The sequence below is a fragment of the Thioalkalivibrio sp. ALE20 genome, from assembly GCF_000381405.1.
Classification (GTDB): Bacteria; Pseudomonadota; Gammaproteobacteria; order Ectothiorhodospirales; family Ectothiorhodospiraceae; genus Thioalkalivibrio.
Genome location: NZ_KB906473.1, coordinates 280,331 through 322,207, shown reverse-complemented (window position 1 = coordinate 322,207; position 41,877 = coordinate 280,331). Strand labels below are relative to the sequence as shown.

44 protein-coding genes and 1 other RNA gene (1 of these 45 running past the window's edge) are annotated in these 41,877 nt (G+C 67.4%); 13 read left to right on the top strand and 32 right to left on the bottom strand.

Annotated elements, in window-relative coordinates; genetic code table 11:
- A partial coding sequence (locus F790_RS0107110) for an integrase core domain-containing protein (protein ID WP_019591218.1) occupies positions 1–293 on the top strand: 293 nt, incomplete at its 5' end.
- Between the two features lie 236 nt (positions 294–529).
- Entirely contained in the window at positions 530–1,816 is a 1,287-nt protein-coding gene (locus F790_RS0107105; RefSeq protein WP_019591217.1) for an integron integrase, read from the top strand.
- 96 nt (positions 1,817–1,912) lie between these two features.
- Here the strand turns inward: F790_RS0107105 and F790_RS0107100 are convergent, their stop codons facing one another.
- Both F790_RS0107100 and F790_RS0107095 read right to left on the bottom strand, forming a co-directional pair.
- A complete protein-coding gene (locus F790_RS0107100) occupies positions 1,913–3,151 on the bottom strand; it encodes a ribonucleotide-diphosphate reductase subunit beta (RefSeq protein WP_019021936.1) in 1,239 nt (412 codons plus the stop codon).
- Between the two features lie 63 nt (positions 3,152–3,214).
- Entirely contained in the window at positions 3,215–6,115 is a 2,901-nt protein-coding gene (locus tag F790_RS0107095) for a ribonucleoside-diphosphate reductase subunit alpha (protein ID WP_019591216.1), read from the bottom strand.
- 349 nt (positions 6,116–6,464) lie between these two features.
- On the opposite strand from F790_RS0107095, the gene trxB reads away from it, so the two are divergent.
- The 3 genes from trxB (at position 6,465) to aat (ending at position 9,768) form a co-directional block, all read left to right on the top strand.
- Positions 6,465–7,508, top strand: coding sequence for a thioredoxin-disulfide reductase (trxB, locus tag F790_RS0107090; RefSeq protein ID WP_019591215.1), 1,044 nt, complete (start codon positions 6,465–6,467; stop codon positions 7,506–7,508).
- Between the two features lie 13 nt (positions 7,509–7,521).
- Positions 7,522–8,808: a GNAT family N-acetyltransferase gene (locus F790_RS0107085; RefSeq protein ID WP_019591214.1), complete on the top strand. Its 1,287-nt coding sequence runs from the start codon at positions 7,522–7,524 to the stop codon at positions 8,806–8,808.
- A 210-nt stretch (positions 8,809–9,018) separates the two neighbouring features.
- Positions 9,019–9,768 carry a leucyl/phenylalanyl-tRNA--protein transferase gene (gene aat / locus F790_RS0107080; protein WP_018870132.1) on the top strand — a complete coding sequence of 250 codons (750 nt, stop codon included), beginning with the start codon at positions 9,019–9,021 and terminating at the stop codon, positions 9,766–9,768.
- A 15-nt stretch (positions 9,769–9,783) separates the two neighbouring features.
- On the opposite strand, the gene F790_RS0107075 is transcribed toward aat, so the two are convergent.
- On the bottom strand, positions 9,784–10,410 hold the full coding sequence (locus F790_RS0107075; RefSeq protein ID WP_019591213.1) for a hypothetical protein: 627 nt from the start codon (positions 10,408–10,410) through the stop codon (positions 9,784–9,786).
- 152 nt (positions 10,411–10,562) lie between these two features.
- Between F790_RS0107075 and gloA the strand changes: the two genes are divergently transcribed.
- Both gloA and F790_RS0107065 read left to right on the top strand, forming a co-directional pair.
- Positions 10,563–11,063 (top strand): lactoylglutathione lyase, encoded by a 501-nt coding sequence (gene gloA / locus F790_RS0107070; protein ID WP_019591212.1) that lies wholly within the window; start codon positions 10,563–10,565, stop codon positions 11,061–11,063.
- Positions 11,064–11,160: 97 nt separating this feature from the next.
- On the top strand, positions 11,161–14,388 hold the full coding sequence (locus F790_RS0107065) for an error-prone DNA polymerase (RefSeq protein ID WP_019591211.1): 3,228 nt from the start codon (positions 11,161–11,163) through the stop codon (positions 14,386–14,388).
- Between the two features lie 8 nt (positions 14,389–14,396).
- Here F790_RS0107065 and F790_RS0107060 read toward each other — a convergent pair whose 3' ends face one another.
- The 22 genes from F790_RS0107060 to rpoE all read right to left on the bottom strand — a co-directional run bounded on the left by F790_RS0107060 (position 14,397) and on the right by rpoE (position 31,903).
- Entirely contained in the window at positions 14,397–14,792 is a 396-nt protein-coding gene (locus F790_RS0107060) for an iron-sulfur cluster assembly accessory protein (RefSeq protein WP_019589662.1), read from the bottom strand.
- A gap of 27 nt (positions 14,793–14,819) precedes the next feature.
- The gene (locus F790_RS0107055) at positions 14,820–15,140 is read right to left on the bottom strand and encodes a non-heme iron oxygenase ferredoxin subunit (protein WP_019021928.1); all 321 of its coding nucleotides are present in this window, start codon (positions 15,138–15,140) and stop codon (positions 14,820–14,822) included.
- A complete protein-coding gene (gene sufT / locus F790_RS0107050; RefSeq protein ID WP_018870138.1) occupies positions 15,140–15,685 on the bottom strand; it encodes a putative Fe-S cluster assembly protein SufT in 546 nt (181 codons plus the stop codon). The genes F790_RS0107055 and sufT overlap by 1 nt, the downstream gene beginning before the upstream one ends.
- A gap of 28 nt (positions 15,686–15,713) precedes the next feature.
- A complete protein-coding gene (gene sufD / locus F790_RS0107045; protein ID WP_019591209.1) occupies positions 15,714–17,054 on the bottom strand; it encodes a Fe-S cluster assembly protein SufD in 1,341 nt (446 codons plus the stop codon).
- Positions 17,051–17,800, bottom strand: coding sequence for a Fe-S cluster assembly ATPase SufC (sufC, locus tag F790_RS0107040; protein WP_018870140.1), 750 nt, complete (start codon positions 17,798–17,800; stop codon positions 17,051–17,053). Before sufC ends, sufD begins: the two co-directional genes overlap by 4 nt.
- 335 nt (positions 17,801–18,135) lie before the next feature.
- Complete coding sequence (locus F790_RS0107035; RefSeq protein WP_019589665.1) at positions 18,136–18,558, bottom strand: SufE family protein; 423 nt, start codon at positions 18,556–18,558, stop codon at positions 18,136–18,138.
- A gap of 64 nt (positions 18,559–18,622) precedes the next feature.
- A complete protein-coding gene (gene sufB, locus F790_RS0107030; protein WP_018870142.1) occupies positions 18,623–20,071 on the bottom strand; it encodes a Fe-S cluster assembly protein SufB in 1,449 nt (482 codons plus the stop codon).
- Between the two features lie 368 nt (positions 20,072–20,439).
- The gene (locus tag F790_RS0107025) at positions 20,440–20,850 is read right to left on the bottom strand and encodes a nucleotidyltransferase domain-containing protein (RefSeq protein ID WP_019591208.1); all 411 of its coding nucleotides are present in this window, start codon (positions 20,848–20,850) and stop codon (positions 20,440–20,442) included.
- A gap of 47 nt (positions 20,851–20,897) precedes the next feature.
- Complete coding sequence (acpS, locus tag F790_RS0107020) at positions 20,898–21,275, bottom strand: holo-ACP synthase (RefSeq protein WP_018870145.1); 378 nt, start codon at positions 21,273–21,275, stop codon at positions 20,898–20,900.
- 19 nt (positions 21,276–21,294) lie between these two features.
- Positions 21,295–22,071, bottom strand: a complete 777-nt coding sequence (locus F790_RS0107015; RefSeq protein WP_019591207.1) for a pyridoxine 5'-phosphate synthase — start codon at positions 22,069–22,071, stop codon at positions 21,295–21,297.
- Between the two features lie 16 nt (positions 22,072–22,087).
- Positions 22,088–22,747, bottom strand: coding sequence for a DNA repair protein RecO (locus tag F790_RS0107010; RefSeq protein ID WP_019569769.1), 660 nt, complete (start codon positions 22,745–22,747; stop codon positions 22,088–22,090).
- A 16-nt stretch (positions 22,748–22,763) separates the two neighbouring features.
- Positions 22,764–23,684 carry a GTPase Era gene (gene era / locus F790_RS0107005; protein WP_019591206.1) on the bottom strand — a complete coding sequence of 307 codons (921 nt, stop codon included), beginning with the start codon at positions 23,682–23,684 and terminating at the stop codon, positions 22,764–22,766.
- Complete coding sequence (rnc, locus tag F790_RS0107000; RefSeq protein ID WP_018870149.1) at positions 23,681–24,361, bottom strand: ribonuclease III; 681 nt, start codon at positions 24,359–24,361, stop codon at positions 23,681–23,683. The genes era and rnc overlap by 4 nt, the downstream gene beginning before the upstream one ends.
- 41 nt (positions 24,362–24,402) lie before the next feature.
- Positions 24,403–24,759: a DUF4845 domain-containing protein gene (locus F790_RS0106995; RefSeq protein WP_018870150.1), complete on the bottom strand. Its 357-nt coding sequence runs from the start codon at positions 24,757–24,759 to the stop codon at positions 24,403–24,405.
- Between the two features lie 42 nt (positions 24,760–24,801).
- A complete protein-coding gene (gene lepB / locus F790_RS0106990) occupies positions 24,802–25,572 on the bottom strand; it encodes a signal peptidase I (RefSeq protein ID WP_019591205.1) in 771 nt (256 codons plus the stop codon).
- A 47-nt stretch (positions 25,573–25,619) separates the two neighbouring features.
- A complete protein-coding gene (gene lepA / locus F790_RS0106985; protein WP_018870152.1) occupies positions 25,620–27,422 on the bottom strand; it encodes a translation elongation factor 4 in 1,803 nt (600 codons plus the stop codon).
- Positions 27,419–27,658, bottom strand: a complete 240-nt coding sequence (locus tag F790_RS0106980) for a glutaredoxin family protein (RefSeq protein WP_018870153.1) — start codon at positions 27,656–27,658, stop codon at positions 27,419–27,421. The genes lepA and F790_RS0106980 overlap by 4 nt, the downstream gene beginning before the upstream one ends.
- Before the next feature lie 58 nt (positions 27,659–27,716).
- On the bottom strand, positions 27,717–29,138 hold the full coding sequence (locus F790_RS0106975; RefSeq protein ID WP_019591204.1) for a DegQ family serine endoprotease: 1,422 nt from the start codon (positions 29,136–29,138) through the stop codon (positions 27,717–27,719).
- Positions 29,139–29,220: 82 nt separating this feature from the next.
- Positions 29,221–29,700, bottom strand: a complete 480-nt coding sequence (locus tag F790_RS0106970; RefSeq protein WP_019591203.1) for a SoxR reducing system RseC family protein — start codon at positions 29,698–29,700, stop codon at positions 29,221–29,223.
- Between the two features lie 5 nt (positions 29,701–29,705).
- The gene (locus F790_RS0106965) at positions 29,706–30,701 is read right to left on the bottom strand and encodes a MucB/RseB C-terminal domain-containing protein (protein WP_019591202.1); all 996 of its coding nucleotides are present in this window, start codon (positions 30,699–30,701) and stop codon (positions 29,706–29,708) included.
- Between the two features lie 3 nt (positions 30,702–30,704).
- Positions 30,705–31,310, bottom strand: a complete 606-nt coding sequence (locus F790_RS0106960; RefSeq protein ID WP_019591201.1) for a sigma-E factor negative regulatory protein — start codon at positions 31,308–31,310, stop codon at positions 30,705–30,707.
- Positions 31,311–31,324: 14 nt separating this feature from the next.
- A complete protein-coding gene (gene rpoE / locus F790_RS0106955) occupies positions 31,325–31,903 on the bottom strand; it encodes an RNA polymerase sigma factor RpoE (RefSeq protein WP_018870158.1) in 579 nt (192 codons plus the stop codon).
- Between the two features lie 144 nt (positions 31,904–32,047).
- Here rpoE and nadB point away from each other — a divergent pair, with 144 nt between their 5' ends.
- Positions 32,048–33,697 (top strand): L-aspartate oxidase, encoded by a 1,650-nt coding sequence (gene nadB, locus F790_RS0106950; protein ID WP_026332884.1) that lies wholly within the window; start codon positions 32,048–32,050, stop codon positions 33,695–33,697.
- On the opposite strand, the gene orn is transcribed toward nadB, so the two are convergent.
- On the bottom strand, positions 33,664–34,233 hold the full coding sequence (gene orn, locus F790_RS0106945) for an oligoribonuclease (protein ID WP_019591199.1): 570 nt from the start codon (positions 34,231–34,233) through the stop codon (positions 33,664–33,666). The two genes, nadB and orn, sit on opposite strands and share 34 nt — an antisense overlap.
- A gap of 132 nt (positions 34,234–34,365) precedes the next feature.
- Here orn and F790_RS0106940 point away from each other — a divergent pair, with 132 nt between their 5' ends.
- Genes F790_RS0106940 through rsgA form a run of 3 tightly spaced genes read left to right on the top strand, consistent with a single transcriptional unit; the run spans position 34,366 to position 35,967 of the window.
- Positions 34,366–34,674, top strand: coding sequence for a cytochrome c (locus F790_RS0106940; RefSeq protein ID WP_018870161.1), 309 nt, complete (start codon positions 34,366–34,368; stop codon positions 34,672–34,674).
- A 6-nt stretch (positions 34,675–34,680) separates the two neighbouring features.
- On the top strand, positions 34,681–35,016 hold the full coding sequence (locus F790_RS0106935) for a 4a-hydroxytetrahydrobiopterin dehydratase (RefSeq protein ID WP_018947019.1): 336 nt from the start codon (positions 34,681–34,683) through the stop codon (positions 35,014–35,016).
- Positions 35,017–35,034: 18 nt separating this feature from the next.
- Positions 35,035–35,967 carry a ribosome small subunit-dependent GTPase A gene (gene rsgA, locus F790_RS0106930; protein WP_019591198.1) on the top strand — a complete coding sequence of 311 codons (933 nt, stop codon included), beginning with the start codon at positions 35,035–35,037 and terminating at the stop codon, positions 35,965–35,967.
- A 36-nt stretch (positions 35,968–36,003) separates the two neighbouring features.
- On the opposite strand, the gene F790_RS0106925 is transcribed toward rsgA, so the two are convergent.
- From F790_RS0106925 to ffs, 6 genes are all read right to left on the bottom strand, one after another.
- Entirely contained in the window at positions 36,004–36,795 is a 792-nt protein-coding gene (locus tag F790_RS0106925) for a hypothetical protein (RefSeq protein ID WP_019591197.1), read from the bottom strand.
- A gap of 87 nt (positions 36,796–36,882) precedes the next feature.
- The gene (locus F790_RS0106920) at positions 36,883–37,227 is read right to left on the bottom strand and encodes a histidine triad nucleotide-binding protein (RefSeq protein WP_018870165.1); all 345 of its coding nucleotides are present in this window, start codon (positions 37,225–37,227) and stop codon (positions 36,883–36,885) included.
- Positions 37,228–37,262: 35 nt separating this feature from the next.
- Positions 37,263–37,853: a recombination mediator RecR gene (gene recR / locus F790_RS0106915; protein ID WP_018870166.1), complete on the bottom strand. Its 591-nt coding sequence runs from the start codon at positions 37,851–37,853 to the stop codon at positions 37,263–37,265.
- Positions 37,854–37,864: 11 nt separating this feature from the next.
- Positions 37,865–38,191, bottom strand: coding sequence for a YbaB/EbfC family nucleoid-associated protein (locus tag F790_RS0106910; RefSeq protein WP_018870167.1), 327 nt, complete (start codon positions 38,189–38,191; stop codon positions 37,865–37,867).
- Positions 38,188–40,017, bottom strand: a complete 1,830-nt coding sequence (dnaX, locus tag F790_RS0106905; protein ID WP_018870168.1) for a DNA polymerase III subunit gamma/tau — start codon at positions 40,015–40,017, stop codon at positions 38,188–38,190. Before dnaX ends, F790_RS0106910 begins: the two co-directional genes overlap by 4 nt.
- Positions 40,018–40,097: 80 nt before the next feature.
- Positions 40,098–40,194, bottom strand: an RNA gene (gene ffs, locus F790_RS14170) — signal recognition particle sRNA small type.
- Positions 40,195–40,359: 165 nt separating this feature from the next.
- Between ffs and F790_RS0106900 the strand changes: the two genes are divergently transcribed.
- A complete protein-coding gene (locus tag F790_RS0106900; RefSeq protein ID WP_019591196.1) occupies positions 40,360–41,619 on the top strand; it encodes a diguanylate cyclase in 1,260 nt (419 codons plus the stop codon).
- A gap of 185 nt (positions 41,620–41,804) precedes the next feature.
- A protein-coding gene (locus F790_RS0106895; RefSeq protein ID WP_019591195.1) for a glutathione peroxidase crosses the window boundary here: on the top strand, positions 41,805–41,877 show its 5' portion. The gene runs 677 nt beyond the window's last position; the window shows 73 of its 750 coding nt (coding positions 1–73); it begins with the start codon at positions 41,805–41,807; the stop codon falls past the right edge of the window.

Here is a 41,877-nt window from a genome sequence, read left to right as displayed (position 1 = left end):
TGTGCGCCGACCACGGGATCGAGCATCGTCTGATCCGGCCGAAACGGCCGCAGACCAACGGAATGGTGGAGCGCTTCAACGGCCGCATCGCCGACTTGCTGCGGACCCGGCGCTTCGGCTCGGGAGAGCATCTGAAGGACACCCTCCAGGACTACCAGCGCCTGTACAACCATCAGATCGGGCAGAAGGCGCTGGGGCACCGAACGCCGGTTGAGACACTCAAGGCCTGGCAACAGGAACGCCCCGATTTATTTCGTAAACGTGTATACAATCAGCCGGGACCCGACAATTAGACAGAATCTGTCATATTGGTGATATACAGAATCTGTATAGCACCTGATTCTCGCAGCGCCGCCCCTTGCTCTGGCAGCCGCTGTTCCTGCAGCATACCCATGAACGAATCATGGATAAACAAGGAGATCGGCTGATGGCGACAGGAAGTCGTGCCGAAAGGGAACGCCGTTTCTGGGAGCGATACCGGAATATGGCAATTTCTCAAGGGGTTACGCCAAAGGCGGTACGCTGGTACGTGGTCCGGGCGGAACGGTTTATCGCGGCGTATCCCGGTCGTCGCCTGGCGGAACTCGGGGCGGAGGAGATCGCTCAGTATCTGACCAGCGAGGGGCAGAAAGCGTCGGTGCAGGGCTGGCAGTTCCGACAGACCGTCGATGCTATACGGATTCTGTATAACATCGTGAAGCCAGAATGGGCGGCACCGCCGGACTGGGAGTTCTGGCGGGATTCGACGCGCACGCTCGACGCGCAACATGCCACCACGGCACGTGAGCTTGCGCCGGTTACGCCGGAAGATTACGCACAACGGGTTGGCGAGACGCGCTTTACTCCGCTCATTCACAAGCATCTTGGTCTCTTTGCACGGCTGGCCTCGGCCATTCGTACACGGGGTATGGCTTTCCGCACAGAGAAGGCCTATCTCGGCTGGGCCTGTCGCTTTCTTTGGCATTTCGAGGAGCGTTCCCCGGACGAGCTTGGCGGTGCGGAAGTGGCCGCGTTTCTGGAACATTTGGTAGTGGAACGGAATGTCGCGGCCAGCACCCAGAACCAGGCGCTCAATGCGCTGGTGTTCCTTTACGAGAAGGTGCTGGAGAAACCCTTGGGCGATCTTGGAGCGTTCAAGCGATCTCGTCGGCCAAAACGGTTGCCGGTGGTTCTTTCGCGCGACGAGGTCAACCGTCTTCTGGCGGAGCTCGACGGCATGCACTGGCTCATCGCCTCCCTGCTCTACGGTTCGGGCATGCGGCTGATGGAGGCGCTTCGTCTGCGCGTCCAGGATGTGGAGTTCGATCAGGGGCTGATCGTGGTGCGGCGAGGCAAGGGCGACAAGGATCGCATCGTCCCATTGCCGCAATCGCTGGCCGGTCGGCTTGCCACACATCTCGAGGAGGTCCGGGTACTGCATCAACGAGACCTGGATGCCGGCTTTGGGGAGGCCCTGCTTCCGGACGCCCTGGCCCGCAAGTACCCCGCGGCAGCACGGGAGTGGCGCTGGCAGTTCGTGTTTCCGAGCGGACGGCTTTCCGTGGACCCGCGAAGCGGTGCAACGCGCCGGCATCACCTGCACGAGACGGCTGTGCAAAAGGCGGTGACGTCTGCGGCCCGGCGGGCGGATATCGCAAAGAAGGCGAGCTGCCACACCTTGCGCCACAGTTTTGCCACACATCTGCTTGAGGGCGGTTACGACATCCGCACGGTGCAGGAATTGCTGGGCCACAACGATGTGGCTACGACCCAGATTTACACGCACGTGCTGAACCGGGGCGGTCTGGCGGTGCGCAGCCCGCTGGACCTGGCGTAACGTTCCACAAAAAAGGGCGCCATCCTGCGGCGCCCTCTTCTGTTGCTGCGTGGCCATCTCCCTGGCTCCGCTTCGTTGGGTCTCGGCCTCGCCGGGTCAGTCCCAGCTCAGCGCGCCCCCGGTCTGGTATTCCGTTACCCGGGTCTCGAAGAAGTTCTTCTCCTTCTTCAGGTCGAGCACTTCGCTCATCCAGGGGAACGGGTTGTCGGCGCCGGGGTACAGCTCGGCCAGGCCGATCTGGGCGCAGCGGCGGTTGGCGATGAAGTGCAGGTACTCCTCGAACATGGGGGCGTTCATGCCGAGCACGCCGCGGGGCATGGTGTCGCGGGCGTACTGGGCTTCCAGTTCCACCGCGTCGGCGATCATGTTGCGCATTTCGTTCTTGAAGTCTTCGGTCCACAGGTGCGGGTTCTCGACCTTGATCTGGTTGATCACGTCGATGCCGAAGTTCATGTGCATGGATTCGTCGCGCAGGATGTACTGGAACTGCTCGGCGACGCCGGTCATCTTGTTGCGCCGGCCCATGGAGAGGATCTGCACGAAGCCGACGTAGAAGAAGATGCCCTCGAAGATCACGTAGAAGGCGATCAGTTCGCGCAGCAGCTTCTGGTCCGCGTCGGGGGTGCCGGTGCGGAAGTTGGGGTCGGCCAGGTGCTTGGTGAACGGCAGGGCCCACTCCGCCTTGGTGGCCACCGAGGGGACCTCGCGGTACATGTTGAAGATCTCGCCTTCATCCAGGCCCAGGCTTTCCACGCAGTACTGGTAGGCGTGGGTGTGCAGCGCTTCCTCGAAGGCCTGGCGCAGCAGGTACTGGCGGCACTCGGGGTTGGTGATGTGGCGGTACACGGCCAGCACCAGGTTGTTGGCCACCAGCGAGTCGGCGGTGGAGAAGAAGCCGAGGTTGCGCTTGACGATGGTGCGCTCGTCCTCGGTGAGCCCATTCGGGTCCTTCCACAGGGCGATGTCCGCGTTCATGTTGATTTCCTGCGGCATCCAGTGGTTGGCGCAGCCGTCCAGGTACTTCTGCCACGCCCACTGGTACTTGAAGGGCACCAGCTGGTTGAGGTCGGCGTTGCAGTTGATGATCTTCTTGTCGTCCACGCGGATGCGCTCGGCGCCGCGCTCGATGTCCTCGAGGCCGGTGCCGGTCAGGGCTTCTTCATCGTAGTCGGGCGCGGGGCCGCCGGCGTTCTCGGGCTCGGGCGAGACGCTGGGGGCGGCGCCGGCGGTGGTCATCAGGTCTTCGTTTTCCTGGAAGCCCATGCCCGGACGGACCTTGGGTTCCTGCTGGTTTTCGCCTTTGATCGCGGCGATCGGATCGTCCCAGGACAGCATGTGCGTTCTCCTTGTCGATTCGGTGTTACGTGTTCGGTGTTCGGTTGAGGTCGGGGGCCTGCCTTACTGGCAGGCCTCGCAGTCGGGGTCGAGTACGGAGCAGGCGGCCGCGGAGTCGGAGCCCGCGGTGCTGTCGCCGGGGCCGCCGGTCACGGCGTTGAGCTTGTTGGCGCGCGAGGAGTCGGCGACGGTGCTCTTCTCCACGTGGGTCGCACCCATGGAGCGCAGGTAGTAGGTGGTCTTGAGACCGCGCACCCAGGCCAGCTTGTACAGGGCGTCCAGCTTGGGCCCGGAGGGCTCGGCCATGTACAGGTTCAGGCTCTGCGCCTGGTCGATCCACTTCTGCCGGCGCGAGGCGGCCTCGACCAGCCAGCGGGTATCCAGCTCGAAGGCGGTGGCGTACAGCGCCTTGAGGTCCTCGGGCACGCGGTCCAGGGGCTGCAGCGAGCCGTCGTAGTACTTGAGGTCGTTGACCATCACCTCGTCCCACAGGCCGCGGTCCTTCAGGTCGTGGACCAGGTAGGGGTTGATGACGGTGAACTCGCCCGACAGGTTCGATTTGACGAACAGGTTCTGGTAGGTCGGCTCGATCGACTGGCTGACCCCGCAGATGTTGGAGATGGTCGCGGTGGGCGCGATGGCCATGGTGTTGGAGTTGCGCATGCCCATGGTCTTCACGCGCTCGCGCAGGCTCTCCCAGTCCATGCGCTGGGTGCGGTCCATCTGCAGGTAGTCACCGCGCGACTCGGCCAGCTTGTCGATCGAGTCGATCGGCAGGATGCCCTGGCTCCACAGGCTGCCGGGGAAGCTCTCGTAGCGGCCGCGTTCCTCGGCCAGGTCGGTGGAGGCCTTGATGGAGTACCAGGAGATGGCCTCCATGGACGTGTCGGCGAACTCCACGGCTTCTTCCGAGGCGTACGGGATGCGCTGCAGGTACAGGGCGTCCTGGAAGCCCATCACGCCCAGGCCCACCGGGCGATGGCGCAGGTTGGAGCGCCGCGCCTGGGGCACGGAGTAGTAGTTGTAGTCGATCACGTTGTCGAGCATGCGCATGGCCGTGTTCACGGTCTTCTCGAGCTTGGCGTGATCGAACTGGCCGTTCTCGTCCACGTGCGCGGCCAGGTTGACCGAGCCCAGGTTGCACACCGCGATCTCGTCGTCCGAGGTGTTCAGGGTGATCTCGGTGCACAGGTTGGAGCTGTGGACCACGCCGGCGTGCTGCTGCGGGCTGCGCAGGTTGCACGGGTCCTTGAAGGTCATCCACGGATGGCCGGTCTCGAACAGCATGCCGAGCATCTTGCGCCACAGGTCGACCGCGTTGAGGGTCTTGTACACCTTGATCTCGCCGCGCGCGGCCTTCTCTTCGTACTCGCAGTAGCGCTTCTCGAACTCCTCGCCCACCAGGTCGTGCAGGTCGGGGGTCTCGTTGGGCGAGAACAGGGTCCACTGGCCCTCCTCGGCCACGCGCTTCATGAACAGGTCCGGGATCCAGTTGGCGCTGTTCATGTCGTGGGTGCGGCGGCGGTCGTCGCCGGTGTTCTTGCGCAGCTCGATGAACTCCTCGACATCGATGTGCCAGGTCTCGAGGTAGGCGCACACCGCGCCCTTGCGCTTGCCGCCCTGGTTCACGGCCACGGCGGTGTCGTTGGCCACCTTGAGGAACGGGACCACGCCCTGGGACTTGCCGTTGGTGCCCTTGATATGGGCGCCCATGCCGCGCACGCGGGTCCAGTCGTTGCCCAGCCCGCCGGCAAACTTGGACAGCAGCGCGTTGTCGCGGACGGCGCTGTAGATGCCGTCGAGGTCGTCCGGCACGCTGGTCAGGTAGCAGCTGGAGAGCTGCGGGCGCAGGGTGCCGGAGTTGAACAGCGTCGGCGTGGAGCTCATGAAGTCGAAGCTGGACAGCAGCTCGTAGAACTCGATGGCGCGCGCCTCGCGATCGATCTCGTTGATCGCCAGACCCATGGCCACGCGCATGAAGAACGCCTGCGGCAGTTCGAAGCGCACCTCGTCGCTGTGGATGAAGTAGCGGTCATACAGGGTCTGCAGGCCGAGATAGGTGAACTGCAGGTCGCGCTCGGGCTTGAGCGCGGCGCCCAGCTTGTCGAGGTCGTAGCGGGTCAGCTCGTCGTCCACCAGCTCGAGCTCGGCGGCGCGGCGGATGTAGGCGCCGAAGTACTCCGGATAGCGCTCGGCGAGCTGGGCCTGGGTGGCCTCCTCGCGGCGGCCGGAGACAAAACTCAGGGCCTCGCGCCGCAGGTTGTCCAGCAGCAGGCGGGCGGTGACCTCGGAGTAGTTGGGCTCCTGCTCGATCATTACGCGCGCGGCCATCACCAGCGCGGTGCCCACGTCCTTCTCGTGCACGCCGTCGAACAGGTTGCGGCGTGCTTCCTTGAGGATGCGCTCGCCTTCCACCTGGTCGATGCCGTCGCAGGCCTCGTCGACCACCGCCTTGAGGCGCTGCTCGTCCAGCGGCGAGCGGGTGCCGTCGGCGCGGGTCACGTGGACCACCGGCGCCTCGGCCTCCTCCGCCGGGCCCTGCTCGGCGGCCTCGGCGGCGCGCTTCTGCGCCTGCTGCTCGCGGTACAGCACGTAGGCGCGGGCCACCTTGTGATGGCCGCCGCGCATCAGCGCCAGTTCCACCTGGTCCTGGATATCCTCGATGTGGACGGTGGTGCCCTGGGTGCCGGCGCGGCGGAACAGGTTGTCGCTCACCTGCGCGGACAGCTCCTTGACGATGTCGTGGATGCGCCGGCTGGCCGCGGCGTTGCCGCCTTCCACCGCGAGGAAGGCCTTGGTGATGGCGACCTCGATCTTGGCCGGGTCAAAGCTGGTGACCTTGCCGTTGCGGCGGATCACCTGATGCTGGCCGGGGCTGGTGGCCATCACTTCCGCCGAGGGCTCGGACTGCGGCGGATAGGTCGTGTCCTGTGCGGATTCGGCAGTCTGGGTGTCGCTGTACATGGGGGCAGGCCTCGCGCGAAACGGTCATCTGGAAAAATCTGGGGTCATCGCCCGGCGATGACGTGGAATACTATAGATCGGGGATCGAGCTCTTGCCAGCCACTACATATAGTACTCGGCGAAATAACAAGCGGGGAACAACCTGTGGACAACTTAGGGGATTCGGCGTCCTGCCGCGGCTGGCGCGAGGGCCGCGGTTGTCCACCGGCGGCCCCATGTAGTGATGGCCCGGGGTCACGATCGGGGCGGAACGGGTTCATGAAATTCGCTTATCGCAACGGGTGTTGGACAAGCCTGCCCCGCGCCCCAATAATCCCGCCCATACGACCGATTTCATGGAGCGAGCAAAATGAGTGACGAGAAGCAGCCCGCGGGCATCATGGCCGCCACCGGGGCGGTGCAGGTTTCCTCCGAGAGCGACGAAGCCGCCAGCAAGTCCGGCGGGAACGAGCGCCATTGCCCGCTGCTGATCCTGGGCTCCGGCCCGGCCGGCTGGACCGCCGCGGTGTACGCCGCCCGCGCCAACCTCAACCCGGTCGTCGTCACCGGTCTGGAACAGGGCGGCCAGCTGATGACCACCACCGACGTGGACAACTGGCCGGGCGACGACCAGGGCGTCCAGGGCCCCGAGCTGATGGAGCGCATGAAGAAGCACGCCGAGCGCTTCGACACCACGGTGATCAACGATCACGTGCACACCGTGGACCTGAACCAGCGTCCGTTCCGCCTGACCGGGGACCAGGCTACCTACACCGCGGATGCGCTGATCATCTCCACCGGCGCCTCGGCGCAGTACCTGGGGCTGGAGTCGGAGACGACCTTCGCCGGCAAGGGCGTGTCCGCCTGCGCGACCTGCGACGGCTTCTTCTACCGCAACCAGAAGGTGGCGGTGATCGGCGGCGGCAACACCGCCGTGGAAGAGGCGCTGTACCTGTCCAACATCGCCTCCGAGGTAACCCTGGTCCACCGGCGCGATTCGCTGCGCGCGGAGAAGATCCTGCAGGACAAGCTGTTCGAGAAGGAAAAGAACGGCAACGTGAACATCGAGTGGAACCACAACCTCGACGAGATCCTGGGCGACCAGACCGGCGTGACCGGCGCGCGCCTGAAGCACGCGCAAAGCGGCGAGACCAAGGATATCGACGTGATGGGCGTGTTCATCGCCATCGGCCACAAGCCCAACACCGACATCTTCCAGGGCCAGCTGGACATGGAGAACGGCTACATCAAGGTGAAGGGCGGCCAAAACGGCGGCGCCACCGCCACCAGCGTGCCGGGCGTGTTCGCCGCGGGCGACGTGATGGACCACATCTACCGCCAGGCCGTGACCTCCGCGGGCACCGGCTGCATGGCCGCCCTGGACGCGGAGAAATACCTCGACGAACAGCTGTGACGCGGACACGGCGGTGAGCGAGGAGCACTCGTCCGACGATCCCGGTACCTCGGGCGCGGAAGCCCGTGCGGCGACCGGTGAAGACGGTCCGCCCGCCGGGGTGGACGAGCGCATCGAGCTGCGCGACGGTCTGGGCGAGCTCGACCCCGCCGCGTGGGATGCCCTCACCGGCGGGCGCGAGCCGTTTCTGCGCCATGCCTTCCTCGAGGGGCTGGAGCGCCACGAGTGCCTGGGGCGGGCCTATGGCTGGTTCCCCCAGCACGTGCTGATCTTCCACGACGACGCGCTGGTGGCTGCCGCCCCCGCCTACGCCAAGACCAACAACTACGGCGAGTTCGTCTTCGACTTCGCCTGGGAAGGGGCCTGGCAGCGCCAGGGCCTGCAGTATTACCCCAAGCTGGTGGTCGCGGTGCCCTACACCCCGGCCACCGGTCCCCGTCTGCTGGTGCACCCCGAGGCCCCCGACCCGGACCGCCTGCGCCGCCAGCTGCTGCGCGCGCTGGTCTCGCGCGGGCGCGAGCTGGAGGCCTCCGGGGTCCACGTGCTGTTCCCCGAGTCCGCCGACCGCGAGGCGCTGGCCCCGCTGGGGCTGCCCGAGCGCATGGGCTGCCAGTACCACTGGACCAACGCCGCAGACGGCGGCTACGCGGATTTCGAGGCGTTTCTCGCCGCGCTGTCGTCGAAAAAACGCAAGAACATCAAGCGCGAACGCCGGCGCGTGGCGGAAGCCGGCATCACCTTCCGTACCGTCACCGGAGCCACCGGCTCGCCGGAGGACTGGGCGCGCTTCCATCGCTTCTACGTGGACACCTTCGAGAAGCACATGGGCATCCCCACGCTCACCGAGGCGTTCTTCGTGGAGACGGCCGCCGCACTGGGCGATCAGGTGGTGCTGTTCGAGGCCCGCCGCCCGGAGAATGGCGATGGTGAGGATGGCGACGGCGAGACCATCGCCGCCGCGCTGTGCTACCGCAGCCACGACACCCTGTACGGGCGCTTCTGGGGCGCCACCGAGGAGCTGGACGCCCTGCATTTCGAGACCTGCTACTACCAGGGCATCGAGTTCTGCATCCGCGAAGGGCTCACGCGCTTCGAGCCCGGCGCCCAGGGCGAGCACAAGATCCCGCGCGGCTTCCTGCCCACGCCCACCTGGTCGGTCCACGCGGTCCTGACCCCGGGCTTCGACGGGCCGGTGCGCGATTTCTGCGAACGCGAGGCGGACCTGATGCGCAGCCACTGCGAGCGCCTGCACGAGCATTCACCCTATCGCCAGGGAGAATCCGGCCATGCCCCCGATTAACCCCGCGATTAATCCCGTAGGAGGCCAGCCTCTGGCCGATCCGGCGCAGGAGATTGTCCGGACGCACAATCGGCCGGAGGGCCGGCCTCCCACCGCCGTAGGAGGCCAGCCCTCTGGCCGATCCGGCACCGCCCGACCTACCCCGGTAGGAGGCCAGCCCTCTGGCCGATCCGGCGCTGGCCGATCCGGCACCGACCGATCAGGCGCCGCATGAGCCCCCGCAGCCCCATCACCCTCCCCTGGCTGGATCCGGATCACCCGGAGGCGCCGTTCCCGCCGGCGGAGACCGCGCTGGACGAGCCCAACGGCCTGCTCGCCGCCGGCGGCGATCTCTCGGTGCCGCGCCTGGTCAACGCCTACCGCAGCGGGATCTTCCCCTGGTTCGAGGCCGGCCAGCCGATCCTGTGGTGGAGCCCCGACCCGCGGGCGGTGCTGGAACCACGCGCCTTCCGCATCCGCCGCTCGCTGCGCAAGACCCTGCGCAACGCCGGCTACACCGTCACCTTCGACCGCGCCTTCGAGCGCGTGATCGCCGGCTGTGCCGGCCCGCGCGCCCGCTCCGCCGGCACCTGGATCACCCAGAGCATGCAGGAGGCCTATACCGCGCTGCATCGCGTGGGCCATGCGCATTCGGTGGAGGTGTGGGACGGCCCGCGGCTGATCGGCGGGCTCTACGGGGTGGCCGCGGGCCGGCTGTTCTGCGGCGAGTCCATGTTCAGCCTCGAGCGCGACGCCTCGAAGATTGCCCTCGCCTGGCTGTGCCGCCACATGGTGGCCCGGGACTGGCCGCTGATCGACACCCAGATGGCCACCGAACACCTGGTGAACCTGGGCGCGATCGAACTCCCGCGCGACACGTTCCTCCGCCGGATCCGCCCCCTGGTCGCCGACCGGACCGTGCCGCCGCCGGGCCCCTGGACGCTCGACCCGGACCTGCATCCGCTGGACCCGGAGTGGTAGACCCCGGGCAGACCGTCACTGGCGACAAAACGGCCCCACCTGCCAGAACCGTCGGCAGCGGAACTCGGACTCGCAGCTCTCCAGCTGGCTCGCATAGCGACTGGCGCGGTCACGCACCTGACGCGCGGCGCGCTGCACCCCGAGCTTGCCGCGATAGCTGCCGCGGTTATAGCCGCCCTGCCCCTCGTGGTAGGCGAGATACAGGTGCTCCGGGTTATGCAGGGAAACCCCGGTCATGCGCCGGGTGCGCTCGTTGTACCAGCCGATGAAGTCGGTCGCGTGCTTCATGTGCGTGCGCCGGGCGAAGCGGCTGCCGGCGTCCTCGCGGTATTCGCCCCAGACGGGGTCCTGGGCCTGGGCATAGCCATAGGCCGAGGACGGCCGGCGCCACGGGATGATCCCCAGCAGGCGCTCGCGCGGCGGGCGCACGTGGCTGCGGAACGAGGACTCCTGCTGGATGATCGCCATCTGCGTGGCAATGGGCGTGCCCCATTGCTCCCGGGAGTCCAGGGCGTAGTCGTACCAGCGCGGTTCCTCGCGGAAGATCTCGCAGATGTTGCTCTGATCCTGCGGCGGCGAGGGCGAGAGCATCGCGCAGCCGCTGGCCGTCAGCACCAGGGCCAGAAGGGCCAGGGCCCGCATTGCCAGTCGTGAGTTCACCCCGATCTCCGTATTCTTCCCTTGCGATCCGCGCAGTATAGGACAGCACGCACCGGCCGGGCAGTTGCGGGAGACGCCGGGGGCGTGTTCCATTCTCCCGACCCATCCCATTCGGCCGAACAAAGGATCCGCACATGAGCGACAACCCCACCGCAGGCTTCCGCTTCAACCACACCATGCTGCGCGTGAAGGACCCCGACGCGTCGCTGGATTTCTACCGCCGCGTGTTCGGCATGGAGCTGGTGAAGACCCTGGACTTCCCGGAATTCGAGTTCACGCTGTATTTCCTCGCGTGTCAGGACGACGACGAACCCGCCCCGCCGCAGGACGAGGGCGAACGCACCCGCTGGATGTTCAGCCAGCGCGGCATCCTCGAGCTGACCTACAACTACGGCACCGAGAAGGATCCGGACTTCCACTACCACGACGGCAATGCCGAACCGCAGGGCTTCGGCCACATCTGCTTCTCGGTGCCCGACCTGGACGCCGCGGTGCGCTGGTTCGACCAGAACGATGTGGAGTTCGTGAAGCGCCCCGACGAGGGCGGGCTGAAGGATATCGCCTTCGTGAAGGACCTCGACGGCTACTGGATCGAGATCCTGGAGCCCGCGCGCCTCACCGGCCTGGGGCGCTGATCCCCCGCCACCCCGAAGCCCCCTGACAGCCCTCGCCGTCCCCCGGATTCCGGGGGGCGGCTTGCTTCGCCCGTGATACTGTACAAATATACAGTATATGGACGAACGCGCACCCGAAGCCGACACCGCCCCGGCCTTTGCCGAGCTGACGGCGCTGAGCAACTTCTCGTTCCTGCGCGGGGCCTCGCACCCGGAGGAGCTGGTGGAGCGCGCGGCGGCGCTGGGCTATCGCGCGCTGGCGCTGACCGACATCGCCTCGCTGGCGGGCCTGGTGCGCGCGCACGAGGCGGCGCAGCGCACCGGCGTGCACCTGATCGCGGGCGCCCGCCTGCAGCTGGCCGACGGCCCCGAACTGACCGTGCTGGTGCGCGACCGCACGGGCTATGCCGCCCTGTGCCGCCTGATCACCACCGCGCGCGGGGCCGCGGACAAGGGCGAGCACCACCTGACCCGGGCGGATCTGGAGGCGGTCCCGGAAGCGGAGCGCGCCGGCTGGCACGTGCTGCTGCATCTGTGGCCGGACTCCGACACGGCCGATCCCGACGACGCAGCGGCCTGGCTGCGGGCATGGGCCGCGCCCGGGCAGGGGCATCTGGCGGTGGCACTGCTGCGTACGCCCGGGGATCCGGCGCAGATCGCCCGGGCACGGCAGCTCGCGCAGGCACACGACCTGCCGGTGACGGCCTGCGGCGACGTGCACATGCATGCGCGCGGACGGCGCGCGCTGCAGGACGTGCTGACCGCGCTGCGCCACCGCTGTACCGTGGCGCAGGCGGCCGACCGGCTGTTCCCCAACGGCGAACGCGGCCTGCGCCCGCGCGCGGATCTGGCCACGCTGTATCCCGCCGCCTGGCTGCATCATGCGGTCGCCATCGCGACCGACTGCCGCTTCTCCCTGGACGAACTCGAATACCACTACCCCACCGACCCGCTGCCGCCCGGGCGCACCGCCACCGAGTACCTGCGCGAGGAGAGCCTGCGCGGGGCCCGCAAGCGCTGGCCCGACGGCATCCCGGAGGCGGTGCAGGCGCAGATCGAGCGCGAGCTGGGCATCATCGCCGAGCTGGGCTACGAACCCTACTTCCTCACCGTGTACGACATCGTGCGCTTCGCGCGCAGCCGCGGGATCCTGTGCCAGGGGCGGGGTTCGGCGGCCAACTCGGCGGTGTGCTACGCGCTGGGCATCACCGCGGTGGATCCGTCGCGCTCGAGCATGCTGTTCGAGCGCTTCATCTCCGCCGAGCGCGGCGAGCCACCGGATATCGACGTCGACTTCGAGCACGAGCGCCGCGAGGAGGTGATCCAGTACATCTACCGGCGCTACGGCCGCGACCGCGCGGCACTGGCCTGCACCGTGATCCGCTACCGCCGCCGCAGCGCCCTGCGCGACGTGGGCCGGGCGCTGGGGCTCTCGCGCGCGCGACTGGACGCGCTGACGGCCAACCTCGCCTGGTGGGACGAGGGCATCCCGGCCGAACGCCTGCGCGAGGTCGGCCTGGAACCCGACGGCGCCCTGGCCCGCCAGTGGCAGGCCCTGACCGCCGAGCTGGTCGGCTTCCCGCGGCATCTGTCGCAGCACACCGGGGGCTTCGTGATCGCCGCCGGGCGGCTCGACGAGCTGGTGCCGATCGAGAACGCGGCGATGCCCGAACGCAGCGTGATCCAGTGGGACAAGGACGACCTCGACGCCGCCGGCCTGCTGAAGATCGACGTTCTGTCGCTGGGGATGCTCTCCTGCGTGCGCCGCGCGCTGGAGCTGATGCACCGGCACCGCGGCCGCGACTGGGGCCTGGCCGACATCCCGGCCGAGGACCCGGCGGTCTACGCGATGCTGCAGAAGGCCGACAGCCTGGGGGTGTTCCAGATCGAGTCGCGCGCGCAGATGAGCATGCTGCCGCGGCTGAAGCCGAAGAACTTCTACGACCTGGTGATCGAGATCGCCATCGTGCGTCCCGGCCCGATCCAGGGCGAGATGGTGCATCCCTACCTCAAGCGCCGGGCGCACCCCGAGCGGGTGCGCTTCCCCAATGCGGAGATCGAGCGGGTGCTGGGGCGCACCCTGGGCGTGCCCATCTTCCAGGAACAGGTGATCGAGCTGGCGATGGTGGCGGCCGGGTTCTCCGCCGGCGAGGCCGACGGGCTGCGCCGCTCCATCGGCGCCTGGCGCCGCCGCGGGGATCTCGGGCGCTGGCGCGAGCGGCTGCTGGAGGGGATGCGCGAGCGCGGCTATTCCGCCGAGTTCGCCGAGCGGCTGTATCGCCAGATCCTCGGCTTCGGCGAATACGGCTTCCCCGAATCGCACTCCGCCAGCTTCGCGCTGATCACCTGGGTCTCGGCCTGGCTGAAGTGCTTCGAGCCGGCGATCTTCGCCTGCGCGCTGCTCAACAGCCAGCCGATGGGCTTCTACGGCCCGGCGCAGATCGTGGCCGATGCCCGCCGTCACGGCGTGGAGGTGCGCCCGGTGGACGTGAACCACAGCCAGCCGGAATGCAGCCTGGAGGCCGCCGGTGACTCACCGGATACGCCGGACGCGCCGGACGTGCCGGATGCCCCGCTGGCCCTGCGCCTGGGCTTCAACCGCGTCCAGGGCCTGCGTCGGGAGGTCGCCGGACGCATCCACGCGGCCCGCGCCGAGGGCCCGTTCAGCGACGTGCCCGAGCTGGTCGCACGCGCCCGGCTGAGCCGCGCCGAGGCCGGCCGGCTGGCACGCGCCGGGGCCCTGGCCGGGCTGGCCGGCAACCGCCACCAGGCGCGCTGGGCCGCCGATGCGGTGGAGGCCCCGCTGCCGCTGTTCGAGGGCCTGCCGCAACACGCCGAGCCCGCCGACGCCCCGCACGAGCCACGCGAGCCGCGCGAGCCGGGGCAGGCCGGGGACGACGCCCGCACGCCCCTGCTGCCGGTGCCCGACGCGGTGGACGACCTGGTCCAGGACTACGCCACCACCGGCCTCACGCTGGGGCCGCACCCGCTGGCCCTGCTGCGCCCGCAGCTCGAACGCCGGCGCCTGCCGGACTCCGCGACGCTTTCCGCGCGCCGGCGCCCCGGCCCGGCGCGCTACGCGGGTCTGGTGATCACCCGCCAGCGCCCGGGCTCGGCCAACGGCACCGTATTCCTGACCCTGGAGGACGAACACGGCACGCTGAACGTGATCGTCTGGCCCGACCGCGTGGAACGCTTCCGCCCCGAGGTCCTGCGCGGCCAGCTGCTGGAGATCGACGGCGAATGGCAATGGGCCGACGGCGTCGGCCACCTGGTCGCCCGCCGCCTCACCGACCGCAGCACCTGGCTGGGCGAGCTGGTCACCCGCTCCCGCGACTTCGGCTAACGGCCAGATCAGGAAGCGGCGGTATCCACGGAGAAGCTCTCGCCGCAGCCGCATTCGGCGGTGACGTTCGGGTTGTGGAAGACGATTTGCCGGGTCAGCCCCTCCGCCTGGAAATCGATCTCCGTTCCGCGGATGAATTCGAAGCTCTTCGGATCGACATGGACGTCGAGGCGTTCATCCACGCGGAACACCAGATCATCGGGTCGCGGCTCGCGGACCAGGTCCACCGAATACATCCACCCGGAGCACCCGGTGCGTTTCACTTCCACACGAAATCCGATGGCCTCGGGGTCACTCTCCATCTGCGCGAGGATGTGCCGGACCGCATCGTCGGTCGCGCGAATCCGGTCGCTCTCCGGAATGCGGGCGGTCTCGGCGGTCGCGTCGGCGATGTTCGAATTCATGGCTACACCTCTCTGGCGTGAAACGGGTCAATCCCAGCGGTCGTCACGGACCTCGACGCGCCCGTCGCGGACGCGCACCGGGAAACAGGTAAGTGGCTCCACCGCCGGGGCGGTGAGTGCACTGCCGTCGCGCAGACAGAACTCGGCACCGTGGTGCGGACACACCAGTCGGTCATCACGCAACTCCCCCTCGGCGATCGGATATTCCTCGTGCGAGCACAGGTCCTCGATGGCGTAGAAGGACCCCTCCAGGTTGAAGACCGCGATCGGGACATCATCGACCTCCACCACCCGGCGCTCGCCCGGGGGGATGTCGTCCACCGCGGCTACATCGACCCAGTCTTCCATCAGAACATCCCCGTTTCGAGGCGCGCCGCCTCGCTCATCCGCGAGGCATCCCACGGTGGATCAAACACCATCTCGACCCCCGCCTGCTCGACGGTGGGAACCTCCATGATCCGCTGCCATACATCGTTGGCCAGCGTGTCTCCCATCCCGCAGCCGGGTGCGGTCAGCGTCATCTCGACCCACACGGAGCGCGAGCCGTCCTCCTCTTTCTCCACCGTGCAGGAGTAGATCAGCCCCAGTTCCACGATGTTGATGGGGATCTCCGGGTCGTAGCAGGTCCTCATCTGCTCCCACACCAGCTGCTCGACATCTTCGTCCGAGGCGTTTTCGGGCAGTTGCGGCGGCGGTGGCGGCGTTTTGCCCAGTGCATCCGCGTCTTCACCACTGATGCGAAACATCCGCCCCTGCGCGGTCACGGTGAAGGAGCCGCCGAGCGCCTGCATCAGGGCCACCTGGCTGCCTTCTCCGATCATCACCTTCTGGCCCGATGGCACTGCAACCGCCAGCGTGTCCCGCTCCAGTTTCACGATTTCCTGAGACGCCATCGTCATTCCTCCGAATGTTCGGGTGTCATCACGCTTGTGCAAGAGTGGCGGGCACGGCCTCCGGGAGACGCTGCGCGAGCCGGTTCTCCACCACCGCCCGGACCGGATCCAGTTTCATCGGCTCCAGCACCTCTTCGGCAAAGGCGTAGACCAGCATGCCCCGGGCGATCTCCGGCCCGATGCCACGACTGGCGAGGTAATACAGCGCATCGGGATCGAGCTGGCCGACGGTGGCCCCGTGCGCGGCCTTCACGTCGTCCGCGTAGATCTCCAGCTCCGGCTTGGCGTCGATCTCCGCGTTGGGCGACAGCAGGAGATTGGCGCTGTGCTGCTCCGCGGCAGTCTTCTGGGCCCCTTCACGGATCAGGACACGCCCCTTGAATACCCCGCGGCCCCGGCCCTGCGCGATACCCCGATACTGCTCGCGGCTGGTGGTATGCGGGACCGCGTGGTGGACCCGCGTGTGGGTATCCACATGCTGCCGGTCACCAACCAGGAACAGGCCGTTGAGATGGGTCTCGGCGCCGGGCTCCACCAGGTCCACGTTCAGGTCGTGCCGCACCAGGCGCCCGCCCAGATTCACGTTGTGCGAGGTCACCACACTGTCGCGCCGCTGGCGGACGAAGACATTGCCGACGTGATAGGCGGTATCCGCATGCTCCTGCACCAGATAGTGGTGCAGGTGAGCCCCGGCATGGGCCTCGATCTCGGTAACCGTATTGGTGAAACTGCGCGCCCCCTCTCCGTCCACGTAGTGCTCGATGATGGTGGCCTCACAACCGGATTCGCCAACGACGAGAACCCGGGGGTGGCACCAGACATTCTCACTGGACGGGGTTCCGTAGAACACCAGGTGGATCGGGCGCTCCAGCACCACACCAGGCTCCAGGTGGATCACGGCCCCGTCGGTCAGGAACGCGGTATTCAGCGTCGCAAACGACGAGTACTGGTCATGGGCAAGCCCGTCCAGGCACTGCTTCGGGATGGCTGCCCCCTCCCGGATCGCCGTGTTCAGGCCGTCGATGCGGACACCCGGAGCCAGTCCGTCGAGTCGCGACAGGTCGTCGCGCAGGAACCCGTTCTCGAACACCAGGCGCCAGGGCTCGAGCTCGCCGAAGGCATGCCCCTCGAGCGTCGCGGCGTCAAGCAGCCCGCATTCGCTGGCAACCGAGAACGGCTTGTTGGCGATCGGCCGAACGTTGGTGTATTTCCATTCCTCGGCACGCGGGTCGGGGAAGCCGGACTCCGCAAACCGCTCGGCCGCCGCCCGCCGTCGTTGCGCGAGCCACGGCGGCAGGTCCGCACTCAACGTTCCCTGCAGCTGCTCGAGCTGCCCGATGTAATGAGTATCCAGTGCGTTCGCGCTCATGCGGCCTCCTTGATGATCCCCTGGTAGCCTTCGCGCTCGAGCTCCTGGGCCAGCGTCTTGTCACCGGACTTGATGATCCGGCCGCCGGACAGCACATGGACGTAGTCCGGCTCGATGTGGCTCAGCAGGCGCTGGTAATGGGTCACCAGCACGATCGCCCGGTCCGCCGAACGCAGGTGGTTCACCCCTTCCGCCACGATCTTCAGGGCGTCGATGTCCAGCCCGGAGTCGGTCTCGTCCAGCAGGGCCAGGTGCGGCTCCAGCACCAGCATCTGGAGGATCTCGTTGCGTTTCTTCTCGCCCCCGGAGAATCCGGAATTGATCGCGCGATGCAGGAAGCTCTCGTCCATCTGCATCATCTGCATCTTTTCCCGCACCAGGGTCAGGAACTGGAAGGTGTCCGCCTCGGGTTCGCCGCGGTGCTTGCGCTGGGCGTTGTAGGCTTCCTTGAGCAGATAGATGTTCTTGACGCCGGGGATCTCCACCGGGTACTGGAAGCCCAGCAGCATCCCTTCGCGGGCGCGGATCTCGGGTTCCATCGCCAGCAGGTCCTGATCCTGATAGGTGACCGACCCCGACGTGGCTTCATAACCGTCGCGGCCGCCCAGCACCTGGCACAGGGTGCTCTTGCCGGAGCCGTTGGGTCCCATGATGGCGTGGACCTCGCCCGGTTTTACCTCGAGATCGATCCCCCTGAGGATCTCCTTGTCGTCAATCGATGCATGCAGGTCGTTGATCTTCAGCATGTGCGTTGTCCTCCGGGTACCTGGAAATTCAGTGTCGGTTTGGCGCGCCCTAGGGAAACACGGATCAATGTACACACTCGCGTTGTCACTCCAGGTTTTCCGAGACAAGGCGCGGTGCGCAGCCGGTAGTGGTTCTACCGGCAAGGGCCGCAACGCAGGATCGGGGAACCTGGCGTGACAACCCCCCACAAGTTATTGAATGCAGGGGCTCGGCCGCTTTTGCGCGCGCACGGCGTTGCGGCTCCCTTGTGCAGAATGACTGCACGGCGGTCACCGCGCCTTGTTCGCACGCAAAAGCGACTCGAGCGCGAGCGTGTACATGGATCAGTGTTTCCCTAGGCATTCGTCCGGGCATGCTCGAGGGCCAGCTCCTTGACCCGGAGCATGAGCGCCTCCATGCCGGCGCGCCGGGTCGGGCTGAGGGCTTCGTCCATGCCGACCTCGCCCAGCAGTTCATACGGGTCGGTGTTCAGGACTTCCTCCGGCGTCTTGTCCCGGAACGGCAGCAGCATCAGGGCCATCAGGCCCCGCACCATGGACGTCTCCGCGTCCGCCTCCAGCACCAGCCGCGGGGGCTCCTGGTCGTCCAGATGGGCGATCAGCCACGCCTGCGTGTTGCAGTCCTTGACGCGGTTCTCCTCCGTGAGCGCCTCCTCCGGCAGGGTCGGCATCTGGCGTCCCAGATCCTCGATCATGCGGAAGCGGTCATCCCAGTCCGGCATCATCTCGAATGCGCTTAACAGTTCTTGCTTGTTCATATCGGACCCCTCTTGTCGGACGCTTGTGTCGGACCCTTGTGCAAACCAGCTGCCGGGACAGCGGCTAGCCGACCGCCCCTTCCAGAGAAACGCTCAGCAGGGCCTCGGCCTCGGTGGCGAATTCCATGGGCAGCTCGCCGAAGACCTCCTTGCAGAAACCGTTCACGATCATGTTGACGGCGTCCTCCTCGGACAGACCGCGCTGCTTGAGGTAGAAGATCTGATCGTCGCTGACCGTGGAGGTCGTCGCCTCGTGTTCGATGTTCGAGCTCGGGTTTTTGGCCTCGATGTACGGATAGGTGTGCGCGCCGCAGGTCTCCCCGAGCAGCAAGGAGTCGCACTGGGTGTAGTTGCGGGCGTTCTCGGCCCCGGGGGTCATGCGGACCAGGCCGCGGTAGGCGTTGTTGGCGCGGCCGGCGGAAATGCCCTTGGAAATGATCGTGCTGCGGGTATTGCGCCCCACGTGGATCATCTTCGTGCCGCTGTCGATCTGCTGGAAATTGTTGCCCACGGCCACCGAGTAGAACTCGCCGACCGAGTTGTCGCCCTTGAGCACGCAGCTCGGATACTTCCAGGTGATGGCGGACCCCGCCTCGACCTGGGTCCAGGCGATCTTGCTGTTGTCACCGCGGCACTCGCCGCGCTTGGTGACGAAGTTGTAGATGCCGCCCTTGCCTTCTTCGTCGCCCGGGAACCAGTTCTGCACGGTGGAGTACTTGATCTCCGCATCCGCCTCGGCGACCAGCTCGACCACTGCGGCGTGCAGCTGGTTCTCGTCACGCTGGGGCGCCGTGCAGCCCTCGAGGTAGCTCACGTGCGAACCCTCCTCGGCGATGATGAGGGTGCGCTCGAACTGGCCCGTGTCCATCGCATTGATGCGGAAATAGGTCGACAGCTCCATCGGGCAGCGCACGCCCTTCGGCACGTATACGAACGAGCCGTCGGAGAACACCGCCGAGTTCAGGGCGGCGAAATAGTTGTCATTGCGCGGCACCACGGAGCCGAGGTAACGCTCGACCAGTTCCGGGTATTCCTGCAGCGCCTCGGAGAAGGAACAGAAGATCACGCCGGCATCCGCCAGTTTTTCCTTGAACGTGGTGGTCACCGACACGCTGTCGAACACCGCATCCACCGCAACGCCGGCCAGGCGCGCCCGTTCGTCCAGCGGGATGCCAAGCTTCTCGTAGGTTTCCAGCAGCTTGGGGTCGACCTCGTCCAGACTCTGCGGTGCATCGTCCTTCGACTTCGGCGCCGCGAAATAGGAAATCGCCTGGAAATCGATCTTCGGATAATGCACATGCGCCCAGGTCGGTTCGCGCATCTGGAGCCAGTCGCGGTAGGCCGCAAGCCGCCATTCGAGCATGAACTCGGGTTCCTGCTTCTTGCGCGAGATCGCCCGAATGACGTCTTCGTTCAATCCCGGGGGCAGGATGTCCTGCTCGATATCGGTGGAGAAGCCCCACTTGTACTCGCCCTTGACGAGTTGCTCGATGTCCTTCGGCTGGGTCGACATAAGCCTTGCCTCGGTTGTGCGGTTGAACTAACGCGAGGGCAGAGCAGGATCCGGTTGCAGCCCGCGGCTCCCGAGACGCCGACCGGGATTGGCGTTACATCCCGTCGTCGCCTGAATCAGGCGGTCGCCTCCGCCCTCTGTCTTCGGTTCCGACGATAAGAGAATTCCTGAGTAATTCAATAAGGATTACACCGAGCATTGATACAAGCCCCGCGGGAAGTCATGTGCTTGTGGGGCGGAAGGGGAAGTGCCGGGGGGAGAGAGGCTGCGTCGCCGACCTGACTACACACCGCGGCATGCGGGCCGGACGCATGCCGGGCGAGCGCCGATGACCCGACCGGGCAGGTCACCCGCTCCCGCGACTTCGGCTAATGGCTCCGTGCTCCGCGGCGGTATTCCTGCAGATAGGGGAAGACGTCGAAATAGGCGTTGCGCGCCGCCACCTCGAACGCGGCGCGGCGGTCCGGGTCGCGGTCCAGCAGCAGATGGCCGTCGCGCAGGATCCGGTGCACGAGATCCGGGGGAGCGGAATGCAGGTCGACCAGATCGACCCGCCGGCCCAGCGTGTCCGACAGATCCATTTCCAGGCGCGCCAGTGGATCGAGCAGCGAGCGGGACATCGGCTCCGGCGTGAGGACCGCGAGGTCGATTTCGCTGTCGGGACAGGCCTCTCCTCGCGCATGGCTGCCAAACAGATAGGCCGCCATCACCGCGTCCTGCTCCGCAAGTCGGGTGCGCAGGAGTGTCGCCAGCGGACTGTCGCTCATCTCGAGAATCATGCCTCGAGTATCCGGCTCCACGCAGGAGCGTGCAACGCCGGGCAGCCTCAGGCGCGTTCGATGATGACGAAGGCCTGGGCGTAGTCGCGTTCGTCGGAGATGCTGAGGTGGACGGGGCCGGCGCCGAGGCGTTCGGCGGTGGCGCGGGCGCGGCCTTCCAGCACGAATTCCGGGCGGCCGCGGGCATCGTGGGTGACGCCGGCGTCGACCAGGGCCATGCCGGCGCCGACGCCGCAGCCCAGCGCCTTGGACAGGGCCTCCTTGGCGGCGAAGCGCCGCGCGAGGAAGCCGGCCGGGTCCTGCGCGGGGAGATCGGCGCGTTCCACCGGATGCAGGATGCGGTCGGCGAAACGTTCGCCGTGGCGCGTCCACAGCGCCTGCATGCGCGCCACCTGCACCAGGTCGGTGCCGATCCCGAGGATCACGCCGAAGCCCTCGCCCGGGTCACACCGGGTACTGGCCGACCGGCGCGCCCTCGCGCGCGGCGTCCATCAGGCCACGCATGTGGCTGACCGCCTCCGGCAGCCCGGTGAACAGCGCGCGGGCCACGATCGAGTGGCCGATGTTGAGTTCGTTGAACACCGGGTTGGCGGCGATCGCGCGCACGTTGTCGTAGTCCAGGCCGTGGCCGGCGTTGATCATCAGCCCCATCTGCCGCCCGGCCTCGGCCGCCTCGTTGATCTGCGTCAGCAGCCGCTCGCGTTCGTCGGCATCGGTGGCGTTGGCATAGGCCCCGGTGTGCAGTTCCACCACCGGGGCGCCAATGGCAACCGCGGCCTCCAGCTGCCGCACGTCGGGCTCGACGAACAGCGACACGGCGATGCCGGCCTCGCGCAGCGGGCCGACGAAGGCGGTCAGCCGTTCGCGCTGGCCGACGGCATCCAGTCCGCCCTCGGTGGTCAGTTCCTCGCGGCGCTCGGGGACGATGCAGCAGTATTCCGGCCGCAGGTCCAGGGCGATCGTCTGCATCCCGTCGGTGGCGGCCATCTCCAGGTTCATGGGCACGGTCAGGCGCGGCTTGATGCCGAACACGTCGTCGTCCTGGATGTGCCGGCGGTCCTCGCGCAGATGCAGGGTAATGGAGTCGGCCCCGCTGGCCTCGGCCAGGCGCACCGCCTGCATCAGGTCCGGGTACGGCGTGTGCCGCGCCTGGCGGATGGTCGCGATGTGGTCGAGGTTGACCCCCAGCTTGAGCGCGGGAACGGATGCGGCGTCGGTCATGGTATCGGTTTCCTGTTCAGAGCAGACCGCGGGTTTGCAGCGGCCGGCCGTCGAGATGGGCGTCGATCAGCGCGCGCATGAAGTCGCGGCTGGCCCGGGCGAGATTATCCGGGACGTCCCGGCCGCTGGCCAGTGCCTGCAGCGCGGCGCCGGGCACGGCGCCGGCGGTGCGGGCAGGCACGTCGTGCAGGCCGTGTTCCGGTTCGTAGCGATACCAGGCTTCCGGCTCGAGATCATCCGGGTCGATGAACGCGAGACCGGAATCCAGCCCCCCCAGCAGCTGCCACTCGGCGCGGCGCAGAATGCGGTCCGCGGGCCGCTCGCCGGCAAGCTCGGTGTAGGCCCCGGTCAGGGTCTGCAGGGTGTCCTCCAGCGGGGCGTCGCGCGGGAACAGGCGCAGCACCAGTTCATTCAGATACAGGCCGCAGACCAGCCGGCGACCGGTCAGCGGGTATACCCGGCGTTCCTCGGCCACGCTGAGCGAGGGCAGTTCCCCGCGCCCGCGCCAGGCGAGATCCAGCAGGACGAACGGGCGCACGCTGCCGGCGCGCCCGCGCGCCACCGCGGCAACGCGCCCCGCCCGCTCGGTGACCAGCTCCACCACGCGGCTGTTCTCGCGCAGCGGGCGCGCATGCAGGACCACGCCCGGGGTGACCTCGCTGGCGGCGCTGCTCATGTACGGAATCCGGTGGCTACCGCGGTTCCTCGATCCCGAGCTCGCGCAGCGCCCGCGGGCTGCGCGACCAGTCCGCCTCGACGCGCACGGTGAGGTTGAGCATCACCTTGCGCTCCAGCAGCGATTCGAGCTGGTGGCGCGAGGCCTGACCGATCTGCTTGAGCCGGCGCCCGCCCTTGCCGATGACGATGCCCTTCTGGCTGTCGCGCTCGACCAGGATCACCGCGTCGATATGCGCGGTGTGCGGGGCGTCTTCCCAGTTCTCGACGCGCACGGCGACCGAGTAGGGCACCTCCTCGCCCAGCTGTTCCAGCATCGCCTCGCGGATCATCTCCTCGGCGCGAAAACGCTCCGGGCGGTCGGAGAGCTGGTCCGGGTCGTACAGGAACGGGCCCTCGGGCAGGCGGTTGCGGATCTCCTCGATCAGCCCCGGCACGTTGGTTCCACGGCGCGCGCCGATGGGCACCACCCCGGCATAGGGAAACGCGGCCATGCGCTGTTCGATGAACGGCAGCAGCTCTTCCTTGTTCTTCTGCCGGTCGACCTTGTTGATCACCAGCAGGGCCGGCCGCCCGGACTGACGTACCGCCTCCTCGATGCGCTCGTCGCCCTCGCCGAAGCGGCCCGCTTCGGTCAGGAAGCAGATCAGGTCGGCATCTGCCAGCGCCTGGCTGGCCGTGCGGTTGAGCACCTGGTTCACCAGTTTGGTCCGTTCCTGGTCGATCCCCGGGGTGTCCATCAGCACGATCTGGTCGTCACCCTCGGTGACGATGCCGAGGATGCGGTTGCGCGTGGTGTGCGGCCGGCGCGTGGTGGCCGCCAGCTTTTCGCCCACCAGGCGGTTCATCAGGGTGGTCTTGCCGACGTTCGGACGGCCGATCAGCGCGACCAGCCCGCAACGCGTGCCGTCACGTGCCTCGTTCTCGGGTGTATTCATTGTTCCTGGGTCTGCTGGAGCCGGTGGAGGGCCGCTTCGGCCGCGGCCTGTTCGGCCCGGCGGCGGCTGGAGCCGCGTCCGTGCTGTCCCCAGCCCTGGGTGGGCAGATGCACGGCCACGGTGAAATGGCGCTGATGGTCGGGTCCGGAGACCTCCAGCACCTCGTAGACCGGAAGCTCCGCGTTGCGACCCTGCAGTTTCTCCTGCAGCCGGGTCTTCGGGTCCTTCAGGGTCTCCGCTGCGGGGAGGTTTTCCAGACGCTCGGCATAGAGCGCGAGCGTGAAGTCGCGCGCGGCGTCGAAGCCCGCCTCGCGATAGGTGAGTCCGATCAGGGCCTCGACCGCATCGGCAAGGATGGAGTCGCGCCGCTGCCCGCCGCTCTTGCGCTCGCCCTGGCCCAGATTGAGCATGCCTTCCAGACCGGTCTCGCGCGCCAGGGCCGCCAGCGATTCGCGATTCACCAGCGCGGCCCGCAGCCGGGTCAGGTCTCCCTCGGGCGAGTCCGGCAGCCGCTCGTACAGGGCATCGGCAACCACCAGGCCGAGTACCGCGTCACCGAGGAATTCCAGGCGCTCGTTGTTGCGCCCGCCGGCACTGCGATGGGTCAGCGCCTGGCGCATGCCTTCACCGTCCCGCACCGCCTCGGGCAGCAAGGTTCGAAAATCCCGTTCAGCCATGCACGTCTGGATCCTTCCGTTCGCGTCCCGATCTCATCTCGTCAGTCCGCCAGGGTCGCGGAATAGGAGAACTGTGCAACGATGTCGATGTTGCCCAGAAAGCCGCGCCGGATCTCGTAGTCGATGTTCATCGCCGGACCCTCGTCGCCTTCGCCGACCGAGAAGTGCTCTTCCTCGATCTCGTCCGGCACCGTGTTCAGCTGAAAGCGCCGGCGGACCTCGCTCCACAGTTCGTCTTCGCTCTTGTCCGCCGCGCCCGGCTGCTCCGCCACGTCCTGCATGATCGAGCGCACCGTCAGATACTGGGTGTACTGCGTACCCATCTGGATCACGAAGGTGAGCACGATCAGGGCCAGGAAGATCATGGCCATGATCGTGGTTGCCCCGGCGCCCTTCATTCTGGTCTTCGATTGCATGGTTACCCCCGTCCCTGTCATGTATCAGCGTATGGCCTGCCCGATGCGGGAAAAGTCCATATGACTACCATTGTAATCCCAGTGCAGCCAGATGAAGAGCGCGCGCCCCACCAGCAGCTCCTCGGACACGAAGCCCCACGACCGGCTGTCGTTGGAGTTGTCGCGGTTGTCCCCGACCATGAAATAGTGCCCTTCCGGCACGACCACGCGCCCTTCCGCGGCCGGGCGGTCTTCGCGCATCAGGGTGTTGTACGTCCGTTCGCCCATGTTTTCTTCGAACAGCGTGGCACCGGACATCACCGCACCGGAGCCCTCGCCGTCGAAGGTGCCGACCTCTTCGGCCGGCTGCGGCTCGCCGTTGACGTACAGCACACGGTCGCGAAACTCGATCTCGTCGCCGGGCAGGCCCACGACGCGCTTGATGTAGTCCTCGGCCGGATTGCGCGGATACTTGAACACCGCGACCTCGCCGCGTTCCGGGGCCCCTGTGTCGAGGATCTTGGTGCGCGTGACCGGCAGGCGTACGGCATAGGAAAACTTGTTCACCATGATGAAATCGCCCACCAGCAGGGTCGGCATCATGGAGCCCGAGGGGATGCGGAACGGTTCGGCAACGAACGAGCGCAGGACCAGCACGATCAGCAGGATCGGGAAGAACGAGCGCGAGTAGTCCACATACCAGGGCATCTTCGCCCGGCGCTCGGGGCTCAGCCGTCGGCGCAGCACCGCCCATACCAGCCAGATCAGGCCGGTTACCGCGGTCGCCACGACCAGGATCAGTTCCAGATTCGCCATGCTGTTTCCCTGCCCCCGCTACCGGCCCGACGGCCCGGTGGTTCCCGTCATTTCTCGTCCACCGAGAGTACCGCGAGAAAGGCCTCCTGCGGAACGTCCACCTTGCCGATGGACTTCATCCGCTTCTTGCCTTCCTTCTGTTTCTCCAGCAGCTTGCGTTTGCGGCTCACGTCCCCGCCGTAGCACTTGGCGAGCACGTTCTTGCGCATCGCCTTGACCGTCGAACGCGCGATGATCTTGGAGCCGATCGCCGCCTGGATGGCCACCTCGTACATCTGCCGCGGGATGATCTTCGCCATGCGCTCGGTGATCTCGCGTCCACGCGATTCGGCTTGGTCGCGATGCACGATCGCCGAAAGCGCATCCACCCGGTCGCCGTTGATCAGGATGTCGACCCGCACCAGCGGGGCTGCCTGGAAACGCAGCGGGTGGTAGTCGAACGAGGCATAGCCGCGGGTCGCGGACTTGAGCCGGTCGAAGAAGTCCAGCATGACCTCGGCCATCGGCAGTTCGTAGGACAGCTGCACCTGACGCCCGTGATAGGCCATGCGGGTCTGCACCCCGCGCTTTTCGACGCACAGGGTCATGACCGCGCCGACGTACTCCTGCGGCACGAGGATATTCGCCTCGATGACCGGCTCGCGGATCTCGGCGACCTCGTTGTTCGGCGGCAGCTCCGAAGGGTTGTGCACGGGCACCACGCTGCCGTCGTTCTTTTCCACCTCGTAGACCACGGTGGGCGCGGTATTGATCAGGTCCAGGCCGTATTCACGCTCCAGGCGTTCCTGCACGATCTCCATGTGCAGCATGCCGAGGAAGCCGCAGCGAAAGCCGAAGCCCAGGGCCGCCGAGGTCTCCGGCTCGAATGACAGCGCGGCATCGTTCAGGCGCAGCTTGTCGAGCGCGTCGCGCAGGTCGTTGAAGTCGTCCGCGGAGACCGGGAACAGACCGGCGAATACCCGCGGCTGGATCTCCTGGAACCCGGGGATCGGCTCGTCCGCCGGGTTGTTGAAGTCGGTGATCGTGTCACCGACCTTGGCCCCGGAGATGTCCTTGATGGTGGCGATCATGTAGCCCACCTCGCCGACGTCCAGATACTCGCGATCCACCGGCTTGGGCGTGAACACCCCCACACGATTGACCTCGTGCGGGCGTTCCACCGCCATCGCCTTGATCTTCTGGCCGGCATGCAGGCGCCCGGCCTTGACCCGCACCAGCGCCACCACGCCCAGGTAGTTGTCGTACCACGAGTCGATGATCAGGGCCTTCAGCGGAGCTTCCGAATCGCCCTGCGGCGGGGGGATGCGCCGCACCAGCTCCTCCAGCAGCTCGCTGATGCCCTCGCCGGTCTTGGCCGACACCCGCAGGGCATCGGTGGCCTCGATCCCGATCACGTCCTCGATCTCGTCGGCCACACGGTCGGGTTCGGCCGCGGGCAGGTCGATCTTGTTGAGCACCGGCACGACTTCCAGCCCCTGGTCGATGGCGGTGTAGCAGTTGGCCACGCTCTGCGCCTCCACGCCCTGGGAGGCATCCACCACCAGCAGCGCACCCTCGCAGGCGTACAGCGAGCGCGAGACCTCGTAGGAGAAATCCACGTGGCCCGGGGTATCGATGAAGTTCAGCTGGTAGCGCTGGCCGTCGTTGGCGTCGTAGTACAGCGACACGCTCTGCGCCTTGATGGTGATCCCGCGTTCGCGTTCAAGATCCATGGAGTCCAGCACCTGCTCCGACATCTCGCGCTCGGTCAGCCCGCGACAGCCCTGGATCAGGCGGTCCGCAAGGGTCGACTTGCCGTGGTCGATGTGGGCGATGATGGAAAAGTTACGGGTCAGACGGGTATCACTCATGCGGGCCCCAGCAGGTCCAGCAGTGCCTCTCGGTCAAGAAAGTGGCAGCAGAGAATGTCGCCGTCGACGGCAAGAACCGGCACCTTGGTGTTGTAGCGTTCCCGCAGGTCCGGGTCCTCGTCGATGTCGACGACGTCGAGCGTAAAAGTATAACGGCTTTGCAAAGCAAAAAGCTCTGCGAGCATATGCTCGCAGAGCCCGCAGCCTTCGCGATGGTACACCGTCAGTTGCGTCATGTGCGATGCACCGGCCCCGAAACCCGGCCCCGACACCCGGGGCCGGCCGGCGGCCCCGTCAGTCCTGCGGAATGCGCAGGGCGATGAAGGTGGGGTTGCCACCGCGCTGGATCAGCACCGGGACGGTCGTGCCGGGGCCGGCCTGCTCGATGCGTTCTTCCAGCTCTTCCAGCGAACCCACCGGCTGCCGCGCGAACTGCACGATCACGTCGCCCGGCCGCACGCCGGCGCTGCGCGCGGGGTTGTCCTCGACCTCCAGCACCACCAGGCCGTTGTCGACGCCAAGCTCCTCGCGGGTTTCGGCGTCCAGCGGCTCGAGGCGCATGCCCAGCAGGCTCTGCGGCTCGGGCCGGGCCTCCTCCGGCTGCGCCGGGGCCGACCGGCGTTCGGCGACGTCCTCGGGCAGCGCCTCGATGGTGACCTCGAGGGTCTTGTCCTCGGAGCCGCGACGGATGTCCACCTCGACCTCGCTGCCCACCGGCGTGCGGCCGACAATCGGCGGCAGCGCGCTGGAATTCGGCACGTCCAGGCCATTGAAGCGCAGGATCACGTCACCGGCCTCGAACCCCGCCTTCTCCGCGGGACTGTCCGCCTGCACTCGGGCGACCAGGGCACCGGAGGGCTTGTCCATGTCGAACGACTCGGCCAGATCCCGGGTAACCTCCTGGATCAGCACACCCAGCCATCCGCGGGTCACTTCGCCGTGTTCACGCAGCTGGGTCACCACGTCGCCCACCACTTCGATGGGGACCGCAAACGACAGGCCCATGAACCCGCCGGTACGGCTGTAGATCTGCGCATTGATCCCGATCACCTTGCCGTCGAGATTCATCAGCGGACCACCGGAGTTGCCCGGGTTGATGGCCACGTCGGTCTGGATGAAGGGTACGTAGTTCTCGCTCGGCAGGCTGCGCCCCTTGGCGCTGACGATCCCGGCGGTGACCGAGTGATCAAAGCCGAACGGCGAGCCGATCGCCAGGACCCATTCCCCGACCCGGAGCTCCTCGGAGGAACCCAGCTCCAGCGTGGGCAGGTCCTCGGCGTCGATCTTCAGCAGGGCCACGTCGCTCTGCGGGTCGGTACCGACGACCTCGGCATTGAACACGCGCCGGTCGGACAGGTGGACTACGATCTCCGAGGCACCCTCGACCACGTGGTTGGCGGTCACGATGTAGCCGTCTTCGCTGTAGATGAAGCCGGAGCCGAGCGAATCGCGCTCGCGCTGGCGCGGGTCGCCGCCGGAACCCGGGGGCTCGCCGAAGAAACGCTCGAACAGGTCCTCGAACGGTGTCCCTTCGAACTGGCGCATGCCGCCGTGCTCGGGCACCTCGGTGGTGCGGGTGGCCGAGATGTTCACCACCGCCGGGCTGTGTTCTTCCGCCAGCGGCACGAAATCGGGCAGATGCCGCGCCGAAGCGGGCAGGGACAGGGCCAGAAAGACCAGGGCGACCAGCGCCCATTGCATCGGTTTCAGCATCATTGAACCCCTCTCCGGGAAGCTTGAAAGGACATGCCTCTGGACGCCGCGAAAGCGCGCAAGTTCCCCGCGGGCCGCGGCAGGATCAGCCGGTGCGGGTGGCGACCGGCCGCACGATGCCGCTGCCCGGCTGGCGCGCGAGCACCACCGGACGGAACGCGGCATCGCGCTGGCGCATCCAGCGACGCACCCCCAGCAACCCCGCCCCGAGGCCACCGAGGCCCGCCAGCAGCAGCACGCCCTCGCCGGCACCGGGGAACAGGGCCATGCCCAGCGCGGGCACGCCGATCAGTCCGGCCAGCGGCAGCAGATACATCATCAGCGCACCCGCAACCAGCGCGGTATCGCGCACGCCGAGAGTGACGGTATCGCCGGCCTGCAGGTCGCCGGAATGGCCGACCCGGACCTCGATGGGCTTGCGCCCGAGGACGTCCGACAGGACCCCGCTGCCGCAACCGCTGCGCGCGGAACAGCTGCCACAGGTGGAACGGCGCTGGATGCGCACACGGGCGGTGTGCCCGTCCACGTCGAGGACTTCGCCCTGTTCCTCGATCCAGTCACTCATGCCAGTCACTCATGCCGGCCCCGGTCGGACTGCGGCGGATGCATGGCGGCGGCGAGGCGCTCCACGGTTTCGCGGGGCACGTCGCCGACGGCCGTGATCTGATAATCGCCCTCGATCCGGGCCACCGCATGCGTGGCACCGGCGCGGGTCGCGCCCTCGAACCGGCGTTCGCCTTCCACCGGCTCGACGTACACCGAGACCGAGGCCAGGCCATCGCTGACCACGAAATAGCGGCCGGGCTGTTCCGGATCATCGCTGCTGCGTTCGCGCGCCACCACCAGGCGGAAGCCCGACGGCAGTTCACTGAAGCCCCAGTCCCGGCCGTCGGGGTCGGGGCGCAGATGTCCGCGCTCGGCGCGCACCTCGATCCGGTCGGCCCCTTCACTGACCGGCTCGAGGGCGGCGTCCGGCACGCGGTCCAGCAGTTCGAGATCGGTAAACGCCAGGCGTTCGAGCAGCTGGCCGCTCCCGGAATAGAGTTCGCTGAGCAGCGGCAGGCCGGTGTCTTCGTGCAGGCAGTAGCGGTGGCTGTAGCGCAGCAGGTCACCGGCGCGGGCCAGCAGCATGCGGCAGGCATGCCCGGCCACGCGGCTGCGACCCTGATCCTTGAGGGAATAGCCGTCGTGTTCCGCCAGCAGGTGAACCGGGGAACTCACCGGCCAGCGCGGGGCGGATCCGGCTTCGGCGGCCTGCCCGCCAGAGGCGGCCCCGGTCCCGGACTGGGCACTGAGGCGATCCACCGAGCGCACGACCTCGCGCTCCTGGCCACTGAGGGTATGCAGCCGTTCGCGATAACCTCCGTCCTCGATGGCGTGGATCACACGCACCGTATCGAGGCGATCCTTGCGCTGCAGGACGAATGTCCCCCGGTAACTTTCCGAATGCACGCTCGCGGACATGCGTTCCAGCCACTCGGCGGGGCCGGGATCACTGGCGATCACCGGCAGCGGGAGCAGGGCGACGGAAGCCGCCAGCACCCAGGGCAGACCTCCGCGCATCATGGTTTACTCTTCGCCAACCGAATAACGTACCCGCCCGAAAGCAGCGGAGCCGGGACCGGTCAGGTCGGCGTGGTTCTCGAAATAACGCACGAAGCGCGGGTCCAGCTCCTCGCCCGGCTCGTCCGCGTCGGGCATGCCGGCGCCGCTGGCCGCCTCGTCGGTGCCCGCGGGCGTGCTGGCCGTCTGCACTTCGGCCGGAGCGGACTCGCCCGCGGCCATGCCGGGCGTTGCGTCGCCGCCGGGCTGACCGGTGCCCATCATCTGCATGCCCACCAGGGTCACCACCGCAACGGCCGCCGCCACTCCGGTGCCGGCCACCGGCCGGAACCAGCGCGAACGGGTGGCCCGATCGACCCCGGAGTGCTCCGGTTCGACATGCAGCGGCTCTTCCTCGGCCAGTTGTTCGCGCACCCCCTCAAGCAGATCCGGAGGCGCGGTCATGCGCATCCCGCCGCGCAGCGAGTCCCCGATCAGGTGATAGCGTTCCCATTGCTTGCGATCTTCTTCCGACTGCAGCAGCTCGTCCACCAGGCGACGCGTCTCGAACGCCTCGGTCTCGTCGTCCACCAGGGCCGAGAGACGCTCCGTCTTGCTGACTTGTTCACTCATACGATCATGCTCATTCAGTCGTTCAACAATGGTCGCAAGGTCTCGTCGATGGCCTCGCGCGCCCGGAAGATGCGCGACCGGACCGTGCCGATCGGACATCCCATGGTCTGCGCGATTTCTTCGTAGCTCAGACCTTCGATCTCGCGCAGAGTGATCGCGGTCCGCAGATCGTCCGGCAGCTCGTCGATCGTGCGCTGGACGGCCGCCTCTATCTCCTGCGACAGCGCTTCCCCCTCGGGGGTTGCATTGTCCTTGAGAGCGGAATCGCCCCCCATTTGTTCGGCATCCTGCGCATCGACCTCGGATTCGGGCCGGCGCCGCCCCTGGGAGACGAGATGATTCTTGGCGGTGTTGATGGCGATCCGGTACAGCCAGGTGTAGAACGCACTTTCGCCGCGAAAGTTCGCGAGACCGCGATAGGCCTTGATGAAGGCTTCCTGGGCGATATCCAGGGCCGTGGCGTGGTCGTGCACATAGCGGCCGACAAGATTCACGATCTTGTGCTGATACTTCAGGACCAGGATGTCGAAGGCCTCTTTCTCGCCATTCTGGACACGCCGAACCAGGGCCTCGTCGGAAGCCTTCTCGCTCATCCGGGGACTCCCGTTCGGCGACTCGTCTCCAGTATTCTAGGGTTCATGGACCGCCTGACCTGCATGAAGTTCGAAACCCGCTCGCCGGGGATTGCTCCCGGCTTCCCGGCCATTGCGCAACAAGCGCAAAACGTTACCTGACGCATGGATACAGCACAACAAGCCCGCAAAGCCGACGTGCTGGTAATCGGCAGCGGTGCGGCCGGACTGAGCGCGGCCCTGCATCTCGCCCCGCATCGCCGAGTCGTGGTCCTCAGCAAGGGCCCGGTGGACGAGGGCTCGACCCGCTATGCCCAGGGCGGCATCTCGGCAGTGCTCGACCGCCAGGATTCCTTCGACGCCCACATCGACGACACCATCGACGCCGGTGCCGGGCTGTGCGATGCGGACGCGGTGCGCCGCACCGTCGCGGCCGGGCCCGAGGCGATCCAGTGGCTGCTCAACCTCGGGGTGCCATTCACGCGCGAATCCTTCGAGGGCCGCAGCCGGCTGCATCTGACGCGCGAGGGCGGGCACAGCGCCCGCCGCGTGGCACATGCCGCCGATGCCACCGGCCGCGCGATCGAGGACGCGCTGGTGCGCAGCACCGGCGACACCGCCAGCATCGACGTGCTTGAACGCCATGTGGCGGTGGATCTGATCACCTCGCGAGTGGACGGCGTGCGCCGCGTGGTCGGGGCCTATGTCCAGGACACCGCGACCCGCGAGGTACAGACGATCATGGCCCCCACGGTGATCATGGCCACCGGAGGCGCCAGCCGGGTCTATCTGTACAGCTCCAATCCCGACGGCGCGACCGGTGACGGGATCGCGATGGCCTGGCGGGCGGGGTGCCGGGTCGCGAACATGGAATTCATGCAGTTCCATCCGACCTGCCTGTACCACCCGCAGGCCAAGTCGTTCCTGATCTCCGAGGCGGTGCGCGGCGAAGGCGGACTGCTCAAGCTGCCCGACGGCGAACGTTTCATGCCGCGCTTTGACGAGCGTGGCGAGCTGGCCCCGCGCGACATCGTGGCGCGCGCGGTGGACCACGAGATGAAACGTCTCGGGATCGACCATGTCTATCTCGACATCAGCCACAAGCCGGCGGATTTCATCCGCGAACACTTCCCCACCATTCACGAACGCTGCCTGGAATACGGCTTCGACATGACGCGCGAGCCGTTGCCGGTGGTGCCAGCCGCGCACTACACCTGCGGCGGAGTGGTGGTGAACCCCTTCGGGCAGACCGACCTGCCGGGGCTTTACGCCGCCGGCGAGGTATCCTGCACCGGGCTGCACGGGGCCAACCGCATGGCCAGCAACTCGCTGCTGGAATGCCTGGTCTATGCCCGCGCCGCGGCCGAGCACATCCTGTCGCAGACCGATCTGCCCGCCCCCGAGGCCCTGCCGGTCCCGGCGGCCTGGGACGAATCCCGGGTGACCGAGTCGGAAGAGGAAGTGGTGGTGGCGCACGACTGGGACGAACTGCGCCGGCTGATGTGGGACTACGTCGGGATCGTGCGCACCCGCAGCCGGTTGCTGCGCGCGCAGCGGCGCATCCGCATCCTGCAGGAAGAAATCCACGAATATTACAGCCACTACCGAATCTCGCCCGACCTGATCGAGCTGCGCAACCTGGGCATGGTGGCGGAGATCATCGTGCAGAGCGCGCTGGCCCGGCGCGAGAGCCGCGGCTTGCATTACCTGCTGGATTACCCCGAACGCGATCCGGAACTGGACGGCACCCCCACCGTGCTGGTGCCGCCCTCGCCCGCCGGTCAGCTGGCGGGGCGCGCCGCCGGCGGGAGCTGAATGAACTTTTCGCGATAGTGCCGCAATTCGTCGATCGAGTCGCGGATGTCCTGCAGGGCCTGATGCGAGGCGTTCTTCGACAGCCCCTGGAGCACGTCCGGCGCCCAGCGCCGCGCCAGTTCCTTGAGCGTGGACACGTCGAGATTGCGGTAGTGGAACCAGGCCTCCAGCTCCGGCATGTTGCGCGCCAGGAAACGGCGATCCTGGCAGATGGAATTGCCGCACATCGGCGACTGCCCCTTCGGTACCCACTTTTCCAGAAACGCCAGCGTCTCGCGCTCCGCGGCGGTCTCGTCGTGGTCGCTGTGGCGCACGCGATCCAGCAGGCCCGATTCGCCGTGCGTGCGCTGGTTCCAGGCGTCCAGCCCGTCCAGCACCTCCGGCGACTGGAACACCGCGATCACCGGGCCCTCGGCCAGGATCTCGAGGTGCTTGTCGGTTACGATGGTCGCCACTTCGATGATCCGGTCGGTTTCCGGCTCCAGGCCGGTCATTTCCAGGTCGATCCAGATCAGATTTTCCGCACTCGCCGTCATTGTCTCTCCTCTGCGGCACCCGGTCGTGCCCTATGATGGCGCGATGCAGTCTATCATCATGGGGACGGGCCCCGGGGGGCCCGTCGCATCGAGCAACGAACAAGACCCGCATCCACGAAGAAGGAGGGCCCCATGCGACACCTCACCACCTCTCTGGCCGCGCTGGCACTGGCCGGCGGCATGACCGCCACCGCGCAGGCGAACGACGAAATCCGGATGGGCCAGGATCTGCACGAGAACAACTGCGTCAGCTGCCACGCCGACATGCACGGCGGCGACGGCTCCGGAATGTACACCCGCGACGACCGCATGGTCGGCGATCATGATGAACTGGTATCGATGGTCCGGCGCTGCGATGCCAACATCGGCACCGCCTTCTTCGATGACGAGATCGAAGCCATCGTGGCCTACCTCAACGACGAATACTACGGATTCGACTGAACCCCCATGAGCGATCTGAAGACGCGTCACTGCCAGGCCTGCGAAGGCTTTACCGACCCGATGCCGGCCGAGGAGGCGACCCGGGCCCTGGGCCAGCTGCACGAATCCTGGGAACTGGGCGGCGACACGAAGGACATCCGGCGCGAGTTCCGCTTCCGCAATTTCCACGAGACCATGGCCTTCGTGAACGCGGTGGCCTGGATCGCCCATGTCGAGGATCACCATCCCGACATGGAAGTCGGCTTCAACCGTTGCCGGGTCCAGTTCTCCACCCACGCGGTGGGCGGACTGACCGAAAACGATTTCATCTGCGCCGCGCGCGTGGATGCGCTGTTCGACTGACCCGTCGATGCAGCCTGCATGAGCCGGTCCGCCCGGAACCCGGGATCCGCGGTCCCCACGACCGCGGATCCCCTGCCCGCCCGCGCGCGGGTTGCCGCCCGCCTCAACCAGAGGGCCGACCTCCTCGACGAGGATGGCCATCTGCATCGCGTGCAGCTGCAGCGCCGCACGGGGGATCTGGTCTGCGGGGACCGCGTGGAAACCAACGGCCACCGCATCCTGCGCCGCGAGCCGCGCCGCAATGCACTGGTGCGGCGCGACGGCTACGGCCGCCGCAAGACCATCGCCGCCGGAGTGGACCGGGTCTGGATCGTGGTGGCGGCCGAGCCGGCACCGGCGCGTTTCCTGATCGACCGCTTCCTGGTAGCGATCCACAACCTGCCGGCCGAACCCCGGCTGCTGTTCAACAAATGCGAGCTGGATCCCGGCGGCGCGCAGCGCCTGGACCGGCAGTACGGCCATCTGGGCCTGCAGGCGCTGCCGGTCAGCGTGCACGAGGGCACCGGGCTGGACACCCTGGCGGCGGCCGCCGAGGGGGGCAGCAACATCCTGGTCGGCCAGTCCGGCACCGGCAAGTCATCGCTGATCGATGCACTGCTGCGCCGCACCGGCAACGCGCCGGAACAGGCCCTGCAAACCGCGACCCTGGGGCAGACCGGCGAAGGGCGCCACACCACGACCACGGCGCGCTGGTATCCGCTGGCGGGGGATGGCGCATGGATCGATTCCCCCGGGGTGCGCGACTTCACGCCGGAGCTGGACGACGCCGACACGCTCGAGCGCGGGTTCCCGGACATCGCCGAACGGGCCCGGGAATGCCGCTTTCGCGACTGCCGGCACGCGGCCGAACCGGGGTGTGCGGTGAGAGCGGCGGTCGCCGCCGGCGAGCTGCCGCAGGAACGGCTGGAGGCCTGGCAGGAACTGCGAGCGGAGACCCGGCGCCGGGACTGAGCCCGGCAGCGCCCCCGCGGCACGAAACAAAACGAATCAGAAGGTCAGGCCCATCTCCACGCCGAACACCGACGAGGAACCTCCGGATTCGGGACGCATGCCGTCGAATTCCAGCCGGTCTTCCATCCAGCCTTCGGAGGATTCCAGCGAATAGTCATCGTAGAACAGGCTCATCGACAGCTCGCTTTCGTTGCGCAGGCGGAGGCTGCCGTCGAGGCTCAGATAGCTGGCGCCACGCGTGTGATCGCGCGGTTGCAGGCCACCTCCCGCAGCGACCGTTTCGCGCGAATCGCCCGCCAGCGGCTGGCGCACGCCGACCCGCAGCTGGCTGTCGAAACCGCCCGACTCGAAGGTAGGGCCGAAGCTGAAGTCGGTAAAATAGGAAGTGGTACCCGCATCCTCGCGCAGGTGTCCCGGCGCAGAGCGCGACTCCATACCGAAGCCCAGATCGATCCCGTACCCCAGGCCACTGGACCCCAGGCGCTGGCGGAAAGCGCCGGTCGCCTCGAAACGATCGCCCACACCGGTGATGTCGTCCGCCGGACGCGACACCGCGTCGGCATCCAGCATCAGGCGATAACGCGGATCGGGCCGGGTCTCTCCGCCCGCACCCGCCGCACCGGAGAAGGAGGACAGGTCGCCCACCCCCGCAACCGGATCGCCGCCGTCGAGATTCAGGGTCCGGGTCACGGAGAAGCGGGTGGTGTCGTCTTCGACCACTTCGGCCGCCGCAACCATCGGCGTCGCGCACGTCGCGACCAGCATCAGCGGCACCGCCAGCCGGGCAACAACGCGCGCACGGCCCGGCGAATTCCCCGCCCCGGCCATGGCCGTTGTGCCGTCATGATTTCCGCGTCGCTTCACGCCCGTTCTCCCGTTTGTCACGGCGCCGGCCTCCCCGGCCCGTCGTGTTCGCTAGCCCGGGGGCCAGCCGAGAGGCCGACCACCGAGCAGGTGCATATGTATATGGTAGACCGTCTGACCGCCCTGCTGGTTGCAGTTCATCACGGTACGATAGCCGTCCTCGGCATAGCCCCGCTCGGCGGCGATGCCGGCCGCCACCCGGGCCATGTTGCCGACGGTTTCCGCGTCCTCGGCGGTGAGGTCGTTCAGGGTCGCGATGTGCCGCCGCGGAATCACCAGGACATGCAGCGGCGCCTGGGGATGCAGGTCCTCGAAGGCGATCACGTCATCGGTCTCGCGGACGATGGTCGCGGGGATCTCCCCGGCCACGATCTTGCAGAAGATGCAGTCTTCCATGGTGCCTCCACCGCGCCCGGCCGGCGCGATTTATATCAGTAATCGCGGCGCCCCGACAAGGCGTGCGCCAGGGTCCCCGCATCGGTGTATTCCAGCTCCCCGCCACTGGGGATCCCCTGCGCGATGCGCGTGGCGCGGATTCCCAGGCGCCCGGCCATCTCGGCCAGGTAGTGGGCGGTGACCTCGCCCTCCACGGAGGTGTTCGTGGCGAGTATCAGCTCCTCGGTGCCCTGCTGGCGCAGGCGTTCCTCGAGCCGGTCCAGCCCCAGTTCTTCGGGGCCGATGCCGTCCAGCGGCGACAGCCGCCCCAGAAGCACGTGGAAGCGACCGTTGAAGTCGGTCGCCGCCTCGATCGCCATCACGTCACCGGGGCTCTCGACCACGCACAGGACGTGGTCGTCGCGATCGGGATCCAGACAGCGCTCGCAGGTCTCCGCCGAAGTCAGCGTCCGGCACACCGAACAGTGGCCGATGTTCTCCACCGCGGCGTCCACCGCCCGTGCCAGGCGCCGTGCGCCCTCGCGGTCGCGTTCCAGCAGGTGCAGCGCCATGCGCCGGGCCGATTTGCCGCCCACCCCCGGCAGGCAGCGCAGTGCCTGTACCAGGTCGTCGAGTTCCGTATCCACCGCGGTCCGGCTCAGAACGGCAGTTTCATGCCCGCCGGCAGGCCCATGCCGCTGGTCAGTTCACTCATGCGTTCCTGACTGGTGGTGTCCACCTTGTGCACGGCATCGTTGATGGCCGCGGCCACCAGATCCTCGATCATATCGGGATCGTCCTGGAAAAGGCTGGGATCGATCCGCACCTTGCGTGCTTCGTGCTTGCCGGTCAGGGTCACGCTGACCAGCCCGCCACCGGCCTGGCCCTCGACCTCCATCTCGGCCAGCTCGGCCTGCACGCGCTGCATTTCTTCCTGCATTTTCTGGGCCTGCTTCATCATGTTGCCCATGCCGCCTTTCATCATTTTCGGTTCTCCTGTCCCGCTGTTCCGGGGTCCTGATTAAGTGTCGGGTCGTCGTCGCGCAGGCGCACCGGGCCGAGTTCGGCCCCGAAGCGCTCGTGCAGCGCCTGCACCACCGGATCCTGCCGCATGGCGGACTCGGCTTCAGCCTGACGCGCCTCGGCATCCGCCGCAAGACGCGCGGCCGGCGTGTCACCACCGGCTTCTTCCTGATCCACGATCTCCAGACGCACGCCGCGGCCGAGATGCGCCTCCAGGGACCTGGACAAGCGTTCCCGGGCCCGTTCCGTGCACAGCATGCGGTAGTCGGTCGGCAGCGCGAGCGTCAGCCGCTCCGTATCCAGCGAACGAAATTCGGCCTGCAGCGCGATTTCACGCGCGGTACCCGCGGGAAGACCTGCGGCAAACGCATGCCAGTCGAATTCGCCCTCGGCCACCGGAGCGGCGGGCACCGGGGCCGGCGCCGGGCGGGCAGCGCCCGCCGCATCGGCTCCGGCGGTCTTCTCCGGGGGCGCGGAGGCCGAGGCCGCATGCGGCTCGCGTACCGCGCCGGCCTCCCCGGCATCCGGCCCGCGCGTGGAAGACGGGCTTGCCCGCGCCGGCTCCGGGGCCTCGGCCTCGGCCGCGGGCGCGGCACGGGACGCGGGCTCGGCCTGCACCGCCGGGCCCCGGTTCGCGGGGTTCTCGGGCCGGCCAGCCGCGCCGCTCCCGCCGGTTGTGGTACCGGACGCGGGCTCCGGCGAGCCCTCCGGACGGAAGGCCAGCAGCCGCAGCAGGGTCATTTCGACCCCCATGCGCGGTTCCGGTGCATACGGCAGGTCGCGTACGCCATGGATCAGGATCTGATAGGCGAGCTGGATCGCCTCGGGGTCTTCGCGGCCGGCGGCCTCGCGCGCCCAGTCCAGGCCCGCTTCGCCGCCATCGGCCACCTCGCCCGCCACCTGCAGTACCGCCACCCGATGCAGCAACGAGGCCAGTTCATCCAGAAGCCGCGACCAGTCCGGCCCCAGGGCATCCAGCTCGGCAAGACCGTGGACCAGCGCCGCACCGTCCCCGGCGAACACCGCATCCAGCAGCCCGGTCAGCCGGGTGCGTGGCAGCAGCCCCAGCATGTCGCAGGTCGCCCCCTCGCTCAGCTGATCGCCGGCGTAGGCGATGGCCTGGTCGGTGAGACTGAGCGCATCGCGCATCGAGCCCTCGGCCGCCTCGGCCAGACGCAGCAGCGCACCGGGTTCGGCACCCACGCCCTCGGTCTCGAGCACCCCGGTCAGATAATCGGCGATCAGCGGCGCCGGCATCGGCTTGAGGTTGAACTGGAGACAGCGCGACAGCACCGTCACCGGCAGCTTCTGCGGGTCGGTGGTCGCCAGCAGGAACTTCACGTGTTCCGGCGGTTCTTCCAGGGTCTTGAGCAGCGCGTTGAAGCTCTTCTCCGACAGCATGTGCACCTCGTCGATGAGGTACACCTTGAAGCGGCCGGTGGTGGGGGCGTAGGACACGTTGTCCAGCAGCTCGCGGGTGTCGTCCACCCGGGTGCGCGAGGCGGCGTCGACCTCGATCAGGTCAAGGTGCCGCCCCTCGGCGATCTCCACGCAGGAACGGCACTGGCCGCAGGGTTCGGCGGTCACCCCCGTCTCGCAGTTGAGACAGCGCGCCAGGATGCGCGCCACGGTGGTCTTGCCCACGCCGCGGGTGCCGGCGAACAGATAGGCATGATGCAGCCGCTCGCCGGACAGCGCATTGGAGAGCGCGCGCACCACGTGCGGCTGACCGACGAGATCCTCGAAACGTGAGGGCCGCCACTTGCGGGCCAGAACCTGGTGACTCATGCCTCTCCCATGGACGGAGCGGTCGCCGTGGCCTCCGGGCACTCGGCCCCACCGGAAAGCGAAACTGGAAGGGAGGTGGCCCGCACCCGCCACACCCCGGCGCCCGACGCGGTTGCTACCGTTGCTCCCTTCCGGGCCTGGCGGGGTTCACAACCTGTCGTCGCGAGGGGACTGATACGGACCACCATAACGCTGTTGGCCGCACGGATCACCGCCGCCCGACCGAACCCGAAAGCATCAGGGTTTCGGCCACGCACGTCAACCTCGATCCGGTGCCCGCGCTCGCAACCCCGCGCCGGCCGGGGTAAAATGCCGGCCCCAGTCGCTTCAGCCGGGATCCCCATGGCCGCTTCAGCCGCGTCGTTCTTTCACGGCCTCCCGGACGCCGTCTATATCATCGATCCGGAGACCTCGCGGATCATCGACGGCAACGAAAAGGCGCATGCCAGCCTCGGGCTCAGCCGTGACCAGCTCCTGCACGAATCGGTGATGTCGCTCCAGACCGGCGTACAGGGCATGCCGGCCTGGAGCGAGATCGCCGAGGTCATCCGCAACCAGGCGCCCTATCGCTTCCTCGGCGAGCACCGCCACGCGGACGGTTCGGCCATCCCGGTGGAGATCCTGACGTCGGTGCAGCATGTCGACGGGCGCGAGTATTTCGTGTCGGTCGCCCGCGAGATCCCCGAACGCGGGTCGTCGCCGGACGAGGACGCCGGCCGCGAACACTGGCAGGTCCTGTACGACATCGCCGAGGGGGTCTGGGACTGGTATCCGCAGCAGGAACGTCTGGTGTTCAGCCCGAACCTGAAGTCCCTGCTGGGGTACGGTCCCGACGAGATGGAAGAGGTCATCGACACCTGGAAGGAGAACGTGCACCCCGAGGACCGGCCGCTGGTCCTGACCAAACTGGAGGATCATCTGGCCGGCCGCCGGCCCGCCTTTCACGCCGAATACCGGCTGCGCAACCGCAACGGGCACTATCTTTGGGTCTCCGACCGCGGACGCATCGTGCTGCGGGACGACCACGGAAAGCCACTGCGGGTCTGCGGCATGATCCACGACGTGACCGACGCCAAGACCCTCGAACTGTCCCTTCAGCAAAGGGCGGATTACTGCTCGCTCACCAGCCTTTACAACCGCCGGCGGGGACAGGAACTGTTCGAGAAGGCCTTCACCGCCTGCGAGCACGAGGATCGGCCCCTGGCGCTGCTGGCGCTGGATCTCGACGAATTCAAGACCATCAACGATCGTCACGGCCATCAGGCTGGAGACACGGTACTGGAACGTTTCGGCGAGTGCATCCGCGAATCGCTGCCGGAACACGCCATCGCCATGCGCTGGGGTGGCGAGGAATTCATGATCGCCCTGCCGGGTGCGGACCCGGTCCGGGCCGAGGACTTCGCCGAGACCCTGCGTGCCGCCGTGGCCGGGGCCCGATGGCCCGAACCGCTGAACCGCTCACGGGTCACCGTCAGCATCGGGGCGGCGCTGTTCCCCCGCGATGCCGGTGCCCCCGGCCAGCTGATCGCCGTTGCGGACCAGGCCCTCTACCGTGCCAAGCACGACGGCCGCAACCGCGTGATCCTGGCGCGTCCGGCATGAAGGTCCATGGCGAGGTCCTTCCCCCGGCGACCTCGATCATAGCCTTGGGCTAATAGCATTTTAATTATAAAAGATTAGATTTATCGAAGAGCACCCCTTAGTCTTGCACCTGTCGTCGGCCACGGGCCGGCACAGGACTTTTCACCCGTTTCCGAAACCGCAATCTGCAACAGGAGAGAGAGAACATGGAACTGGAAAATCGCGAAGGTCAGCGCGTCCCGGAAGTCACCTTCCGCTGCCGCAAGGACAACGACTGGA

Coding starts and splice junctions, on each gene's coding strand:
- F790_RS0107100 (WP_019021936.1), bottom strand. CDS start 3,151: ATGCTGTCCTGGGACGATCCGATCGCCGCGATCAAAGGCGAAAACCAG.
- F790_RS0107095 (WP_019591216.1), bottom strand. CDS start 6,115: ATGTACAGCGACACCCAGACTGCCGAATCCGCACAGGACACGACCTAT.
- trxB (WP_019591215.1), top strand. CDS start 6,465: ATGAGTGACGAGAAGCAGCCCGCGGGCATCATGGCCGCCACCGGGGCG.
- aat (WP_018870132.1), top strand. CDS start 9,019: ATGAGCCCCCGCAGCCCCATCACCCTCCCCTGGCTGGATCCGGATCAC.
- F790_RS0107075 (WP_019591213.1), bottom strand. CDS start 10,410: ATGCGGGCCCTGGCCCTTCTGGCCCTGGTGCTGACGGCCAGCGGCTGC.
- gloA (WP_019591212.1), top strand. CDS start 10,563: ATGAGCGACAACCCCACCGCAGGCTTCCGCTTCAACCACACCATGCTG.
- F790_RS0107065 (WP_019591211.1), top strand. CDS start 11,161: ATGGACGAACGCGCACCCGAAGCCGACACCGCCCCGGCCTTTGCCGAG.
- F790_RS0107060 (WP_019589662.1), bottom strand. CDS start 14,792: ATGAATTCGAACATCGCCGACGCGACCGCCGAGACCGCCCGCATTCCG.
- F790_RS0107055 (WP_019021928.1), bottom strand. CDS start 15,140: ATGGAAGACTGGGTCGATGTAGCCGCGGTGGACGACATCCCCCCGGGC.
- sufT (WP_018870138.1), bottom strand. CDS start 15,685: ATGGCGTCTCAGGAAATCGTGAAACTGGAGCGGGACACGCTGGCGGTT.
- sufD (WP_019591209.1), bottom strand. CDS start 17,054: ATGAGCGCGAACGCACTGGATACTCATTACATCGGGCAGCTCGAGCAG.
- sufC (WP_018870140.1), bottom strand. CDS start 17,800: ATGCTGAAGATCAACGACCTGCATGCATCGATTGACGACAAGGAGATC.
- F790_RS0107035 (WP_019589665.1), bottom strand. CDS start 18,558: ATGAACAAGCAAGAACTGTTAAGCGCATTCGAGATGATGCCGGACTGG.
- sufB (WP_018870142.1), bottom strand. CDS start 20,071: ATGTCGACCCAGCCGAAGGACATCGAGCAACTCGTCAAGGGCGAGTAC.
- F790_RS0107025 (WP_019591208.1), bottom strand. CDS start 20,850: ATGATTCTCGAGATGAGCGACAGTCCGCTGGCGACACTCCTGCGCACC.
- F790_RS0107015 (WP_019591207.1), bottom strand. CDS start 22,071: ATGACCGACGCCGCATCCGTTCCCGCGCTCAAGCTGGGGGTCAACCTC.
- F790_RS0107010 (WP_019569769.1), bottom strand. CDS start 22,747: ATGAGCAGCGCCGCCAGCGAGGTCACCCCGGGCGTGGTCCTGCATGCG.
- era (WP_019591206.1), bottom strand. CDS start 23,684: ATGAATACACCCGAGAACGAGGCACGTGACGGCACGCGTTGCGGGCTG.
- rnc (WP_018870149.1), bottom strand. CDS start 24,361: ATGGCTGAACGGGATTTTCGAACCTTGCTGCCCGAGGCGGTGCGGGAC.
- F790_RS0106995 (WP_018870150.1), bottom strand. CDS start 24,759: ATGAAGGGCGCCGGGGCAACCACGATCATGGCCATGATCTTCCTGGCC.
- lepB (WP_019591205.1), bottom strand. CDS start 25,572: ATGGCGAATCTGGAACTGATCCTGGTCGTGGCGACCGCGGTAACCGGC.
- lepA (WP_018870152.1), bottom strand. CDS start 27,422: ATGAGTGATACCCGTCTGACCCGTAACTTTTCCATCATCGCCCACATC.
- F790_RS0106980 (WP_018870153.1), bottom strand. CDS start 27,658: ATGACGCAACTGACGGTGTACCATCGCGAAGGCTGCGGGCTCTGCGAG.
- F790_RS0106975 (WP_019591204.1), bottom strand. CDS start 29,138: ATGATGCTGAAACCGATGCAATGGGCGCTGGTCGCCCTGGTCTTTCTG.
- F790_RS0106970 (WP_019591203.1), bottom strand. CDS start 29,700: ATGAGTGACTGGATCGAGGAACAGGGCGAAGTCCTCGACGTGGACGGG.
- F790_RS0106965 (WP_019591202.1), bottom strand. CDS start 30,701: ATGATGCGCGGAGGTCTGCCCTGGGTGCTGGCGGCTTCCGTCGCCCTG.
- F790_RS0106960 (WP_019591201.1), bottom strand. CDS start 31,310: ATGAGTGAACAAGTCAGCAAGACGGAGCGTCTCTCGGCCCTGGTGGAC.
- rpoE (WP_018870158.1), bottom strand. CDS start 31,903: ATGAGCGAGAAGGCTTCCGACGAGGCCCTGGTTCGGCGTGTCCAGAAT.
- nadB (WP_026332884.1), top strand. CDS start 32,048: ATGGATACAGCACAACAAGCCCGCAAAGCCGACGTGCTGGTAATCGGC.
- orn (WP_019591199.1), bottom strand. CDS start 34,233: ATGACGGCGAGTGCGGAAAATCTGATCTGGATCGACCTGGAAATGACC.
- F790_RS0106940 (WP_018870161.1), top strand. CDS start 34,366: ATGCGACACCTCACCACCTCTCTGGCCGCGCTGGCACTGGCCGGCGGC.
- F790_RS0106935 (WP_018947019.1), top strand. CDS start 34,681: ATGAGCGATCTGAAGACGCGTCACTGCCAGGCCTGCGAAGGCTTTACC.
- rsgA (WP_019591198.1), top strand. CDS start 35,035: ATGAGCCGGTCCGCCCGGAACCCGGGATCCGCGGTCCCCACGACCGCG.
- F790_RS0106925 (WP_019591197.1), bottom strand. CDS start 36,795: ATGGCCGGGGCGGGGAATTCGCCGGGCCGTGCGCGCGTTGTTGCCCGG.
- F790_RS0106920 (WP_018870165.1), bottom strand. CDS start 37,227: ATGGAAGACTGCATCTTCTGCAAGATCGTGGCCGGGGAGATCCCCGCG.
- F790_RS0106910 (WP_018870167.1), bottom strand. CDS start 38,191: ATGATGAAAGGCGGCATGGGCAACATGATGAAGCAGGCCCAGAAAATG.
- dnaX (WP_018870168.1), bottom strand. CDS start 40,017: ATGAGTCACCAGGTTCTGGCCCGCAAGTGGCGGCCCTCACGTTTCGAG.
- F790_RS0106900 (WP_019591196.1), top strand. CDS start 40,360: ATGGCCGCTTCAGCCGCGTCGTTCTTTCACGGCCTCCCGGACGCCGTC.